Origin of the sequence: Candidatus Magnetominusculus xianensis, from assembly GCA_001541255.1 — a bacterium.
Taxonomy (GTDB): Bacteria; Nitrospirota; Thermodesulfovibrionia; order Thermodesulfovibrionales; family Magnetobacteriaceae; genus Magnetominusculus; species Magnetominusculus xianensis.
This window is the reverse complement of sequence record LNQR01000116.1, coordinates 1-53,627: the sequence shown is the minus strand read 5'-3', so window position 1 is coordinate 53,627 and position 53,627 is coordinate 1. Positions and strand designations below refer to the sequence as shown.

General features: G+C 44.6%; 41 protein-coding genes. 17 read left to right on the top strand and 24 right to left on the bottom strand.

Going from position 1 to position 53,627, the window contains the following annotated elements:
- Together ASN18_RS14425 and ASN18_RS14420 are read left to right on the top strand one after the other, a co-directional pair.
- Positions 1 to 1,592 (top strand): FAD-dependent oxidoreductase (locus ASN18_RS14425; RefSeq protein WP_236861787.1); only part of this gene is annotated, 1,592 nt, incomplete at its 5' end.
- Positions 1,589 to 3,046: a B12-binding domain-containing radical SAM protein gene (locus ASN18_RS14420; RefSeq protein ID WP_085053483.1), complete on the top strand. Its 1,458-nt coding sequence runs from the start codon at positions 1,589 to 1,591 to the stop codon at positions 3,044 to 3,046. The genes ASN18_RS14425 and ASN18_RS14420, both read left to right, overlap by 4 nt.
- Positions 3,047 to 3,182: 136 nt before the next feature.
- On the opposite strand, the gene ASN18_RS14415 is transcribed toward ASN18_RS14420, so the two are convergent.
- Genes ASN18_RS14415 through ASN18_RS14395 form a run of 5 tightly spaced genes read right to left on the bottom strand, consistent with a single transcriptional unit; the run spans position 3,183 to position 7,846 of the window.
- Positions 3,183 to 4,247 (bottom strand): bifunctional UDP-4-keto-pentose/UDP-xylose synthase, encoded by a 1,065-nt coding sequence (locus tag ASN18_RS14415; RefSeq protein WP_085053482.1) that lies wholly within the window; start codon positions 4,245 to 4,247, stop codon positions 3,183 to 3,185.
- Positions 4,240 to 5,109, bottom strand: coding sequence for a creatininase family protein (locus ASN18_RS14410; RefSeq protein ID WP_236861786.1), 870 nt, complete (start codon positions 5,107 to 5,109; stop codon positions 4,240 to 4,242). The genes ASN18_RS14415 and ASN18_RS14410 overlap by 8 nt, the downstream gene beginning before the upstream one ends.
- A gap of 4 nt (positions 5,110 to 5,113) precedes the next feature.
- A complete protein-coding gene (locus ASN18_RS14405; protein ID WP_085053480.1) occupies positions 5,114 to 6,070 on the bottom strand; it encodes a radical SAM/SPASM domain-containing protein in 957 nt (318 codons plus the stop codon).
- 5 nt (positions 6,071 to 6,075) lie between these two features.
- Positions 6,076 to 7,107: a radical SAM/SPASM domain-containing protein gene (locus tag ASN18_RS14400; RefSeq protein ID WP_085053479.1), complete on the bottom strand. Its 1,032-nt coding sequence runs from the start codon at positions 7,105 to 7,107 to the stop codon at positions 6,076 to 6,078.
- Between the two features lie 28 nt (positions 7,108 to 7,135).
- Complete coding sequence (locus ASN18_RS14395) at positions 7,136 to 7,846, bottom strand: WbqC family protein (protein WP_157073020.1); 711 nt, start codon at positions 7,844 to 7,846, stop codon at positions 7,136 to 7,138.
- Between the two features lie 121 nt (positions 7,847 to 7,967).
- Here ASN18_RS14395 and ASN18_RS14390 point away from each other — a divergent pair, with 121 nt between their 5' ends.
- Positions 7,968 to 8,861 carry a methionyl-tRNA formyltransferase gene (locus ASN18_RS14390; protein ID WP_236861785.1) on the top strand — a complete coding sequence of 298 codons (894 nt, stop codon included), beginning with the start codon at positions 7,968 to 7,970 and terminating at the stop codon, positions 8,859 to 8,861.
- Here ASN18_RS14390 and ASN18_RS17290 read toward each other — a convergent pair.
- Positions 8,841 to 10,046: a hypothetical protein gene (locus ASN18_RS17290; protein ID WP_157073019.1), complete on the bottom strand. Its 1,206-nt coding sequence runs from the start codon at positions 10,044 to 10,046 to the stop codon at positions 8,841 to 8,843. The two genes, ASN18_RS14390 and ASN18_RS17290, sit on opposite strands and share 21 nt — an antisense overlap.
- 1,523 nt (positions 10,047 to 11,569) lie before the next feature.
- Between ASN18_RS17290 and ASN18_RS14380 the strand changes: the two genes are divergently transcribed.
- The 3 genes from ASN18_RS14380 to ASN18_RS14370 all read left to right on the top strand — a co-directional run bounded on the left by ASN18_RS14380 (position 11,570) and on the right by ASN18_RS14370 (position 17,332).
- Positions 11,570 to 15,025, top strand: a complete 3,456-nt coding sequence (locus tag ASN18_RS14380; RefSeq protein ID WP_085053475.1) for a PAS domain S-box protein — start codon at positions 11,570 to 11,572, stop codon at positions 15,023 to 15,025.
- Positions 15,026 to 15,027: 2 nt separating this feature from the next.
- Positions 15,028 to 16,668, top strand: a complete 1,641-nt coding sequence (locus tag ASN18_RS14375; RefSeq protein WP_085053474.1) for an ATP-binding protein — start codon at positions 15,028 to 15,030, stop codon at positions 16,666 to 16,668.
- Between the two features lie 172 nt (positions 16,669 to 16,840).
- Positions 16,841 to 17,332, top strand: a complete 492-nt coding sequence (locus tag ASN18_RS14370) for a response regulator transcription factor (protein ID WP_085053473.1) — start codon at positions 16,841 to 16,843, stop codon at positions 17,330 to 17,332.
- Between the two features lie 9 nt (positions 17,333 to 17,341).
- Here ASN18_RS14370 and ASN18_RS14365 read toward each other — a convergent pair whose 3' ends face one another.
- The 3 genes from ASN18_RS14365 to ASN18_RS14355 all read right to left on the bottom strand — a co-directional run bounded on the left by ASN18_RS14365 (position 17,342) and on the right by ASN18_RS14355 (position 22,009).
- The gene (locus ASN18_RS14365; RefSeq protein ID WP_085053487.1) at positions 17,342 to 19,216 is read right to left on the bottom strand and encodes a GNAT family N-acetyltransferase; all 1,875 of its coding nucleotides are present in this window, start codon (positions 19,214 to 19,216) and stop codon (positions 17,342 to 17,344) included.
- 44 nt (positions 19,217 to 19,260) lie between these two features.
- Positions 19,261 to 19,836, bottom strand: a complete 576-nt coding sequence (rbr, locus tag ASN18_RS14360) for a rubrerythrin (protein ID WP_085053472.1) — start codon at positions 19,834 to 19,836, stop codon at positions 19,261 to 19,263.
- A 70-nt stretch (positions 19,837 to 19,906) separates the two neighbouring features.
- The gene (locus ASN18_RS14355; RefSeq protein ID WP_085053471.1) at positions 19,907 to 22,009 is read right to left on the bottom strand and encodes an ATP-binding protein; all 2,103 of its coding nucleotides are present in this window, start codon (positions 22,007 to 22,009) and stop codon (positions 19,907 to 19,909) included.
- Positions 22,010 to 22,098: 89 nt separating this feature from the next.
- Here ASN18_RS14355 and ASN18_RS14350 point away from each other — a divergent pair, with 89 nt between their 5' ends.
- Positions 22,099 to 22,602 (top strand): NYN domain-containing protein, encoded by a 504-nt coding sequence (locus ASN18_RS14350; RefSeq protein ID WP_085053470.1) that lies wholly within the window; start codon positions 22,099 to 22,101, stop codon positions 22,600 to 22,602.
- A 12-nt stretch (positions 22,603 to 22,614) separates the two neighbouring features.
- Positions 22,615 to 22,908 carry a DUF167 domain-containing protein gene (locus tag ASN18_RS14345; protein WP_157073018.1) on the top strand — a complete coding sequence of 98 codons (294 nt, stop codon included), beginning with the start codon at positions 22,615 to 22,617 and terminating at the stop codon, positions 22,906 to 22,908.
- A gap of 37 nt (positions 22,909 to 22,945) precedes the next feature.
- On the opposite strand, the gene ASN18_RS14340 is transcribed toward ASN18_RS14345, so the two are convergent.
- Positions 22,946 to 24,400: a radical SAM/SPASM domain-containing protein gene (locus ASN18_RS14340; protein WP_085053469.1), complete on the bottom strand. Its 1,455-nt coding sequence runs from the start codon at positions 24,398 to 24,400 to the stop codon at positions 22,946 to 22,948.
- Between the two features lie 59 nt (positions 24,401 to 24,459).
- A complete protein-coding gene (locus ASN18_RS14335; protein WP_085053468.1) occupies positions 24,460 to 24,771 on the bottom strand; it encodes an NHLP leader peptide family RiPP precursor in 312 nt (103 codons plus the stop codon).
- 237 nt (positions 24,772 to 25,008) lie between these two features.
- Between ASN18_RS14335 and ASN18_RS14330 the strand changes: the two genes are divergently transcribed.
- The 8 genes from ASN18_RS14330 to ASN18_RS14295 all read left to right on the top strand — a co-directional run bounded on the left by ASN18_RS14330 (position 25,009) and on the right by ASN18_RS14295 (position 32,055).
- Entirely contained in the window at positions 25,009 to 25,977 is a 969-nt protein-coding gene (locus ASN18_RS14330; protein WP_085053467.1) for a DNA cytosine methyltransferase, read from the top strand.
- Entirely contained in the window at positions 25,977 to 26,543 is a 567-nt protein-coding gene (locus ASN18_RS14325) for an HNH endonuclease (protein WP_085053466.1), read from the top strand. The genes ASN18_RS14330 and ASN18_RS14325 overlap by 1 nt, the downstream gene beginning before the upstream one ends.
- Positions 26,544 to 26,799: 256 nt before the next feature.
- A complete protein-coding gene (gene mqnC, locus ASN18_RS14320; protein ID WP_236861783.1) occupies positions 26,800 to 27,840 on the top strand; it encodes a cyclic dehypoxanthinyl futalosine synthase in 1,041 nt (346 codons plus the stop codon).
- A 27-nt stretch (positions 27,841 to 27,867) separates the two neighbouring features.
- Entirely contained in the window at positions 27,868 to 28,809 is a 942-nt protein-coding gene (locus ASN18_RS14315; protein ID WP_085053464.1) for an NAD(P)/FAD-dependent oxidoreductase, read from the top strand.
- Positions 28,810 to 28,860: 51 nt separating this feature from the next.
- Entirely contained in the window at positions 28,861 to 29,676 is an 816-nt protein-coding gene (locus ASN18_RS14310) for a phosphodiester glycosidase family protein (protein WP_236861782.1), read from the top strand.
- A 10-nt stretch (positions 29,677 to 29,686) separates the two neighbouring features.
- Positions 29,687 to 30,658, top strand: coding sequence for a FlgO family outer membrane protein (locus ASN18_RS14305; protein ID WP_157073017.1), 972 nt, complete (start codon positions 29,687 to 29,689; stop codon positions 30,656 to 30,658).
- Between the two features lie 22 nt (positions 30,659 to 30,680).
- On the top strand, positions 30,681 to 31,391 hold the full coding sequence (locus ASN18_RS14300; RefSeq protein WP_085053461.1) for a FlgO family outer membrane protein: 711 nt from the start codon (positions 30,681 to 30,683) through the stop codon (positions 31,389 to 31,391).
- Positions 31,381 to 32,055, top strand: coding sequence for a hypothetical protein (locus ASN18_RS14295; RefSeq protein WP_236861781.1), 675 nt, complete (start codon positions 31,381 to 31,383; stop codon positions 32,053 to 32,055). The genes ASN18_RS14300 and ASN18_RS14295 overlap by 11 nt, the downstream gene beginning before the upstream one ends.
- 22 nt (positions 32,056 to 32,077) lie before the next feature.
- On the opposite strand, the gene ASN18_RS14290 is transcribed toward ASN18_RS14295, so the two are convergent.
- From ASN18_RS14290 to ASN18_RS14230, 13 genes are all read right to left on the bottom strand, one after another.
- On the bottom strand, positions 32,078 to 33,385 hold the full coding sequence (locus ASN18_RS14290) for a diguanylate cyclase domain-containing protein (RefSeq protein WP_085053459.1): 1,308 nt from the start codon (positions 33,383 to 33,385) through the stop codon (positions 32,078 to 32,080).
- Positions 33,378 to 36,335 (bottom strand): PAS domain-containing sensor histidine kinase, encoded by a 2,958-nt coding sequence (locus tag ASN18_RS14285; RefSeq protein ID WP_236861780.1) that lies wholly within the window; start codon positions 36,333 to 36,335, stop codon positions 33,378 to 33,380. The genes ASN18_RS14290 and ASN18_RS14285 overlap by 8 nt, the downstream gene beginning before the upstream one ends.
- A gap of 251 nt (positions 36,336 to 36,586) precedes the next feature.
- Positions 36,587 to 36,838, bottom strand: a complete 252-nt coding sequence (locus ASN18_RS14280) for a cupredoxin domain-containing protein (protein ID WP_085053457.1) — start codon at positions 36,836 to 36,838, stop codon at positions 36,587 to 36,589.
- 84 nt (positions 36,839 to 36,922) lie between these two features.
- Positions 36,923 to 37,258 carry an NHLP leader peptide family RiPP precursor gene (locus tag ASN18_RS14275; RefSeq protein ID WP_157073015.1) on the bottom strand — a complete coding sequence of 112 codons (336 nt, stop codon included), beginning with the start codon at positions 37,256 to 37,258 and terminating at the stop codon, positions 36,923 to 36,925.
- Entirely contained in the window at positions 37,239 to 38,390 is a 1,152-nt protein-coding gene (locus ASN18_RS14270) for a DUF7005 family protein (RefSeq protein ID WP_236861779.1), read from the bottom strand. The genes ASN18_RS14275 and ASN18_RS14270 overlap by 20 nt, the downstream gene beginning before the upstream one ends.
- Positions 38,377 to 39,555, bottom strand: coding sequence for an ABC transporter substrate-binding protein (locus tag ASN18_RS14265; RefSeq protein ID WP_085053455.1), 1,179 nt, complete (start codon positions 39,553 to 39,555; stop codon positions 38,377 to 38,379). Before ASN18_RS14265 ends, ASN18_RS14270 begins: the two co-directional genes overlap by 14 nt.
- Positions 39,556 to 39,575: 20 nt before the next feature.
- Positions 39,576 to 42,470, bottom strand: coding sequence for an NHLP bacteriocin export ABC transporter permease/ATPase subunit (locus ASN18_RS14260; RefSeq protein ID WP_085053454.1), 2,895 nt, complete (start codon positions 42,468 to 42,470; stop codon positions 39,576 to 39,578).
- Positions 42,463 to 44,628, bottom strand: a complete 2,166-nt coding sequence (locus ASN18_RS14255; protein WP_236861778.1) for an NHLP family bacteriocin export ABC transporter peptidase/permease/ATPase subunit — start codon at positions 44,626 to 44,628, stop codon at positions 42,463 to 42,465. The genes ASN18_RS14260 and ASN18_RS14255 overlap by 8 nt, the downstream gene beginning before the upstream one ends.
- A 2-nt stretch (positions 44,629 to 44,630) precedes the next feature.
- On the bottom strand, positions 44,631 to 45,896 hold the full coding sequence (locus tag ASN18_RS14250; RefSeq protein ID WP_085053453.1) for an NHLP bacteriocin system secretion protein: 1,266 nt from the start codon (positions 45,894 to 45,896) through the stop codon (positions 44,631 to 44,633).
- A gap of 2 nt (positions 45,897 to 45,898) precedes the next feature.
- Positions 45,899 to 47,482 carry a TolC family protein gene (locus tag ASN18_RS14245; protein WP_085053452.1) on the bottom strand — a complete coding sequence of 528 codons (1,584 nt, stop codon included), beginning with the start codon at positions 47,480 to 47,482 and terminating at the stop codon, positions 45,899 to 45,901.
- Between the two features lie 16 nt (positions 47,483 to 47,498).
- Positions 47,499 to 49,310 (bottom strand): B12-binding domain-containing radical SAM protein, encoded by a 1,812-nt coding sequence (locus ASN18_RS14240; protein ID WP_085053451.1) that lies wholly within the window; start codon positions 49,308 to 49,310, stop codon positions 47,499 to 47,501.
- 42 nt (positions 49,311 to 49,352) lie between these two features.
- Positions 49,353 to 51,179 (bottom strand): B12-binding domain-containing radical SAM protein, encoded by a 1,827-nt coding sequence (locus tag ASN18_RS14235; RefSeq protein ID WP_085053450.1) that lies wholly within the window; start codon positions 51,177 to 51,179, stop codon positions 49,353 to 49,355.
- A complete protein-coding gene (locus ASN18_RS14230) occupies positions 51,179 to 53,035 on the bottom strand; it encodes a B12-binding domain-containing radical SAM protein (protein WP_085053449.1) in 1,857 nt (618 codons plus the stop codon). Before ASN18_RS14230 ends, ASN18_RS14235 begins: the two co-directional genes overlap by 1 nt.
- Before the next feature lie 319 nt (positions 53,036 to 53,354).
- Here ASN18_RS14230 and ASN18_RS14225 point away from each other — a divergent pair, with 319 nt between their 5' ends.
- Positions 53,355 to 53,594 carry a Uma2 family endonuclease gene (locus ASN18_RS14225; protein ID WP_085053448.1) on the top strand — a complete coding sequence of 80 codons (240 nt, stop codon included), beginning with the start codon at positions 53,355 to 53,357 and terminating at the stop codon, positions 53,592 to 53,594.
- The last annotated feature ends 33 nt before the right edge of the window (positions 53,595 to 53,627 follow it).

Genomic DNA, 53,627 nt, shown 5'->3' with positions numbered 1-53,627 from the left:
TTGATACCCCGCACCTCCGCAGCAGACTCATGCCCCCCTCAAAGAATGGGGGGGGCATGACTGGTTTTATTATGACACAGTCTGGAAAGCGGGAATCCAGGAAACCATCTACCAGCGCTAATTTCATGGGCAATATCTGCTTTATTTTTCTAATGCGTTTGCCCTGGGTGCTGGGGTTTGTAATAAATACTGGATTTATGTTATATAAGAGAATGGAGGCTGGAAAATTCAATGTTGTTCTTGGTGCCGGGGCAGCTGGGCTGGCAGCCGCATGGCAGCTTTCGGAGTCTGGAAAACCGTTTTATGTCCTTGAGAGAAACCCCATGCCGGGAGGTCTCTTGTCCTATCACGAGAAAAACGGCAATGTCTATGAATACGGCACTCATGTCTTCCACACCGACAACGAATCCTTCAGACAGCGTATTAAAGCCCTAATGGGTGATACCCTGTTCGATTTTGACAGGGCTGGAAAACTACATATCAATTTCCAGGGCAAGTACTATCGTTACCCCTTAAACGGTATAGATATTATCAGGAATCTCCCGCTGAAAACCGCCGTCCAATGTGTTTTCAGCCTAGCCACCTCCTATTTGAAATTCAGAAAACAGCCACAAAACTCCGCCGAAGTCTTGCAAAAACATTTCGGCACTAAACTCTATGATATATTCTTTAAGGACTATACCCATAAATTTTGGGGCAGACCCTGTGAGGAACTTGACAAGACCTTTGCACTCGAACGAATCCCAAGGTCAGATGTCCTAAAAATCCTTCATGACATCTTCGAGAAACTTGGCATAGACCGTATGTTCAGCGGCCACAACCTTACCGAAAGGGTTATCGGGAAGCTATATTACGCCCCAAATGGTATCCACCAATTGATTGACACCCTGGTCGCACATGTCACGCAACGCGGCGCCATCATAGAGACCGGCATACATATAGAAAAGATTATCACTGACAACGGCAAATGCTCTCTCATACAATACCGCTTGCCAGACAATTCGATAAAGCAGATACACGTGGACAACATCATTTCCACTATTCCCATAAAGTACCTGGTAAATCTGTTCTCCCCGTCCCCCAACCGCGACGTGACTGCTGCCGCCAACCGGTTGAGCTACCTCCCTCTTACCGTTTGCGGCCTGCTGGTAAAGAAGCAGCAAGTCCGCAACGCCATATGTACTTATTATAGGGACGCCATTTTTAACCGTTTGAGTGAACCGACCGTTCACGGCCTTGTTACCGTTCCCCCGGGGAAGACTATTTTACTGGCAGAGATGACCGATTATTCCATTAAGATGGCAAATGTGGCATCAGATGGTGAAATCATATCGAGGGTAATTGCCGATATTGTCAACAAAGACTTAATCTGCGAAGATGATGTAGAAGATACCTGCCTCTTCAGATACGAGGAGGCTTATCCTATCTATCATATCGGTTTCAAGGATGATTTAAATATTATCGGTAATTACCTAAATTCTATGAATAACGTCTTAACCACCGGTAGACAGGGATTGTTTTGTTATGTTAATATACACGCTACTATGCAGATGGCAATGAGAGATGCAGGGAGTATTCAATCGACAAGATGAAAATTCTTTTTATCATAGAAAACGGGCTTCAAGAATCACTTGGTGTGGCTTCGATAATTGCCTATATATCCCGAACTGGTGGTCATACCGCCGACGTAGTCCTATATTCGCATGTTAAGGATATATTCGATTATATCAAAACCACCAAGCCTGACATCATAGGGTTTAGTATAGTAACCGGTTCTCACCGGTTTGCCTACTCGCTTGGGAAGAAAATACGTTCCGAGTCTGTAATTCCGACAATTGCTGGCGGGCCGCATGCTACGTATTATCCTGAGCATATGGCTGAATCCGGGGCCTTTGACTATATCTGCAGGGGCGAGGGTGAAGTGCCGCTTGCCACTTTGCTTAACAGCCTTTCGAAAGGTGAAAATGTAACCGATATTGCCGGACTTTGGATTAATTTCTCCGGTACATGGCATAAAAACCCTATAGGGCACTTGCTGGAAGATTTAGACAGCCTTCCATTCCCTGACCGGTCGCTTTTTTTTAAGTATCCTTTTCTGAAAAATATGTCTCTGAAAAGACTCATAACGGAAATTGGCTGCCCTTACCCATGCACATTTTGCCATGCCCCGCTATACAAGCAAGAAATGCTTGGTAAAGGGCGGCTTCATAGACAAAAATCTCCACAATATGTAATTGGAGAGATTGAATCAATTCAAGGTATTGCCCCACTTAACAGCATACATTTCTCCGACGATACCTTCGGCCATGACTTGAAATGGCTCAAGGAATTCGCTAATATCTACAAGGACACGATTAAACTCCCCTTTACCTGTAACGCAAGGGCCGACACAAACATGGAGGCCATAGGGCTGCTTAAATCCGCCGGATGTGTAGGTGTGCAAATTGGTCTTGAGTCCGGCAGCAAGCGAATCCGTGAGGAGCTGTTGAAAAAATACTGGACACAGGAACAGGCAGTTGAGGTATGCCGCGCATTCAAAAAGGTCGGCATAAAATTAATGGCCACTAACATGATAGGATTGCCATCGGAGACTCTCGAAGAAGCCTTAAGTACTATTCAGCTTAATGCCACATGTGGTGTTGACTTTGCGCGCTGTAACGTCTTCCTTCCACATCCAGCTCTACAGTTGACCAAATGGGCGCAGGAAAACGGTTATATCGATAAAAACTATTCCATTGACGACTTTGACGCGGCCCCGCTTAATCCCATAGTAAAAACTCCTCACAGAGAACAGTTTATCAATATCGCAAACCTCTTCTCACTATCCGTCAAAAAAGGCCTGATGAAAGGCCCTTTTGGGAAACTCTTGTTAAACAGTAAACCCAACAATCTGTACAATTTCATCGGAAGCTTGAATCTCATGCAAGAGTTTAGATTTTTTAATCTTAAACTGCTGCCTGCCCTCGATTATTTCAGAAATACTATTGGCAATCCCTTAGGATTCAAATATGGCGCGTGGCCTACTGACCGTGTAGGAAAGAAATAATACACTGAAATCTTAGAACAGCAAAGACAAACACACTAAAAGGTTAAGAGCGGATTCGGCAACATAGGTTCCTCATTTATCCCTATATCCCGTAAGATACTGTGCCAGTCACTGTCCTTTCCCCTCTCCTTGTTTTTTATAGTGCGTTTGTACTGATAGAACAGCCGTTTTGCTTGTAATCGCTATATAGATAAGAAAGTGTACTCGCCAAAGAGTCTTCCAATTTTACGATTGGTTTCCAATCTAAAACAGTTTCCGCCTTTTTTATGGAAGGCCTTCTATGGGTTATGTCTTCATAGCCCTTGCCGTAGTATTCCATCTGCGATACGAATTCATAAATTGCGTGTTTTTTCAAATCATGAGGAATATCGGCATGTTTCTTGAAAATATCTATACATTTAATGGCCAGATTGTATATTGACATAAAGTTATCCGGGTTGCCTATGTTAAAAATGTGACCATTACAGGTAACCTCGTTGTCTATTATACTAACGAGGCAGTCCACCCCATCTTTTACGTCTGTAAAACAGCGACACTGACTGCCATCTCCTACGATTAAAATCGGTTTTTTCATCAAAAGCCGTCCAAAAAACGACGACACTACGCGGCTATTCCCTTCCATAGCATCGCGCATACAATCCAGCCCCGGACCTATCCAATTAAAAGGCCTAAAACAGCAGTACCTCAGTCCATTCTTCACTCCATAAGCATGAATCACTCTGTCGAGAAGCTGCTTTATCGAGCTATATATCCAGCGCTGCTGGTTTATCGGGCCTACTACCAGGTCAGTATTGTCTTCGTTAAAATACTCAGACGATACCTTGCCGTAAACCTCGCTCGTCGATGGAAACACGAGATATTTTTTATGTTTCACTACCATTTTTATTATTTCCAGGTTAGCCTCAAAGTCCAGCTTGAACACGTTTATGGGGTCGAGTATATACAGCTTAGGCTGGGCTATAGCCGCTAGAGGTAACACAACGTCCGATTCTTGAATCATTTGCTCTATCAGTTTCAGGTTTTCGTAGATGTCTCCTTTGACGAAATGAAAATTTTTGTGTCCATTAAAACAGCACACCCTATTGTCGTTAAAATCTAGGCCTTTTACTATATACCCACCCCTTGAAAGCAATTCCTGCAATAAATTAGAGCCTATAAAACCGTCTATACCTATAATGAAAACCGTCTTCTCTTTATTCACTTTCGCGGTTGAACCTCCTTAAAATGTCTTCAAAATCGCCGATTACTGTAAGATTATCCTTAAAAGCCCAACGGGCGATAAACGTATCTATTTTTTCAACTATTTCTTTCTCCATGTGCTCAAGCAAAAAACTCCACAACTGCTCGGACAATAACGTGTAATCCCCTTGTTGTGGCAGCACCGGGCCTATCGTGCCATATTGGGAGCGATATTTTATCGGCAGCCCCAAAACCCCGTCTTCCCTGCCCTGATTTCCTGACAATGCCTGAATGGAGTGAAGGCAGCTCATTTTCTCTTCCGTAAAGTATTCCTTCCCAAAGATTTTATATAAAACGAGAAACTCGAACCAATCCGCGTGCCTGCCCATTGGAGAACCTATTTTATTGCCAAATCCCGACCTGCCGCCATACGCATTTGCAACAAAAAAGTACTTTATGGGTTCCTGGTTGGCCATATACTGCCGTTCCATTAATTTGTAGACTACTTCGTTCAAATGTCCTTCTATAGTCCCATGACCGTTAAAAAGCATAATTATATCAGTCTCTTCTTTCAAGAAATTTGACAGGACGCTATGTGTATAGCTGCGAAACACGTCGTTATCTACCGAGGAATTGCCGGGATATTCGGCACTGCTGGAACATGGGGTATAATGTATACCTGGATAGATGAACACATTATACCTATGTGATACTTTCTCGGCCAAGGCCTTCAGAAGGTGCTCAGCCAGTATGGAATCCGTTGAGATTGGCAGCACAGGGCCATGCTGTTCGACTGCCCCGAAAGGTATCGCACAAATGGTCAATTTGTCGTTTCCGGGATTCTTGTTTTTATATATATCAAGTGAAGAGAAATTGCCGCCCATAAGACTATAAACCATCCTCGAGCTGTGGCTTATAGATTATTTCCTCCGGTTTGTCCGGAAAATAAAACTCAGAAAGGCCCGCTTTCCAGTCCTGACACTTTATGCATGGTAGCGAGAGCCACTGGTTATCCCAATGCAACTGTCGTCTGCGCCTCAACTCTCCATTCCATACCTCGTCTATTGTCTGAAAATTCAGGTCACCAGCATAAAAATGCCCCTGGTAATCGGCGTCACACTGGGCTACCTTTCCATTCCAATGTATATTCATCGTCCTCATAATCCATGGACAGGGTATACGCTCCTCTGTGGCATAACTCAGGTTCTCTGCCTTAACGCCATATCCCCAGCCTAACCGTGGTCTTAATTTTACCACGAGTCCTTTTTTCAACCACATTTCTTTAAACAATATTTTTTCATGGGTATTTTCATCCATTTCGATAAACTGGGCTATTAACATCGGTTTGCTCAATTTTCTGTCACTTACCAACCCGGCCATATAAAGTATATTGGACTCTACTTCTTTATAATCCCCATTAATCCTGATTTTACTGTAAACCTCTTCGGAGGCAGCGTCCAGGCCGAAAATAAGCTGGTCAACTCCGGTATCGATAAGCCTCTGCGAGGCTTCTCTGTTCATCAACGTTGCATTCGTATTCAATATTACCTTTTTAATCCCCTTGTCCTTGGCGTATTTAATCATCTTAAAAAGCATGTCTCCCATCAACATCGGCTCACCCATTATAGCGGGCCACACCTCTATGTTAGGGTCTCGCTCCGCTATCTCGTCTATAATCTTCTTCCATATGGCAAATGACATCTTTCCTTTGGGTTTATCCATGGTTTTCTGAGGGCACATGACACAACTCAGGTTACATCCCGCTACTACCTCGACAATAGCAAGCTTCGGCAGGCTCAATTTCTTCAATGTCAACTTTACCTTGTTCAGGTCCGGGGTCGCCACTGCTTTCAGTCCTTTGAGTCCTTGCCGCAGACATGCGAATGTATGTTTACCTCTCTGCCGGAGTCGGACAGCTCCAACGTTTTAAGATAATTATGGTCCCATGACCTGTAAATCCTATCCTGGCAGTCACGGCAAAAAGGAATTTCGTCGTAGTGTTTTAGCCACATTGCCTCACGCAATTTTTTGTACTCCACAGAGTTCCATATAGCCTTAATTGTGGTTTCGCTAATGTTGCCAACCGCATTGGCGCCCTCAATGTCATAACCGCATAAAACCAGCTTCCCCTCCTGCGTAATTATACACCTTTCGTATGGATACGGACACGGGGTGTCTACATTTAAAAAAGGTATATCATCGCCAGATAATTTTCTATTGACCATTCCCCATGAAAGAAACTTCCTGATAACCACATGATCTACTCGCTGCTTCCAGAATGCCTCTATCGCCTCGATTTTGTCCATGACGGATTTTTGGTTAATAACACTTGTTATTATCCGCGTTTTGAGGTTTTCACTGTTTCTTCTGCTTAGGATGTATTCCATGTTACGCATTAGTTGATTCCAATCCAGGCCAGCGCGGACTTTTTTATATGTCTTGTGGTCGGCCGCATCTACACTAAATTCAATAACATCCAGTCCCACATCGAGCAACGCGTCTGCCACCGGAGGCGTTATCAAAGAACCGTTGGTTATGAGGCCGACAGAACAGCCGACCTTCTTTGCATACTCTATAAGATTTACGCACTCGGGGTGCATCATAGGCTCTCCGCCGCCTGTTATTCTCAGAAATCTGCCATGGCTACCTACCTCATCCGCCACTTTTTGAAACAGTCCTACCGAGATATGCCTGTTGCCTTTGTCCCAATTAAACCTTCTAATGTCGGAGTTGCTCTCGGTATAAGGGCAGTGGGGACATTTCGAGTTACATACATAGGTAATCTCAATATGTACCATAAGGGGAAATTCCTCAGCCCCTGCCCTCATTTTGTAGAATGGATTCATTTCCATCGCTGCGCTATTATAACCTAAATCCGTCATTAAAATAAACTTGAAACACCATAAAATTTCATGAATTCGAGTTAGGCAGGCACGACCCTGACATTATGATTTCTTTTGAGAAGCCGCCGTGGTTGAAAAGCAAATCCACGGTCGATAAGTGGCTGACAAATCCATCATATACTTGCCTATAGACAGGATGTTTGTAGTTCTGAAATTTTAGCTTTATATTTGCCTGCTCAAACAATTGCGGCTCTATATAAGATTTCGCACCGTTTGGAGAAATATACTCCGATGCCGCAAATTCCCTGCATATCTCGATTATCCTCACGTTTTTTTGCCCGGCTCCATACAGGGTCGAACTATAAATTATTTTTGTTCCGATGTCAAGCTCTTGCCTCATGTAGTTAATTATCTCCATGTCGAGGTCTATTAACTTTACCCAACTGCTGTTGTATAAGTCCCTGAAAAATGGATTATACCTGTCGAAATAAGGGCTGCGCCCATAGTATTGAACGAGCGATTTGTAATGTTTTTGTGTCCATTTGGAATCATTATTGTTTATCTGCACTTCATTGATTTTTTGTCCACTGCGGCCCTTGGTCAACACCGGTACAGTCAACCACGCAGAGCCGTCCTTTGTGCGAATCCTGTTCCTATTTCGCCAAGAGCTGGTATTGTAATCTACGTCGTCATATATAATGAATACATCCGAACGTTCCATCAGCTCGAAAAATCCGAGCCACGGTAGATACCCGGGCTGCATTATACTAACTTTCACGGTTATGCCCCCCTATTAGTCGATTGTACCAGATATCTTCAAAAAAGTACAGGTCTCGATTTGCCTTACACGCCGGGCTTATGATATCATGTACCTATAAATGTCATGTATATTGTTAACCATGGGAGGTTTCGGCTGCAGGATACTACGAACCGTAATATCCGAAGGACTCATCATCGACAGGGTCTACGAACCGGAAGGTGTTCATTATCCAGATGTATATTTACCTCAAGAAAATCCATTGAAAGAGGTTTGCCTTAGATACGGAATAGAATATCGCCAAACACCCAATATCAACGAAAACGCTCAAGAGCTGCGGAATTTATCTCCGCGGCTGATCATGATAGGCACTTTCAACCAGATACTGAAAAAAGAGCTTCTTGATATACCGAAAAACGGAAGTTTCAACTTACATCTGTCGAAATTACCTTTCTATCGAGGAAGAACCCCAACCTTTTGGGCTATTGCAAATGCAGAGGTTGAAACTGCCGTTACCTTGCACCTGCTTCAACACGATAAAATCGATACCGGTTACATGTATGCTCAGGAACCAGTGATGATAGAAAAAACTGACACAGACGGAAGGCTCAGGGATAAACTCTCCTTGACGGCAGGCAGATTGGCTGCAGCATTCTTGAAAGATGCCTCAAACTCAAAGCCTATAAAATACGTCTCGGATGAACACCCAATCCTCCCCTATAGAACAATAGCCCATACGTATATTCAATGGAACAAAAAGACTGACGATATATTAAACCTCATACGGGCTTCCAACCCTTGGCCTCTCAGTAGAACTACCATCGTTGACGGCGGTGAGCCTAAAACCATATTGATTTCCTCTGCCGAGTGTTACCCTTATAAAAACAAAAAAGGTAAGGCCGGAATCGTAGAGCATGTATATCGAAACGGGGATATAGAGGTCTCCCTAAAAGATGGCTCCATAATGATATGCAGAGTAGCCGAGCCTCTTCACGGGATAAAGGCAGGCGCTGTCTTAGTATCCCCGCAGCTGTAGTTCACCGCGGCGCTCGGCGGTGTACGCTTCCCTTGCAACCTCGAAATATCGCCGCCCCGATGTGCCATTGCATTTCCCGGTCAACATATCTATAAAGGCATCGTCTAACGGTTTGTCCCCTATGTTCTTCCATGTCAGCAGATAGACCTTATCCGAAGACCAACTAACAGTGAGATTATCCTTCATGTTCGATTGCCGGAATATGGATGAATATACTATATCATTGCAGATATCCTGGCTTAAATCTACCAGGAAATAGCGTATGCCATATTTATCTATTACTTTTTTTGCGGAGGCTAAATCCTCGTACATAATGTCGGTAAATTCTTTATTTTTATTATAATCGGTCATTAAAGGCCTTTGAAAATTATTGTTGGGTATTACGTAGCACCCGGGAAAGAAGTTCAATAGCTCTATTTTTTCACCGCGTCCCACAATTGAGTGAATCTTTTCGCATAAAACCATATGCGGCCAATAATATGAATAAAACGTACTAAATCCTATCCTTCCGGTTGTTATGTCTAATGCGCCTTTGGGATATCTATATATTATCCCTCCGCTTACAAGCGCCAAATGTAGCAATATGGCAATTGCGGCAATATAGCCGGTAATGCGCCGTTTTTGTCCTACACAATACACAAGTGGCAATATAAGTACCATTGTCTTTAGAAATAGCAAGATTGTACTTATAGACCTTAGATATGGGGAATAGTTTGTCAATATTACTATTGTGGCATATATCGCTAAATAGCCTGCAAGAAACGGCATCATAATGTCGAGAATATCATTTCTATCGTTTCTTTGTAAAACAATGATCAATAAAATACCCAGTAGGGCGCAATACACAGAGATATTTATTATGGGCGGGCCATAGCATAATAGATACAACAACATCTTGAGGGTTGCTAACAGGTTTAACCCTTCTAACTTTGATAATATAATACTCTCTGAACCGCCATAATCTGATAATGAGTGGCGCAGTATCTCATAAGACGTATCATGCAACAGCACATAAGGGCTCAACCATTTTGACAAGATGGCCGTGTTCATATACTTATAGGTAAAACTAAGCGGTGTAATATCTATAAGGCCTGTCATTAAATAATTCATTGTCAGGGCAAGCATTATCGATAGCATTGATGCGATAAGCGGCAATATATATATCTTATATACGATATTTTTCATAATAAATCTATAATAAACAATCATGCATAATAAATAAGGTATAATTATTATTGCTATATGATGGGAAGTTATAATCACAGACGATATCAATAAAGACAATATAATAGAATATATTCGTATATTGTCCTTATATAACGCGGTTATCATAGAAACATATATGACGAGTATCACGAACGACCCTTTTATGACATGGTATTTCTGAAATTCGCTGTCCATATTGGTAATGGAATACATAAACGAGAAGACTCCCAAAAGAGGCCATACAATATTATTCCCTAAAGATAAACGAGTCATTACATGCCTGATCATCAAAAATACCATACCTGTAGACAACATAAAGAAATGGAACGATATCAATTGCGACGATTGTATATCTGTAAGAATCATCGACATAAAAAACAGACCATTGCCTTTGGATACATAGAAATGCTGGTAATAATTATTCATCCATAAGCTATGTCTTTTTATGACCTCAATATAGTATGGGACATAGTGTCCTACCGTGTCGTTGGTTACGATATCGGGGGATAATCCTTTTACTATGAATATAAACACTGTGGATATAGTTATCAATATACCCAAAAGAGCTGCAATGTAATTGGATAGCAACCACTTCCAATTTATTTTTGTACAATTATCGACAATATTATCGGCTACGGCTGGCAATGAGCGACATATATTGTTAAAATGCTTATACGACAGCAATAGTATAAACAATGTAGCAAAAAATATAACGGCATAATACAACAGATTCAACAAGCCTAAAATAAAAACGACAGCATTGTAAAAAGAAGCCCCAACAAACGATGACACGATAAACACATCCAGGCCGCCCAACTCTGGCAGCTCCGTACGGTATTTCTTTTTGATAAACCCGATAAACAGGTATCCGGGGTAGTACAATATCCAAATAATAAAAATAAAAAATAAAATCCTGAGCAGATTATAAACAAGGTATATATTGCCTGAACTATAAAAATATGAACTATATATATTGGAATATTTCAACCATAAAACCGTTAATACATATATACAAACCAATAAACAATATACAGCCTTTACCGGTTTAAGCATAGCATCTGAGACTGTAGCAGATAGAGATACAGGTGTCTCGCGGCTGAATCGAAAGCTGATACGGCTTGAAACCATCATAGTCCGATTCAACACGTGAAATTACGACAAGCCTGAATTTCCGCATATTGAATGGCAATCGATTGAGCACCTTGACTATCTCGTCGAACCTATGCACGACACAGCCATGATCCTTTTTTTCCATAATGATAATCTAACAAGGTAGTCGAGCTTACGTCAATACCTAAACACGCAGATGTCCCACCAAAGTAGAAATGTCCTATTCTTACCAAAAATGCGTTTGCCCTGGATGATTAGTTCTACTCTGAGCAATTTTCAGCAGAAGATGTTACAATATTTATAAGCAAAAAATTATACACTTGAAGGGATTGGTGTCGGATGAAACACACATGGGGCAAGTACATTTTGAACACTGAAAGCTGTGTATTGATATGACAAAACGCCAAAAGCCCTCAAATAGATTTCCACTAAAGATTTTTGTGGCTGTCTTTTCATTCAGCATGGTAATCATCGTTTTCATCGGATGGCGCACATGGCAGATGCATGGCAGCTATGAGAAATTGTCCACCAAACATGTAACTATTACACAAACCGTCGGTCTCATCATGCTGTGTGACGAGGTGTTGACCATGTCGGCACGTATGGCTGCAGCAACGGGGGATTTTAGTTACGAACAGAGATATGACCAGTTCGACCTGCAATTAGAAAAATATATTAATGACTTAAGGTCTGCTATCCCGCAAGCAGAAATTAAACAGTTTATCAATGAGACATATGAAGCAAACGCCGCTCTGGTTGCAATGGAACGCCGGTCTTTCGCATTGGCGCACCAGGGCAAACTCAATGAGGCATCTGCCCTGCTAAATTCCGATGAATACATGAGGTTGAAAAATAAATATGCACTCGGCATGGAAAGAACAGTTGCCGCGGCGAGGCGGGTTATTGCAAACGATACTCAGCGGCTTCATTCCCGATTTTTTTCATTGGTTGTTGCAGTTACTATGACTGTTCTGGCAACTCTGATGGTTTGGTTTTATGCTATCACATATGCGCGCAGATGGGGCATAGAACTCATGAAGTCAACAGAGCGCAGGCGGGTAGAAGAGGAGTTATCAAAAATCGAATGGCTGCTTAAACCAAAAGCTATCCAATGTGAAGTCTATACTCCTGCTTATGGGGATATAACAAAATATAATAAAGAACGCACTATATTGGACACATTAGGCACGGAAACTCTTACAAATATTGTCAATGAATTTATGGGTCTGCTCGAAACATCCAGCGCAGTTTATGAAAAAAATGGGGATTATGCAACAGGTATTTTCTCCTCAGGCTGGTGTCAGTTATTAGATAAGGCATCTTTTAAGCTCTGTAATACCGATGATGTCGACCAGGCATTGAGCAGCGGCAAGTGGAGCTGCCATGAGTCGTGCTGGTCTGAGGCATCAAAGACTTCCATAGAAAGCGGAAAACCTACAGACATTGAGTGCGCTGGAGGCATTCACCTTTATGCGGTTCCCATTCGCTGCGGCAAAGAAATAATAGGCTCAATTAATTTCGGTTACGGTGACCCGCCTAAAGACCCTGAAAAGTTGTCGGAACTTGCTTCAAAGTTCCATGTGGATGTTAAAGAGCTGTCTAATCTTGCACTGGGATACCAGAGCCGGCCACAGTTTGTTATTGACATTGCAAAGCTCAGACTCTCTCATGCCGCAGATTTTATAGGAATGATGGTTGAGCGTAAACGGGCGGAGGCAGCGATTTATAAGAGCGAAGAGAAGTTACAAAAGATAATTGACAGCTCCCCCACTGTTATATTTGTAAAGGACCTGGCTGGAAGGTATCTGTTGATTAACTCTCTTTATGAAAACCTGTTTCATGTTTCTAAAAACGAAATAATCGGGAAAACAGACTATGATATTTTCCCCATTGAAGCTGCCAAGGCATTTAGAGATGCAGACCTTGAGGTATTGAAGGCAAACAAACCGCTTGAAGTGGAAGAAAGAGTGCCTCAAGACGATGGTATTCATAACTACATTTCAATGAAATTCCCTCTCTATGGTTCTGAAGGCAAGCCTTATGCCGTGTGTGCAATTGCAACAGACATCACCGACCGTAAAAAGATGGAACGGTATATGGCGCAGACAAAGGAACGGTATGACCTCGCCACGTCCGTAGGAAATATCGGAGTATGGGACTGGAACATTGTCACTGGAAAAGTGGCATGGAACGACGAGGTTTTCAAAATACTGGACATTCCCACAGGGGAGCTGGAGCCATCGTATGAAATATTTACGTCTTTAGTACATCCCGACGACAGGAAACACTTTATCGACAACGTCACAGGAGCGCTGCAGAGCAGACAGCCTTTTGACTGTGAATACAGAGTTCTCTTAGCGAATGCCAAGGTGCGGGTATGCCATGCCCTCGGTAACCTCACCCTTGATGAAAGTGGGAAGCCGGTTCGCTTGATGGGTACATTCCAGGATATCACCGAGCGTAGGAAGGCAGAAGCAGCAATTATCGACAGTGAACAGAGGTATAGGATGTTGTTTGAGCAATCCAATGATGCAGTATTTATTCATGACATGGACGGCAATATAAGAAATGCTAATACACAGGCGGCAAAGCTGATGGGAGTACCCTTGGAAACTTTGAGCTCAATGAACGTATCTGAGCTTCATCCACCCGAAGAATTAGACAATAGCAGGTTGGCGTTTATAGAAACTATTAAGGAAGGTCATGTTTCTTTTGAGAGCAAATTTAGACGTTCAACAGGAGAACTTGTAGACGTGGATATTAATGCTGGCATTATTGACAGGAATAAAGGCGTCATACAGGGAATCGCAAGGGACATCACCAAACGAAAGAAGATGGAGATAGAGCTGAAGGACAGCGAAGAGGACCTTAATCGCGCTCAAGCCATCGCCCAAATTGGCAGTTGGCGTCTTAATATCCCTGATAATCGTCTGAAGTGGTCAGCAGAAGTATATCGCATGGCTGGAATCCCTGAACAAGGGTCTATTAATCTTGAAACCTTTATCTCAATCATTCATCCAGATGACCGTGATAATGTGCTCACAGCATGGACTGAGGCACTGGGTGGCGTCCCTTATGACATTGAACACCGCATGATAGTTGCGGGGCAGACTATATGGGTCAGAGAACGGGCAGAGATAGTACGGGACAGCGAAGGCCAGCCTTTATACGGTATTGGTACGGTACAAAATATCACTGAGCACAAGAAAACGGAAGAGCAGATAAAGCAGTCTCTCAGAGAAAAGGAATCCCTTCTCAGGGAAATACATCACCGTGTAAAAAATAATCTGGCCATTGTGACAGGTCTCCTTGCTTTACAGGCAAGGACAATTGAGGACACTGCCGTGAAGCAGCTCTTTGAGGAAAGCAAGCAGCGGGTCAAGTCCATGTCCCTTGTGCATGAAAAACTTTATCAGACACCAGATTTATCATCAATTAATTTTGCCGAATATATCGAGTCAATAGTTTCAGAGATAGTCAGTATGTACCGTATTGATACCAATGCAATCACCTCGATAATGGATATTGAGAATATTGAACTTGATTTGGAAGCAGCCGTACCATGCGGCCTGATAGTCAACGAACTCCTCACCAATGCCTTCAAATATGCCTTCCCTGACAAAAGAAGAGGGATAATAAGCGTACATTTTACAAAGACTGACCAGACGTACACTTTGACAATCAAGGACAACGGCATCGGGCTGCCTGAAGGATTTGATTATCAAAAATCAGACACAATGGGCCTTCAGCTGGTAACTGCCTTAGCTGGACAGCTCGATGGAATGCTTCAAATCAAATCTAAAGATGGACTGGAAGCCGTAGTTATGTTTCCGGTCAAAGGGGAATAAACATGAACGATAAAGTACTCATCGTCGAAGATGAAGCAGTACTTTCCATGCAGATAAAGTATGAGCTTTTGCAGATGGGATATTCCGTAACGGGGATATCTGATACCGGTGAGAAAGCCCTTGCCAGTATAGCAATAGAGATGCCAGATATTGTGCTGATGGACATAACCCTTAAGGGGAAGTTGAATGGGATAGAGACGGCTGACCTGATACACAAGCAGCATAACATCCCCATAATCTATATGACTGCGCACTCTGAGAAAGGCATAATTGAAATGGCGAAGCTGACAAGCCCTTACGGCTATTTGCTAAAGCCGGTCAACATCAAAGAACTCCAGATAACCTTAGATGTCACCCTGTATAAGTCCAAAATCGACAAAGAAAAAACAGAACTGACAGGAAGACTTTTATCTATGACGCACCAACAGCACATCATTCTTGACAACGCCAGTATAGGGATTTCACTTATCAGGGAACGAAAGTTTATCTGGTTGAACTCTAAACTGGCCGAGATATTCGGCTTTACAAGGGAGGATTTGGAAGGGCAAAACACAAGGATACTCTATCCGTCTCAAGAGGCATATGAAGAGTTTGGCAAAGAGGCATATTGCAAACTTGCCAAGGGTGTGGTTTGTAGTGAAGAGATTGAAATGGTGCGAAGGGATGGCTCTAAGCTGTGGTGTAAATATTCGGGCAAGGCTATAAATTCATCCGACCTGTCCATAGGGAGCATTTGGATCATAGAAGACATCACCTATCGCAAACAGATTGAAGAGGAATTAAAGAGGAAAAACGAACAGCTTGAGCAAATTAACAAAGAACTGAAGGAAGCAGCATTAAAAGAATATAGACAACGCCTTGAAAAAGAAGAGATGCTTGTTCAGCAGTCAAAAATGGCGGCAATGGGAGAAATGATCAGAGCAATCGCTCATCAATGGAAGCAGCCCCTGAATATTTTAGGGCTGATAGTCCAGGAGATTAGGGATTCCTATGAATATGGAGAACTTGACAAAACCCAAATTGACACTACGGTAAATGAATCATTGAAACAAATCCACTTCATGTCAAACACAATAGAAGATTTCCAAAACTTTATGAAGCCTGACAAAGAAAAACAGTTATTTAGTGTACAAAAGGCTGTGGGAGAGATGTTTTCACTTTTGTCGGCACAGATGAAAGTCAATAACATTTCATACTCGTTTACTTGCCATATACATAACAAGACATTCCCTGAGACAGAAGAATGCGATCAAGAATGTGAGCAATGTGTGATAAGCTCAAACAAGAACGAATTCAAACAGGTAATACTCAATCTACTCACTAACTCGAAAGATGCCATACTTGACAGAAGGGAAAAGGGTTTGATGAAGAAAACTGACGAGGGAAACATTATGATCGATTTGTATGATGACTATGACAAAATCATAATCGAGCAAAGCGACAACGGTGGTGGTATACCGCAAGAGCATATATTAAAAGTTTTTGACACATATTTCACAACAAAGGGGACAGGCAAGGGTTCCGGCATTGGGCTTTACATGTCAAAGGTCATAATAGAACAACACATGGGCGGCAGTATCCACGCATCAAACGGTGAATATGGAGCAGTGTTTACGGTAAAACTGCCAAAGCGGTATTTTTAAGATATGTTTATAAGCGGAACTTGGGTGTTGTAGTATAAATAAAATTAATGCTACAATAAAGTAACGTATATAATAAAAAAATTTATATTGAAAATAATTATACACGTATTTTACAATAGGGCTGTAAGTGTTGGAATGACACAGCGGGAGACTGTGACAACGGAGGGCGGCTATGGTAACAGCAGAGAACGTATCTGATAAGTCAGGCTGGAAGGCCTTATTTGGTGATGAGTTAAAGAAAAACACCTCAATTCTCTGCGTGGAAGACGAGGCCATAATATTAGAGGGCCTGAAGATAGTCCTCAGGCGGAGATTTAACAAGGTATATACGGCGACTAATGGGAAAGAGGGGATTGAGTTATTTAACAATAACAAGATAGATATAGTTATAACCGACATATTAATGCCGATAATGGATGGGCTTGAGATGGCCTCAAAGATAAAAAAGTCAAGCCCTGATACCCCCATACTGATATTGTCTGCCCTAAACGAAGAGCCGTTCTTAAAAAAGGCGGCAGCGCTTGGTCTTTACGACTACATTGCCAAGCCATACTGTGACGACGATTTTTTTGAAATCCTCTACAGGGCAGCGTTTGAAGTACACAAGCGGAAAAATATGGCATATGCCGCCAGTGCGGGGATAGAGATTGCAGAGCTGTTGTAAGACGTTGAGTTAGCGCCTAAACATGACCTTCAACACGGTCAGCCCTTCTTCGTATGTCTTAGAAATATCTGCGTCCATACTGTCAAAGAGCGCCAGCATGGGGCGGTTAGCGCTTAGTACCTCGGCGGTAAATCCAAGTAATCCACGCTTTTTTGCTATCAATGTCAGGTAGCTAATTAGTTTCTTTCCTATCCCCATCCCCTGATATGAATCCCTCACGACGAAGGCGGCATCGGCGGCATGTGTATCCTTTAGAATTGTAAATTGCCCCATGCCGACTACTAATTCCCTCGCACCTTCCTTTACGACTGCAACGAGTACCATTTTATTAACATAATCGATTGATATGAACTCCTGAAGTCTTTCGTGAGGCATGTCCTTCCTGACGGAGATAAATCTCTTGTAGAGCGTATCGTCAGAGAGGGAGTAAAAAAAATCCTTCAGCAGGGGTTCGTCGGTTATTTTTACCGGCCTTAGAAGCAGCTCTGTATTGTTGTCTTTAACGGTTGTATAGATTTCTAGTTCTTCGGGGTAGCGGGCGTTGCAGCCGTGACTTAACTTCAAGTCTCTATAAATGAGATTTGCCCGTTTTGCCTCTTCAATCAACTGCTCCCTGAAAGAAGGGTGGGCAATAGAAATCAGCTCCATAGCCCGCTCCCTGATGTTTTTCCCGTGCAGACATGCAATACCGTATTCGGTGACGACATAGTGGATATCCCCTCTGTTTAAGGTAATACCGGTGCCTTCGCGTAAAAATGGTACGATTCTGGAGACGGTCGTCTGCCCGCCGTCTGGTGCCGTTACAACAGCGGTCGATTCGATAGCAAGAACAGCCCTTCCACCTTTTGCCATTACCGCACCGCGCATGAAATCTGCCTGACCCCCTATGCCGCTGAAAAAGGTCTTCCCCAGCGACTCAGCCGAGGACTGCCCTGTCAGGTCTATCTCGAGGGCGGTGTTTATGGCCGTCATGTTTTCGTGTGAGGCAATGGTCATTGGGCTGTTGGTGTAGTCTATGGTGCGAAATTCAACTGAGGGGTTGTCGTGTATGAAGGCGTAGGTGTCTTTGCTGCCCATGCAGAACGAGGCCACGGTCTTACCGTGATTTCTGGTTTTCATTAAATTATCAGCAGCCCCGCATTTTATCAGCTCAACAAGGCCATCAGACAGGAGTTCTGTGTGAATGCCGAGGTGTCTTTTCCCCTTTAAGTTTGCAGCAACGGCATTTGGGATGCTGCCGTAGCCTACCTGAAGCGTATCGCCGTCTTCGATGAGCTTTGAGACGTACTGACCGATTTTCTCAGCGGCTGCAAAGTCCACGTCAAACTTGTACTCAAGGAGCGGCTCGTCGGCTGAGACAATAAAATTAACGTCCTTGATGTGTATAAAACCATCGCCGTGGACACGCGGCATATTTGTATTAACCTGAGCTATGACAAGCCTTGCCGTCTCCACTGCCGCCTTAACTATGTCAACACTAATGCCGAGGCTCATAAACCCATGCTTGTCAGGCGGTGAGGTCTGAACAAGGGCAACATCTATGGGCACTAATCGCTGGTAGAAAAGCCGCGGCACATGTGACAAAAACACGGGGGTGTAATCGGCAAGGCCGCTGTTTACCGCCCTGCGCGTATCATGCCCCACGAAAAAAGAATTATGCCGGAAGGCATGTTTAAACTTCTCCTGCGTATATGCGGCAACACCCAGCGTCCAGACTTGCAGCACCTCGGCGTCGAAAAATGCCTTCGGATTGTTCTCGACATATCTTATCAACGCCTGCACAAGGTACTGCGGTTCGGCACAGCCTGTGCCAATGAAAATCCTGCCGCCACGCCTGAGATGACTGAAGATATACTCCTCAGAGGCGAACTTCTCCATGTACATGTGATGCAGTTGCGCAGCGGCAGCCACTACTTCAAATCCCTCTGTTAGTAGTTTTCTTCTTTTATCTGAAAATGTGACTTCGGATGACTACAAGCGGGGCATTTCTCAGGGGCATGTGTGCCCTCTGCCACATAACCGCAGTTTCTGCACTTCCACTTTACCGGTTCTTTGCTGGTGAATACTGTGTCATCTTCTATGTTTTTCAGGAGCGCAAGGAATCTTTGTTCATGCTGCTTTTCAACTAATGCGATTGCCCGAAAAGCAGCTGCGACCTCTTTAAATCCTTCCTCATCGGCAATTCTGGCAGCCTCAGGGTATAACAGGGTGTGTTCTTCGTGTTCACCTTCGGCTGCTGCCCTGAGATTTTCTTTTGTACTGCCGATTATACCGGCTGGATAGGAGGCGGTAATCTCTACCATGCCGCCTTCGAGAAATCTAAAGAATGTTTTAGCGTGTGCTATTTCGTTTTCTGCCGTTTCATTGAATATAGCCGAGATTTGTTCGTAGCCCTCTTTTTTAGCAGCGGTGGCGAAGAACGTGTAACGGTTTCTTGCCTGTGATTCACCTGCGAACGAGGCCAGCAGGTTTTTCTCTGTCCGGGTTTCCCTGATAGTCTTCATGTATTACCTCCTCAACTGTTGAGCCAATTCATAGTTTAGTGGGATGCCCGCCTGATGATTATAACAGCGATCAGCGGTAGGGCAGAAATACGGAAAACACAGAGCCTTCTCCCACATTGCTTTTAGCTGTGATGTTACCACCGTGTTCTTCTATGATTTTTCTGCTTATAGAAAGACCAAGCCCCGTACCGCGCCCCATTTCTTTTGTTGAGAAGAACGGCTCAAAGATCATCTTCAGCTTATCAGGGGGGATTCCAGAGCCAGAGTCGGCCACCTGAATAAAGGCATACTGTTTGTCGTCTTTAGCGCTTACCCCTGTGGTAATCTTAATAACCCCCGCGTACTCCATCGAGTCAATGGCGTTGGAGATAAGATTATCGATGACCTGGCGTACTTTACCCTTGTCTATGTGAATCGGTTCGATGGCGGGCAGGTGGCTTTGCAGCTCTATTGATTTGTTCCTGCAAATCTCGTCATAGTTCAGAAGGGAATCCCTTACGACATCGTTTAAGTCGTGAGTGGTGAGGTTGAGGGTTGCCCCTTTGGAGTATGACAGGATGTCTCTTAGAATATTTTCAAGCCTTGTGGACTCGGTACAGATTATCTCGGCGTATTCTTTTTCTTTTGTATTGTCAGTGATTATCTTAAACAGCCGTCTGGCGAAACCGCCAAGTGCGGCAAGCGGGTTTCTGATTTCGTGAGCAACGCTTGCTGAGAGACGTCCAAGCGCTGAGAGTTTTTCTGACTGAGTCAACTGCTCCTGAAGTCTGAGTTTTTCTGACTCTGCGCGGTTACGGTCTATTATACCTGCCGTAGTATCAGCAACTGCGCGCAGAAATGCCTCTTCCATCTCATTCCTCTTGTGACCGGCATCGACATACAGATTTATCACACCCAGCAGCCGCCCGCTTATCATAACCGGTACGCAGTAGTGCCCGTGGTTTGCCATGCCGTCATAGTGGACATGGTGGCACTCGTCTAATTCATTTGTGAAGACGATTTCAAGGTTTTGAGCGCACAAGCCACAAAGACACTTCCCTACGGGGATGTTTTTGCATACTTCCTTCAGATAAGCCGACAGCCCCCGTTCGGTCTCCATAATAAGTATGGAGTTGTCCTCATCGAACAGAAATATTGAGCCTTTTGACTGTAACGAAAGCCACGGGATGGATAGAATAAGCTCAAGGACATGTGCAAGCTGTTCCTTCATCGATATGGGTTCTATTGAAATCTCAAGCACGGAGTTGATGACACGCTGTATCTGATAGTTTCTGTTTATCTGTTCTTCCATGCGGGTGCGCTGAGTTATTTCCTCTTTAAGTTTTTCGTTTGAGAGTGTCAGCTCCATAGTACGTTTTTTGACTCGTTTTTCAAGCTCGTCATTGGCGGCCTCAAGCGCCTTTTTTGCCTTGTCCATGTCAGTGATGTCGCGTGATATGCCGATTACGCCTATGATACGGCCATCGCTGTCTGACCAGGGAATCTTAGTTGCCGAGACCCAGACCTCCTGTCCATTTCTGCGGGTATGTTTTTCAACGTTACCAACAATTGCCTTGCCGAAGATCATGATGTTTTTTTCAATATCAGATGCGGCTTTGGCCTCGTCTTCCGGCATGAAGTCAAAGTCTGTGTTTCCAATCATCTGTTTCATTGTGGTATCAGAGTGTGCCAGCTTTGCCTTATTCACCATGACAAATCTGCCCTTAGTGTCCTTGAAGTAGATAGAATCGGGGATGTTATCCATCAAGGTCATAAGGGGTTCATGTTTGAGGGCTATTGCCTTTAGTTCAGAGAGCCGTGCGGCGTGTCTGATTACTCCTCTGAGTTCATGAATATTTACAGGCTTACGCAAAAATATATCAACACCTGCCTGAAAGAACCGCTCTGAGTGTTCACCGACATGCTGTCCTGTGAGGGCGATTATAGTGGCTATGGAGTCACCGTTGACTGGGGTTGAGTTGGCATGAGATATTAGCGCGCCGGGGAAATCTACAAATGATTCGTCATCGTCAAGGATGACAAGGACAGGCCTTTCCTTAAGATATATGCTTAATGCCTCATCGATTGCAGCCGCTGAGAGTATCTTAAACTCTGCGGCTGCGTCTTGCGTGCCACAGAGCGAGGCTGTAACTGAGGCATCTCTTGTCAGCACTAATATATTAATATTTGACATATGCTTATATATTAATTTTTACTCCTCAATTTGTCAACTTTTTAAATTGACATTGTAAGAAGTGTCAATTATTATAGGGAGAGAGGCAGATGGCTGAAAAGATAATCATAGACGGTTATAACATAATCGGGACATACCACAAGGACCTCCGTGCGCAGCGGACAAAGCTGATAGAGGATTTATCTGCCTATGGAAGGCGCAAGGGGTTTCTTCACAATATGACAGTAGTGTTTGACGGCTTAAGGGACGGCGCTAACAAGACGCAGACAGTGATTGCCGGAGTAACCGTGATATATTCAGGGCGGGGGGAGAGTGCGGATGACGTGATAAAGGAAATCATTGGCCGGGCTGGAATGAAATATATCGTGATAACTTCAGACAGGGCAATTGCGTCATTTGCATGGTCGAAGGATTGCACACCGGTAAGGAGCGAGGATTTCAGCCGCAAGTTATATCAGAGAGACATTGTTCCTACCTCGATTGATGAAATGTACATGGAAGACGACGAAAGGACATCAGGGAAAAAGAAAGGCAATCCATTTGTTTTATCGAAAAAGGAAAAGATGATTAAGCAAGCGCTGGACAAGCTCTGAGACTTAAAAGTCGTGGAAAGGCAATTTTACCGCAAGACGGCAACGGGCATAATATTAAACATACGCGTAATCCCACGCTCTTCAAAGACTGAAATCTCAGGTGTGACAAACGATGAGCTAAAGATAAAACTAACCGCCGCACCCGTAGAAGGCGAGGCAAACCGTATGCTGGTAGACATGCTTCACAAACACATAGCAAAGACCCAGGCAGTAAAGATAAAAAAATCAGACATAACAATCCTAAAGGGAGAAGGCTCAAAAAGTAAGCAAGTTGCAATAGACGGCCTTGACGAATTTATTGTGTAACAGGTCAACTGCAATACGCTTCATCCAAGGCTGTAGTCTAAGGCAGCCTCTCATCCACCAGATTCCGATATAGCCCCTTGAGGTATTCCTTGTCTGTGTCATCCAACCGGGCATACATAGCGATGACCGTTTCGGCATTGGCCTTTGTTTCATTACAATAAAAGATGTCCGGTATGCGCATGTCTCCGGTGCGGGACTTATTATCGTAGAAGCAGCCCCCGCCGCAAATATACCTTGCCCAGCAGGTCGAACACCTTGGAAGATTAGTCACTACGCTTCTGTGATAATCGTTTATGCCTTCAACTTTGTAATCAATGATGTTTCCAATCTTTGCATCTTCCTGTCCTGCAAACCGGTGGCAGGGATATATATCACCTGAGACGGATATGCCTGCCAACCCTTTACCAACACCGCACATGAAATAGCGCTTTTCACCTGTGACTAACGGCTCTGGAATTTGTCCAACCTGATGTACATCGGCATTTCTATTCCTGAGCGTTTCTACAAATCCGTCCCACTCCTTTTCTTTGTACTCCATCATACGGCGCGACATATCCTCATCGGCTGCCCTATCTGACGCGTCAAGGTTTCCGCCCGTCAGTATGACAGGCGAGGCCTTTATAACAAAGAATGTCTTAAACTCGGCCTTCTTCATACCGTTTTTTATTTCAACAGGGTCAGTATCACCATATACCGTAGCCCTGGCTGTAGTTTCGGGGAAAACAGCAAGCAGTTTCTGAATATTTGCAATAACGCTGTCATATGAGCCGTTTCCATCTGCAAATGGGCGCTGCCTGTTCTGGATATCGGCAGACCCGTCGAAGCTGACCAGTGTGTTTATCTTCTCTTCCTTCATGAAACTGATTATTTCCTCAGTCAGCAATGATGCATTTGTGGTCATGCCGAAGCTAACTTTTTTGTTTCTTTCGGCAGCCCTGCCTTTAGCGTATTCAACCGTTCTTTTAATCAGAGGGAAATTGAGCAGAGGCTCTCCGCCAAAAAATGAGATATTTACCTTTTCAGCACTCTTTGAATTATCCATCAGCCAGTCAACCGCCATAAAAGCCGTTTCTTCGCTCATCATCCCCTTACCGCCATATTCACCGCCCTCACCATAACAGTACACACATCTCATGTTACATGTCTGAGCAACAAAGAGAGCGATGTTGCTCACACTGAATTCGCTTTTCTTCTCTGTCCTTCCGTTAGTGTCGGCTTTATCTGAAACTCCACAGTCATTCTCAGTCTGAGGATCATCAATGAGGTCGATTTTTCTTAGCTCCTCAACCATCGGTGCAGGCACAAGCTCACCAAAGGAGTACAACACACTGTCAATATTACGTGAAGTTGATGCTGATATCTTATGCGATGTCATCTTCTCTATGTTGAACAGATAAGTATCGCCATTGCGAGTAAATCTATGGAACTCTTTTAGAGAAACGTTGCCGAAGTATCTCCTGCCCTCACAGTCTATCTCGTACATCCCAAACATCGCTCCCCCTAAGAATATGGTCTTGACATATTATGACCCACGTGCGCGTTTATACTACATTACCACGTCACCCCGCGGCTCCAGCAGGACTTTGAGTTGTAGCCTTCTTCGCTGCTGCAGCCTCCGCCTGCGATTTTTGACATATCAGTATCTGATAACTCGCGGGCTTCTGGCTTCGATGGTATTATTATTGTTATATGGTTTGCCGTATTTTCTACCGCTTTTATTGTTACACCTGCCGGAACGTCTATGCCCTGTTCTTTTAGTACTGCCATAGTATCTGACAGTAGTTTTGCTTTAAATGCCTCATCATTCCATGCCTTTTTGATTATTTCCTGCATCTTATTTGCCTTTGTATTCTTTTCTGACATTTGACAATTCCTCCTATACATTATTTATTTATAAGTACCCTCCAGTGATTTGAATGGGTTAGCGACTTGTACCCACAGTTTAACATAGCATCTGCTGCTTGGTCAGTACCTTCATAAAATTTTGTCATAAAATTTTATTAAATTGATGTGGAAAGACAATTTTAGCGCAAAACGGCAACGGGCATAATATTAACCTGCTTTATTGACTTTACCTATATATTTCGATATAATTTATTTATGATTAAGGGAAAAGAACTTACATCTTTGGAGTTGTGTGCCGGTGGTGGTGGTCAGGCAATTGGAATAGAACGTGCTGGCTTTGTACATAAGGGACTTGTAGAGATTGACCATCATTGTTGTAACACTCTTAGGTTAAATCGTCCAAATTGGCAAGTTTTTGAACAAGATATTGAAACATTTGATGGCACACCATTTGAAGGTATTGACCTTCTTGCAGGTGGATTACCTTGTCCACCATTTTCTAAAGCAGGGAAACAGCTTGGCACGTCTGACGAGCGTAATTTATTCCCTGCGGCTATTCGTATGATTGATAAAATCCGCCCGCGCGCCATAATGATTGAAAATGTCAGAGGTATTCTTGATTCAGTCTTTGAGGATTACCGTCTATGTATTTCTGGTCAAATCTCAAAACTCGGATATAAAACCGACTGGAAATTGTTAAATGCCTCAGATTTTGGGGTACCACAACTACGTCTCCGAGTGGTTTTTGTTGCAATTCTTAATCAATATGCAGACTTCTTTGAATGGCCTATGCTTTACAAACAAAGGCCATTATCTGTTGGCGAGACACTCTATGACCTCATGGCCTCAAAATCCTGGCGTGGCGCTTCATTGTGGCGCGATAAAGCGAGTGAGATAGCCCCTACTATCGTTGGCGGTTCAAAAAAGCATGGCGGCCCCGATTTAGGCCCCACACGGGCAAGGAAAGCATGGGCTGCTTTAGGTGTAGATGGGCTTGGCATTGCTGATAACCCACCTGATATTGATTTTGTAGGAATGCCGCGATTAACTTTGCCGATGGTTGCACGAATTCAGGGGTTCCCTGATAATTGGATATTTTCTGGCAAAAAAACACAGGCTTACCGTCAGGTAGGTAATGCCTTCCCCCCACCTGTCGCTTGTGCAGTGGCTGCACAGATTTATAATTGTCTATCGGTTCCACAGGCAATACGGCTGCAAGCGTAATGGCAAAGACAGGCTCTAAAGAAAAAATACGTAAATTTCTTCTTGCTAATATTGGTCGAGTTATTGAATCTCACGAAATATTCGCAGCATCAGGTGGTGCAGGGCAATATGGTCGCCGATTACGAGAATTGCGCGACCAGGAAGGCTGGCCGATTCTTTCACACCATGATAATTCCAACTTAAAACCCGGGCAATATTTGTTACAAGAGAAACCGCCACCCAATGTCGTGTTTTCGCCTATAATTTCCGCTCGTCTGCGTGCGATGGTTCTTGACCGCAATGGTTTTACATGCCAGATGTGTGGTCTTACACCAGGCGATGTTGACCCTTTTACCGGCCGTAAAGCACGTCTTCATATTGGGCATATTGTAGACCGTAGTCATGGTGGGAAGAATGAACTATCTAACCTACGTGCTTTATGTTCTACATGTAATCAAGGCGCAAAAAACATCACAACAGAGAAGCCAAGCCTTATTTGGCTGCTAACACAGGTTAGACGGGCAGGCATAGATGACCAAAAAGCAGTTTACAACTGGCTGCATAATAAAATAAATAGTAGAGATTGACTGACTTCCAAATTCACACTGAGACACTATCGGCCAATTACAGAATCTTGAGGGGCTATTTGAGAGCTTGATATGGATATTTCATAAACGAAGGCGCATGATGGATTATTTTTACACGTTTGTTGAAAAAATCGTCTCAGACATGCTGCGTTTGCCCTGTCACTCCATTCAACATTAATATTATATTTATGTTAGAATAATCAATGTTTTCTCGTACTATGGTTTATGCTGGAGTGATACACGGATGGGGTTGTGCATGAGCGATACGCTTAACAAACCAGCTCAGGCCATTAAGCATCTTACTGAGACGCCGCTGCTTGAGCTTGGTGAGATGGCTGACAATGTTAGACTGGCGCTGCACCCTGAGCGCGTTGTTACGTTCATCGTAGACAGAAATATAAATTACACCAATGTCTGTACGAATAAGTGCAGCTTTTGCGCCTTCCATAAAGATGAAGACGCAGAGGGGGCATATATCATCGATGAGGCAGTCTTGATGGATAAAATCCGTGAGACTATCGCCCTGGGCGGCACGCAGATATTAATCCAGGGAGGGCTTCACCCGGCCCTTGATATTTCATACTACACGGCAATGCTGCGTAAGATAAAAAAGGAATTTTCAATAAACATTCACGGGTTTTCACCGCCTGAGATTTCCTATATGGCAAAAAAGGCCGAACTCACGATAAAAGATACGCTAACAATATTAAAAGACGCGGGGCTGGATTCAATACCGGGAGGCGGGGCAGAGATTCTCTCAGACAGGGTCAGGCAGGTCATCAGCCCGCGAAAGATAAACACAGCGGCATGGCTTGAGGTAATGAAAGAGGCACACATGCTGGGGATGAGGACAACGGCCACAATGATGTTCGGCACGATTGAAACACCGCTGGACATAGCGGCACACCTTGAGGCAATATGGCAGCTGCAGGAAGAGACTGGAGGCTTTACGGCATTTATACCGTGGACGTTTCAGCCCGGAGATACAGCGCTGGGGCGCGGCGCGGCTCATGCAACAGCGGCGGATTATCTGCGCGTGCTGGCAGTGTCGAGGGTTTATCTGGATAACGTCAAAAATATTCAGGCGTCGTGGGTGACGCAGGGGATAAAGACCGCACAGGTGGCGCTGAGATTCGGGGCAAATGACTTCGGCTCAACAATGATAGAAGAAAATGTTGTAAAAGCAGCAGGTGTAGCATTTATGGTATCGAAAAATGATATAATAGGCGCAATTAAATCGTCAGGTTTTAAACCGGCTCAAAGGGACACGTATTACAATGTGCTGAATTATTTCTGAACGTTAGAATTAATACCGAGGTGGAACATGGAAGGACAGCAGTTATACGATGTGGTGATAGTAGGCGGAGGGCCGGCAGGGTTGACCGCAGCTCAGTACGCAGCAAGATTGAACCTAAAGACCGTAGTGCTGGACAAGTCTAAGACCGCCGGGGCGCTTGCCTTCACAAGCAAGATAGAAAACTATCCTGGTATCACAAATCCAATGACCGGCCCGGAGCTGCTTGATATATTCAGGACTCAGGCCATAACATTTGGCGCTGAATTCATAGAGACTCAGGTCATAGGCGTAAACATAGAAAGCGATCCAAAGGAAATATACACGATAGACAAGACCTACTACGGCAAGACGGTAATCGTGGCCACAGGGTCGATGGGCAGAAAGCCTGCAATTGCGGGAGAGAAAGAGCTGCTTGGCAAGGGTGTCAGTTACTGTGCCATCTGTGACGCGGCATTTTACAGAAATAAAAACGTATGCATCTTAGGGGACTCAGAGGAAGCGGTGAAAGAAGCAGACGTCCTGGCGCGCTTCACCGGTAAGGTTACGCTGATAGCCCAGTCCACCAAGCTCAAGATTAGCGACAATCATAGTTTAAGTGAGAAAGTCAATGTACTCCTGAACCATAGGGTTACTGAGATCAGGGGCGCTGAGTGCGTAGAGAGTATAGTTGTGCAGAACAATGAGACAAAGACAGATACAGTAATGCCGATGGACGGCGTATTTGTATATCTGCACGGTAACAGACCGATTGTGGATTATCTGAACTTCTCTGTCGATATAAGCGACGAGGAGTGTGTCATGACCAACAGGATGATGGAGACAAATGTTGATGGGGTGTTTGCAGCGGGAGATGTGTCATGCACAGAGGTCAGGCAGGTCGTGATAGCTGCTGCTAATGGGTGTGTTGCAGCACTGTCGGCGGAGAAATATATAAATCACAGGAAAAAAAGAAAATATGCATGGGGTTAAAGCAAATTCAATAAAATGCAGATAAAGCGATTATGGACTTTAGCAGGTGCTATGGTATTGGCGGTACAGGTTATCGCAGCCGCCGCTGTTGCGGAAGCGGACAATTGGAAGAGGCTTGACGAGGGCTTGTATATGCGCGAATTCGAATCCCCTCAGAAGTCCGACATGGGTAATTCAAAGATAACGGTGCTGAGGATAAGCCCTGCAAATTACGCCTTTAAGCTGCTAACAGTGTCCGAGCTTGGCGGCAAGTCTTTGACCGCGAAGGAATGGGCAAAGAAGTATAACCTTACTGCCGCCACAAATGCTGGCATGTACCAGGCCGACGGCTCTACAAGCGTTGGGTACATGAAGAACTTCAACCACGTAAATAACCCGAAGGTCTCAAAATCATATAAGACAGCGCTGGCGTTTAATCCAGTTGATTCCACAGTCGCCGACGCAGAGATAATAGACTCTGACTGTCAGAATCTTGAAGAACTCAAGGGAAAGTACAATACGATTATCCAGAATATCAGAATGATCAGTTGTACAAATAAGAACGTCTGGGAGCAGAAGCAGACCTCCTGGAGCATAGCAGCAATCGGCAAGGACAAGGGCGGCAACATACTCTTTTTATTTTCCCGCTCGCCGTACACCGTACACGATTTTATAGAGATAATAATGTCGCTTCCTATTTCCATCACCAGTGCCGTGTACCTCGAGGGTGGGCGGCAGGCGTCTCTATACATCACAGCAAGAGACACTGAGATAGAAAAAGTCGGGGGCTACGGCGCTAACTACGATGAGGACAACACGTTTCAAACAGCGTGGCCGATACCGAACGTAATCGGTATTGTAAAAAAACAATCACCAAACACAAAGTGAAAAAAACTAAATGAAAAAACAACTCATAGCCGCAGCACTAGTGGCAGCGTTGACGATGTCCTGCCAGACAAAGTACACCGTGCCAAAGACTAACGAGATACCAGAGTGCAGTATCAATCACTTCGAGAGTAATCCCTATGACAACATGACCGATATAGACCTTAAGTCTGCACACATAGTCGAGCAGCTTGAGATGTATGGCGATATTCCCAGATTCACGAACAAGATAATTGTGACCAGCTTTGTTGAGTTAAGCAATCTCAACAAGACATCGATGTTCGGGCGTCTGATAGCCGAAGAAGTCCTCTCACAACTGCATATCAAGGGCTACAGGGTGACAGACGTAAGGGAGATGAAGTCCATCGTTATGTCAAACAAAGTAGGCGAGCTGTACCTCAGCAGAAACGGCGTGACCGAAAATAATGTGAAAGGTAAAAAAATAGACATTACACCGAAGAGTTTTAACTTCGACTATACAAACTCGCTGATAATAGCCGGTACATATCAGGTAGAGCCATGCGAGGTGTTTGTAAACGTGAGGCTGATAAGTCCTGAACTTGCAGAGGTCATCTCCGTAGCAACTATAAAGATTCCCCTCACGACGATGGTAAAATACCTGTTAAGCAAGGCAAGCGAACTGCAGAATGAACCGATGCCCTCAATAGGACTGCGCCAGAACGAACCTGCGCCTTTAATTAAAGCGCCTGCGCCTGCGCCAAAGAAAAAAGCAAAGAAACTCAAACCAAAGCCAAAAAAACCAGTAAAAAAGGTCACAAATGTTAAGCCGGAAGAACCGGCAGCCCCGGAGTCGGTAAAATCAGAGCCGGTAAAACCGGAGGCGGCAGTTAAGGTAGAAGTGACAAAGCAGCCGACCGAACCAGTGAAACCCAAAGAACCAGCGAAGCCGGAAGCAGTGGCGAAACCAATTGAACCCACAGTGCCGGAGGTAACACCAAAGCCTGGCACACCGGCAAAACACTGATAATGAGATATAGGGAAATATAATGAAAACTAATGAAAACACGATGGGTGTACCCATGGTAACAAAGGCATTGAAGGCAATGGCAGCGGCAACAGCCCTTACGATACTCTGTGGATGTTCAACATATAAGGCCGTAGAGAAAGTGGCAGTAGGCCCGCCCAGCGGCCCGCACACGGGTTATCACGATGGTATGTTTAATGTATATGACGACCTTGACAGTGCGGCCAAAGACATGGCCAACGGCCTTTCCTTCTCTGCAAGGATAGAGACCGACCGGGTCTATTCACCGCAGATATCACCCATATTGATAACAACATTTGTCGATGTAAACGACATCAGACAGACCTCGCCGTTAGGGAGGGCATTTTCTGAGCTGTTGATGACCTATCTTCAACTGAACTATTTCGATGTCATAGAGATGCGTATGGGTAATGTCATAGATATAGATAAAAAGAACGGGGAGTTTGTCTTAACCAGAGATGTCAGAGACCTTGCGGCAAGAGAAAACGCAATGAGCGTACTAGTAGGGACATATACTGTTACAGGGAAGTCGGTAATATTTAACGGGCGTATAATAAACCTGAAGGACTCCACGCTGTATTCGGCCTGGAGTACACGCATGGTGGAGACAAAAGAGTTGAAGAAGCTGTTAAAAAACACCGGCGGGCAAGGACAATTACCTGATTCGGCACCGGTCTTTGAAAGACCGCCTGTTTCTGGTAATGCCAAATAATATGGAGGACATCAGGCTGATCAGCAGGACAATGCTCATAGCGGCAGTGCTGCTTGCCGTAATGTCATGCAGCGTAGCCGTGCCGCCGCAGACCACCGTGTTGTCAACAAAGCATAAGACACTGACACAGTCAGAGTCGGAGGCGCAGCCGTGTCTGAGGGATTTTTACATCAAGCCGGAACACCAATTCCCGTTTGAAAGCCGTGCCGCAGTCTTTCTCTTGAAGTCGTCAATTGATGCTCAGGAAATATCCATATATCTGACTGACCTCATGCACAAGCTGTTGCTGCAAAGGCAGTTGTTTCATATATTAGAGAAAAACGACGAGATATTCAACGACCTCAAGTCGCAGATAAAATACGCCAGAGACAAAAAATATAATTATATTATTGTCGGAGAAATTGAAAAAATAGTCATGGGCGGTGAACTGAGGCAGTCCATGATGTCAATAAAAATGCGAGTAATTGACACGAAAACAGAGGTTACTCTGTTATATTTTGACCACTGCCGCACAGCGCCGCCAAGAAGGGCAATATCGTTCACTGACTTTGACGGGTTGAATTTCCCTGTGAAGTTTTTCGACTTGCAGGCGCCGCTTCCCAAGCAGCTTGGGGCATTGACCGTAGCAGAGATAGTAAACATCCTCGAACGATTCAAGGAATAGTCCTCTGCTACAGCCGTTTATGTCAGGGGCATAAAATGTGGAGCGACTTCGCTGCTTCGATAATGTCAAGCACCAGCAATGCCGCCTCCTTATCAAGCATTATTCCCGTTGAGTTAATATCGTTTAAAAAGGTCTCCCAGTCCTGTATTGTCCAAATCCCATTGTTTGACACGATGAAATCAGCGGCCTTGTCACAAACATGAGACAAAACTTTCTCTATGCTTCCGGCTGAAGGCGGAGTTAATTGGCAGAATTTCTTCAGCGTCTCTACGATTACACCAACGTATGGCTCAACCGTCTTTGAAATAAAAACCCCTTTTTCTTTAAGCGCTATTAAAAACTCAAGCCACTCGTTGTGCCCCCAGCCAGACTTATTCTTCAGGATAAATTGTAACGAGTGAGACAGTACAGTCTTTATATCTATATTGGTCTTATTGTTTGCGTCATGAAATAATTGATAATTGTTTTTACCATTTTCCTTCGCCCGATACATTGCAGCGTCTGCTTTTTTCAGCAGTGTTTCTACATCGCTGCCGTCTTTTGGGAAAAAACTTATTCCTATACTGGCACCTATAGCACAGTACGGGGTTTTAAATTGAAACGGCCTTCCTATCGCTACAATTATCTTTAGGGCAAGCGTCTCTGCATCCTCTGCATTGGCGAGGTTTGTAAGAATAACAATAAACTCATCGCCGCCAAAACGTGCCACTGTGTCCGTGCCGCGTATCTGGTGTTTTAACCTCTTTGCTATCTCTGTTAATACCATATCACCGGTGTCATGCCCCATCCGGTCGTTAATACATTTAAAACCGTCGAGGTCTATCATGAGCAGGGCGACATCCTTATTGTGACGTTTTGCCTGCTTAAGGGCCTGGTCAAGCCGGTCAAAAAACAGCGTGCGGTTGGGAAGTCCTGTAAGAAAATCATAATGTGCCAGACTTTTCAGTTTGGCTTCCATCTTGTGTTTATACAGGGCAATTTCAATGCTGGTCTTCAGCTCTTTGCTGTCAACTGGTTTTATAACATATCCAAACGGTTCGGTTACTTTAGCACGCTCAACCGTCGCCTCATCCGAGTGGGCGGTGAGATAGATGATAGGGATATCAAAACGCATTCTAATCTCATGCGCTGTTTCTATGCCATCCTCTGCCCCTTTTATCTTTATGTCCATAAGGATCAGGTCGGGTCTGTTTCTCTCTGCTTCCCTTATGGCCTCAAATGCCGAAATCGCCACAAAAGTGACTTCATATCCAAGCATCTCAAGGGTATTCTGTATGAACGCGCCGGATATCATCTCGTCTTCTACTATCAAAATTCTGGTTTTATCCATACTGCTCCTTATGGTTTTCAAAGTTGATGGTAAACTTGCTTCCGTACGTCTTGTCCAATTCAATAGTCCCGCCGATTTGCCTCACCAGCAGATTCACTATGTGCAGGCCTAAACTCTTTGTATTTCTGAAGTCCACATCTGCCGGAAATCCAACACCGTTGTCCGAGATTACCATCTCAAAATTGTCACCGCCTTTGTAGTGAATTGAAATGTCGATTTTACCTGTTCTTTTATCAGGGAAGGCATACTTCAGGATATTTGTAAAGAGTTCATTAATAATCAATCCGCATGGTACCGCAATATCCACACCAACGACAACGGGTTCTATATCCAAAGTCATCTCTACACTGCTGCTGTCAACACAGAAAGAGTTAAGCAGTTCTTTTGAAAGATTAACTATGTATTCTTTCAAATCCACCTCGGAAAGTCCCTTTGAACGATAGAGTTTGTCGTGAACCAAAGAGATTGACTTTATCCTGTTCATGGTTTCGGTAAACATGGACTTGTATGTCTCATCTGTTACGTAATTGAGCTGCAACCCGATAAGTCCGGCAACTATTTGCAGGTTATTCTTGACACGGTGATGCACTTCACGCGTGAGCATGTCTTTTTCCCTGATAGACCTTAACAAATAGTTCTCATATTTCTTGTGCTCGGTGATGTCAACAGCGTACACGGCTACGCCGCTGACTTTATTGTTTTCATTGAAAACAGGATACATATTACTATAAAAGTAAGTTTCACCGCGTATGTCCTCAAAGTGAACAGGGCTGCCGGTGCTTATAACGCCATCAAAGTATTTCTTACGTGATTCTAAAACATCCGGAGTGAGAAGGTCTACCATCTTTGCTCCAACTATATCGCTGCTCTCTTTTTTGAAACGCCTTGCAAAGGTATCGTTAACAGTGATAAAGATACCATCTGTCCCGATGAGAGCAACGCTCTCAGTAATAGAGTTCATAAGCGCCCGCATGTTCGCCTCAGAGGTGTGATATGCCTCTTCAATCGCTTTTTTCATCGTAATGTCACGCATCGTTCCAATTAGTGCAACAGGCTTACCAGTTGTATCATTGACCAGATTGACTATCAGCCATGCCGTATAAAGTGTGCCGTCTTTCTTTTTGCATAAAATCTCCCCATTCCAGAATCCTTCCTTTTTGACAGATGCTATTATGACATCTCTCCCAAATGCCGGATCATTTGCTAAATTAGCAACATCCATACCGACGCTCTCCTCAAGGGAATAGCCGGTCATTGCGATGGCAGCCTTATTAGCGTAGAGTATCTTCCCTGACATATCTACAATATGCACATCGTCCATAGAGTCTTCTATCGCCCGTGATAATAACCGCAGGTCATTCTCTATCTGCTTGCGGACAGTTATATCGCGGAATATTTCCAGTTTAGAAATGCTGCCGTCCTGATTTATTAAAGGTGTGTCAATTATGTCGTAGGTTTTGCCGGTATTAGTCATAGTAAATTCCCAGCGCACAGTCACTCCCTGATATACCTCAGGATTTCTGCACCAGGGGCAGGGCTCCATACGTCCATGAAAATACGAATAGCACTTCATATCATTGCATGAACCGAACTCCCTGATAACTACAGGATTCGCGTATTCTATTGTATATTCTTGATTTACTATATATATCCCGTCCTGCATGGAGTCCAGTATATTTTGTAATTTTCTTTTTTCATAATTAAGCAACTCTTCCATTAATTTAAGTCTCGTGATGTCGCTTCCGTAGAGGTTTACATAGTCACTGTCCGGCATAGGCGCTATAGTGAATTGAAACACCCGGTCGTTAACCGGTATTTCAATGATTCTCATCTGCCCGGAATCTAACACCGCGGCAATCTCATCAGCCCACATCTTACCGGCATACAAATTATCACCGTCTTTTTGAAACCCTAAATAATCAATCAACGGTTTACTTGATTTATTCACATATGTAACGTTAAGCCCCCTGCTGACACGCATCACAGGGAAGGGATTTTCACCCGGGAATCTTGCCACGATTTCTGTCTCTGCCTCAGATTTTCTTTGCTTATAGTCAATTTTATTTAAAGTCAGAGCTGTATGCAAAACGATGATGACAATCACAACCGTAATAATAACAGTGTGAAATGCCATCGTATAGGGTATGTCATAAAAACCAGCTCTCAGGCCTGAGATAATTATTACGTCCGTTATAACCGGAGTTAGAGTAACGACAGCAAGGATACGGCGTGCCATTATACTGCCAAGTCCATCCTGTATAAAAAAAATCATTATCCCTTCTTCAGGACGCGCAAAAACCACCCCGATGGATAACAACGTAAACGCCAATGACGTGTGTATCGCCATAACCGTAAAGGAGGACTGCTGGTACAGTAATGTAATATTATAGAGATAACCCATAAAACATATCATTGAAATTATACCCCATACAATAGCTATAATTTGTGACAGACGGTATCCCTTCCGAGTCTCAACGTCTGTCAGAAGCAAGGCAGTTCCTGCCAGAACGAAGTTTACTGCCGTAAGTGGTGACATCCTGCCCGCGTGCGGCGTCATAAGTACATTGGGTATGTCTCTAAACAATGCCTGGTCAATCCCTAAATCAATATTAAAAAGATATTCAACCAAGGTAAGCGACCCTATTAAAGCAGCTATTGAGGCGCATGTCTTAGAAAAAAACCGCGTCCGTCGATTAACCCTTTTGGTCTGTAAAAGCCACAACGATACACCTGTTAAGACAAACATGAGCGCAGCATTTGCCTTCATAGCAATCGGGTTTAAATAGAGTATCTCCAAATCTCTTATATTAAACAGCCATGCGGCAAGGACAAAAACACCAAGTGCAAAGACAAGAGCGGCGGCAATGCCCGAAATGGTTTTAAACAAAGCTATCGTGGGCTCCGAGATAACGGGGATGTTTGGGAACGCCTCTTGCTTGTCTATAGTCATTGTAAAAATTCCTGACCCTCTGTTCATAGCGAGTGTCAAAACAATTCCCCTAAAGATGTCCAGCAGATGTAAGAACTACTGCTGCCTTTCTACCTTGCGCCAACGTGCAAAGTGAACAGACTTGCCACACTTGCTATAGTACTATTAGAACATGTTATTTAAAATAAAATCAAGCCAAATACCGGCAGGGCAGCAAATGCGCAGTGATAAAATGGCTGTATGAATTTCAGCAAACCTGACTTCGCCAGCTGCTAAGTAAAACTGCATTTAAAAACAAAATCATCTCGAAAGGTTTTCGTAAGTTTCAAGAATTCCTCACTTTGCCCTTTCAATAAATTCTCATCTACCATTAATTGTGCTATTTTTGCCCATTTGCCTGTAGCACAAGTGTCATCTTCCTCATCATTTTCGATGGTGACTTTCAATCTGATGCCCTCCGGTAATTCAACTTGAGGCTCTATAGTACCATGTGAAACTATTGCTCTAAATATTATTGCAACCATTTTCATCACTGATACTTAGTCATGATAGATAGCTTATTTTAAAGGCATCGCTTATTCTTGAATTTTATAAAATATATATACCTGTCATGCAATATTCACACTTATCCCTGTCATGCACCTATTAGAGGGTGGTTGTGCGGGAATATCGCCTTCGAGGCACGAACTGATACATGCCCCGCCGCTTATTTGCTCTAACTGACTATCTGTTAATTCTATATGTGGATTCTGTGGTAACAATATATGTACCATTGTAGGCGTATTTTCTACCGCTTTGATTGTTACGCCTGCCGGAACTGCTATGCCCTGTTCTTTTAGTGCTGCATGGGTGTCTGAAAGCAGCCTTGCTTTGAACGCCTCATCGTTCCATGCCTTCTTGATTAACTCCTGCATCTTGTTTGCATTAGCATTCTTTTCTGACATTTGATAATACCTCCTGTAAGCTGGAGAACACTGTCTCCATAGTCTCATAATATGATGGCGACGCAATCTCTTCCAACGTAAGATATGTAAGGGTTATTATTGTGAGGAGTCTTGAGTTGTTCTTTTGAACATAAAATGCCTCTAAATTATGAGCGGCGCTGTGAATAAGCCTCTGTAAAACTATAAATGCACCATCGGACAGCGCGGGGTCACCCTTATAGTTTTCAAGCCTTCCCCCCTTTCTGTACTCAGGAAAATTCTCAAGCCCTATGAAGCGCAAAAACCACCCAGCCCTGAACTCATTAAACGCAGCGGTTATGCCAGAGAAATCCGCTATCAGTTCGTCCATAATGTTATTTTTCATAGATAAGAACAGCCGTTTGGTCAGATAATGGGCACATTCATGCTCACGGCGGATTATTAATGACTTGTCTTTCCATTCATTCACACCTATGCCCATCTCGGCGGCAGAGCAATTGCTGTACGGACCGTCGCTTAATATTATAAATTTATCCTGATACATAGTTACCTTAGACATCATGTCATCAAAAACAACTGCCCAGGGAATGAAACTGTTATCCCTTTCGTAATCGGCGCGCATCCTGTTTATCCTGTCCCAGTTATTATAACCAGATACGGTCAGTGCCCCCATTGACTCAGGGATTGCTGCTGGCTCGTTCCTCTGTGCAAGGCTGCGAACTATACTGGTGAAATCCTCTCTGCCATATGGCATTAACACGGGGATATGCCCGGCCACTGTCGGATGAATAATCAGGCGCAGCTCTTCGGGGTGTTTAAGTAATAAACCGCCGGAGCTGCCCTCAGACTTTACGCCCCTTAGTGTAACGTCTCTGTAGTGTTCGGTCTTGCTTATGCCGCTTTCTATTGGGAAATTCAACTGCACAAGGTACCTTCTTAATACGTCAAAGCAATTGCCGCCATTAATCTGGCTGTGATACTCCATCCACGGCCCGACAAATGCCTCGTCCTCAAGTGGGAGCCTGCCGGGGATACTCTCATGATTAAATACCAATTTATTATAGGCAATAATCTCGCCTATTTCATCACCTGCGGCGCCAAAGTGCCTGAGAGTGTTTACCCGTAAATCCAGTTTTGAGCTATCGTCTGTCATTGTCAATAATATGTTCTATTTTACCGTCTTTTACTTTGACAAGATACATTTCGTTGGTGTTCAACATCCCGGATTCGTCAAAGTTATATGTCCCGCAAAGCCCATTATGGCCTTTCATTTTGCTTATTTCCTGTGCAGCCTTTTCAGGCTCTGTAGTACCAGCGGCTGCCCAGGCATTTGTGAGAACCTTCACCGCTTCATAGGCATTTACTGCAAGATGACTAGGCTCATAATTGTATTTCTTGTTGAACTCACTTATAAATTGCTTTAGTTCGTCCGACATATTGTCATAGTTACAGGTGATAACAAAAACTTCGTCAGATAATTTATGGTTCGAAGAGACTAACAACCCTGGCTCTGCAACAGTCATCACGGGAATCTTCATACTGTTGTCCTTTAGTTCCCGCAATAAACTACCCAAATAAAAAGAAGGCGCAATAAACACTATCGCGTCAAACTCCAGGTTTGCCCACTTTCTTAGAGTGCTCTGATATGATACAACTGTGTTTATATTAAATGAGACGCTGTCAATAATTTTGATTTTACCCTCTGCGGCATTATAAAAAGTATTGAGAAACTTTATAGTAACCGGAGAGTTAACATAAGTTATGGCAACAGTTTTATATTTCATCTTCTGCATATGCCTTACAAACAACCCGGCAATGGCATCAGGCTGCGGTGTATAGGAAAATGCCATCTGCTGCTCACCTTTCGTTTGCTCAGGAATAAACTGACCGGGAGACATCAGAATCATCCCGCCCAGTTTATATATATCGGCCACAGATGATGTAATAAAACCAAACGTGTGGCCAATGACAGCCGTAATATCTGTATTGTATACGACTTCAGTCGCCAATAGCCGTGCCTTATTCAAATCTGCGGAGTCTTCCCTTGCTATCAGGTGAATCTTCCTTCCTTTTAACACATTCGTTTTATTAACTTCCTCAACGGCCAGTTCCACCCCGTCACGTAAATCAGCCCTGTTTTTTAGATCAGGTCTGCTTTTTGACATATCCCATGAACCGGCTACGGCAATCGTTATATCGCCTTTTGCCTTCTTTGCGCGTTTGGCGCGCTCTTCGGATATGCTGGCATCTTCACAGGCAAAACACAAGACAGTAATCATCAGTATGGCTGCTTTTATTTTCCTATAATTATAAGACATCGTCAGCTCCTCGGTTTTTTTTATGTCAACTGCCGTTTAGCCAGTTGAGCAAACAGACCATTTTTGTTCATCAGCTCCTCATAATTCCCTGTCTCCACCACACTACCCTTATCGATAACGATTATCTTATCGGCCTTAATAATAGTACTCAATCTATGGGCTATGACAAGTCTCGTTGCATGGAAGTTTTCAAGGCTATTGCTGACTATTGACTGAGTCAGGTTATCGAGGGCGCTTGTGGCCTCGTCAAAAAAGAATATCCTTGGTTTAGTGACCATCGCACGGGCTATCAAAATTCTCTGCTTCTGCCCGCCGGAAATCGTCGAAGCACCGGGTGGGATTACGGTGTGCATACCCATCGGCATAGAGATTATATCATCCTCGAGGCCGGTCATCCTTGCAGCCTCCCATGCGTCGTCAATCGTAAGATTATTCGCCCCGATGATGTTGGTGAATATATCGCCGGACATCAACTGGCCGTTTTGCAGTACAACCCCTATTTGTCTCCTTAACGAGTGTACGTCAAGTGACTGGATGTTCTGATTGTCATAGTAGACCGAGCCTCGCTCCGGTTTCTCAAAGCCTAAGAGCAGCCTCAGCAGCGTTGACTTTCCACTTCCCGATGTACCGACAATGGCAACAAATTCACCGGCATCGATCTGAAGCGAGAGGTCTTTTAATATATACTGTCCGCCCTCCTGATACCTGAAATAGATATTCTTTATCTCTATATCGCCGGACAGCTCACCGGGTTCAGTTTTTTCCAGCGTCACCTCCGGCATACTCAAAAATATTGGTTTTGCCCTGTTGTATATCGGTATTACCGCTATGATATTGACCAGTGTGGCTGACAACTGCATACCCGCTGATAAAAACTGAGTAAACGCAGACGTAAAAGATAAGAAATCCCCCATGCTCAACAATTTAAACATGTCCTTGTAATAATATACGCCGTATAAGACCATGAATGACACTACGGGGTATATGGAGTTCAATGCGGTGATTATATTTTTTACAAGGTTCGAGCTGAAATTATTACCCTTTTGGGTCTTAAACTGAGCGGCCCACTGTGCAAATCCCCTCATCTCGGAGCCTGAGACACGAAACTTCGCTATTCCTCCTATAAGCTGAAACACCATGCCGGATATCTTGCCGCTTAACTCAAATATCTTCTGCTGGTAATATACCACTATATACGACAGCGTACTCGTTATAACAGTCACCACTGCCACTATAGCAAAGGCTGTCAGCGCCAGCCACAGGTTATAGTAAAAGAGGAGAAAAAAGCTGAATACAGAAAATGTCGATGATATAATCGTGTTTGTCACAGAGCCGGTTATCAACTGCCTTATGCCGTCTATGCCCATCGCCCTGTTTGACAGGTCACCTACTGTGTACTGCCTGAAGAAACTTACGGGAAGTGCAAGCAGCCTGTCCCACACCGCCGCTTGCAGTGAGGCGTCTACCTTTCCCTCTACACGCAGCATTGCTATTGAACCCGTTAACTGAAACATCGCGGCTGCCAGCGCCCCAACCAACAGTGCAATCCCTATCTGCAAGAGCTGAGAGGTCTCAGCCATTGGTATTATCGAGTCAAATACCACCGATGTGCAAAGTGGTATAACAAGCCCAAGCAGCCCGCCAGCTACCCCCATCAGCAAGACTACAACTAGGTCTAAGAGATTCCTGAAGGAACTAAACCTTAATATGTTATACAGATTCATAGTCTCCTCGGGAAATGGCCTGTAAAACGAATATGCAAACTGGGCTATCGACTCCGCCGTCTGAGCGTTTACTCTTGTCTGTGTACCCTGTACCGTATCATACATTGTATAGTGTTTCTTATATATCAGGGCAACCGGTTGTTTATTGGCCTCGATAAAGCCAACCATCGGACCGTTGTCTCCCTCCCACCACCTGCCTTTTAAGGCCACACGCCTTGTCCTTATGCCAGACGCCTTGGCTATCAGATATAGCGGCTCTCTTAGTTTCAAAGCGCTGGGCGTTGAAACAGGGGCCTTAATGTTTATTGCCATATCACGGCCAACAAGTATGCTTGCCGCTAGTAACGGGTCGGCGGTTACGGCAGCCGCACTTACGGTCTTTTTTCTGGTCAACATCGTGGAGAATTCCCTTAGCGCTTCCCCCATCATGTCGTTGTCTTTTTCTATCTTGAGTTTCAGGCGCTGCTTTTCATATTCAATCTCACGAGATGCAGTGAGCCTGACACAGACGAGCATCATATCTTGAAAACTATCAATATATGTTAACTCAGGGTCTTCCCTTAAATAGTCTTTCGTACTGAACGTTTTAAGGCTGCATTCACCGTCTGTTTCTATAAAGCTCTCAGCAGACACTGGGAACATTGCCCCGATTGGTATTTGAAGATTCTCCTTCATTCCGACAAAGCTAAGATTTCCCTCAGAGGCCTTAATCCATACGATGTCTTTACTTGTCCTGAAATAACCTGTCTGAGACTGCTTGTACTCTTTGCCTGGCTCTATCAGTGTTACCTTCAGGGGCATATATTCGTTATGAGAATAATGCAGGAGCTGCTTTAACCAGCCGTCAATAAGGGCCGACAACTCATCGTCTGATAGATAGGCCTTTAATCTTTCTCTTGGCAGCCGTATCAGAGAGCTTCCCGTCTTTCCCTGAGCCAACAGGCCGGTGCCGCCCGTATCTCCCTTGTGTCCTATTATCAGGTCACCCGGCTCTAATGAAAACAAGTATCTCTTTGCAAAGGCATTGTCTTGCGCGCCTGATGAGAGAATATCTATGGCGCCATCACCAACAATCCACACGCTGCCGGGGTCAGCCAGGGGTATCCGGCGGTTGCTTTCCATGCCGGTCAATTGGCCGTATTTTGTTATCTCTTCTATTAGCTTTGGCAGCATTTTGGGCAGTTCAGGCATGTTTGATAAGCTCGCTATACAGACCTTCTGCGTTAATTAGTTCGTCGTGTGTGCCCCTTTGCACTATCTTTCCCTTTTCAAGGACAATAATCTCTTCGCAGTCTCGGATTGTGCTTAACCTATGGGCTACAATTACGCACGTGCAGCCGCGTCTTCTGAGGTTTTCATCGACTATCATCTCTGTACGCGGGTCAAGGGCGCTTGTAGCCTCATCAAGGATAACAATTGTGGGGTTTAGGACAAGTGCACGTGCTATCTCAAGGCGCTGCCTCTGACCGCCGCTGAAGTTTAAGCCGCCCTCCTCTAATACGCTGTCATATCCGCCGTCTCTTGCGGCTATGTCGTCATGAATACATGCGTCTTTGGACGCATTGACAACGTCGTCATCCCTGATTGTACTGTCCCATAGGGTTATATTATTTTTTATCGTATCGTTAAACAAAAAGATGTCCTGGTCAACAGCGCTAAGTGAGTTTGACATGGTAATGCGGTTTATCTGTCTGACTGGCGTGTGGTCAAAGAGGATTTCACCACCCCACGGTTCATAGAGCCCGGAAATCAGTTTGCCCACTGTTGATTTGCCGCTTCCTGAGCCTCCCACCAAGGCCACCCTGCTGCCCGGTGCAAGGGTTAAACTAAAATTCTCTATCAACGGGGGGTCAAGCCTGCTGTAGCCGAAACTCACATCTTTCAGCTCTACATAGCCCTGTAGTTTGGCCTTGTCTATCTCGCCGCCCCCGGGGGTTTCGTTATACACGGAGTCTATCTCATACTTCAGGACGTCGTCTAGTCTGTTTATATCTGCCTCTGTCTCCTGTATGGTGCTTCCAAGCGCTACTATCTGGTTTATCGGGGTTATGAAGCTGGTCATCAGGCTTTGAAATGCTACAAGCATTCCCACCGAAAGGCTCCCTTCGATGACCCTGAGCCCGCCGACTGTCAGAATGACTGCATTGTTTATCGATGTCAGAAGTACCGGCACTACGTTTAAGCGCTGGCTGCTGATGCCAAGCGTCTGCTGCGACGTTATAGCCTTTGCCTGATAGCCTGCCCACCTGGAGAAGAAGTCAGACTCCGCCCCCGTTGCCTTTAGTGTCTCGATGGTCTGAAGGCCGTCCATTGCCGCGCCAAGCAGTTTGCCTTTATCCTGTTGCAGCTTCTTATTTACGTCGGTTCTTGATCTCGATATATATTTTAAGAAGAGGAAATTTACAAGCGCTATCCCAATTGCAATCAATGTCAGCACTATGTCGTAGAAAAACATGACTACGGCGTAAAATAGTATCATCATCAGGTTTATCATGTTGGTAGCTAAGGTGCCGGACAAGAGTGTCGCAATGCGGTCGTTGATAGAAACCCTGTTTGAAATGTCTCCGGCATAGCGCTGTGTGAAAAACACTATGGGAAGGCGAAGCACATGCCAGAGGAATTTACTTGACGATGTCACTGCAAACTTTGTCTCAAGTTTTGCCAGATAGTACTGCTGTATCCATGTCAGCAGAAAATTAATCAGAGCCGTCGCTGCCATACCCCACAACAGCGGATATATCCACTTCTTCATCCCGTTTACCAGGATGTCGTCAACAAACACCTTTGAAAAAATTGGAATTATTATCCCCGGCACGACCAGAAACAGGCTTGTTATGACAACATACAAAAGGGCTGCCTCAGAACCTTTCAGCCTCCGTGTAAGCGAGCGCGCCATGCTGGATTTCTCGCCTCCGGGTTTAAAATCAGGGCCTTTTTCAAAGATAAGTATAACCCCTGTAAAAGAACCGTCAAACTCCTCAAGCGTCAAACGCCTTGGCCCTGAGCCGGGGTCATTAATATATACTGTACCCTTTTTAAAACCCTCCAGCACCACAAAATGATTAAAATTCCAGAACACTATAGCAGGCAGGTGCGCCTCATACACACCCTCAAGCTCCATCTTAAATCCCTTTGCTACTAACCCGTATTTCCGTGCGGCAATCAACACGTTGCTTGCCTTGCTGCCGTCGCGCGACACACCGCACTCCATTCTGAGTTTCTCCAGCGGAACAAACAACCCGTAATAACCCAGTATCATTGCCAACGCCGCAGCACCGCACTCAACGGCCTCCATCTGCAAGACCGTCGGTGTCACTGCCCTCGTATTTGGTATCTTCGCCTCAGCCAATGCTATTGTCCTAACACATATTTTTTAAACAGCGGGATCACATAGCTTATGGGTTTTTGTTCATCCACAATAAATGTCGCTGTACACAAAGTACCCGCAGTCACTTTGAGCTTGCCCCCTCTGGGGGATGACCACTTATATCCTGATGTAGTATCACTGGTAGGGATAAAATCTACGATTACGCTAAACGGTAAACCGTTTTTTGTTATCGTATCCACCATATTTTTATTGTGCAGCTTGTTCATCATATCCTCAGCCGTTGCCGGATACCCTGAGACATATGTTACTATACCAAGCATATAGCCATACATGTCCTTCTGGGCGGTGTCCGGGGACAACTGTACCATCATACCGGATTGAATGCGCTTTGCGTCTGCCGATGTTACATACAGCGTTGCCCTGAGATTAATGATATTTGCCCCTATCAGCTCTATGCTGGCTATCGGGGTATTGGCTTGTACATAGGTGCCAAGGCCTGCCGAAATGCCTATTATCTTGCCCGTATAGTATGACACAACTGCGGCGTTAAGGTCATATCTGTTTTGAAGTATCTTTATGTTTGATTCCTTGCTGTTTATCTGCTGCTGTAGATTGGCAATGGTTTGGCGGTTGGTGTTCTCATGTTGAATGGTTTGTACGGAGACCTGCTCCAGTTGGCTTTGATAGTCCTTGATATTTGACAGTGCGGTGTCGTATGACTGCTTGGAGGTTATCAGGTCCTGTTTGGTGATAAGCCCGTCTTTTAGCAGCGCCTCCTGGTCGCTTATCTTTTCCTTGAGCCATTCGATTTGTGTATTGGCGTCTGCAATCTTTTTCTCCAGGGCCGATTTTTGCTTTTGCTCATATTCCTTTGACAGGCGTGTGTCCAGACCGGTGTAGCCCTTCATCTGCTCGTATTGCCTGTTTAGTACATCAAGCTCCATTTTGGCGTTTTTTATCTGGCCCAATAAGTCCATCTGGTCAACTCTGGCCACTGCCTGCCCGCTGTAGACAATATCACCAGGGTTTACCCTTATGTCAGATATGTAGCCGTTGGACTGTGATACTATATCAGACACACCGCCTGTCTCCATCAGGAGACCTGTACCGCTCAGTACGGTTGGAATAGCCCCAAAATAACTCCATATCACGGTTATGATTATTATCATACCAAGGGCTAAGATGGAGACCCACCCTATGGGTGAGGTTATTGTCATCAGCTTATCGAGTTCCTCCGGCGAGGAAAGCCGTTCAAGGGAGACCTTTCTGAATATTTCAGGTGAGCCCATAGTTATTCTCCTGTTATCTTTGGCAGCGATATAAGGTTGTCAATATTATATACATACTTCCCGTCATCCTTCGAAAGAAGTGTGCCCGTTTGATACCGTACTATGACTATTGAGTTAAGCAGTGCGTTTTCGGCGTCTGCCTCGGCAAGCTGGGCGTTTGTCAGGTAGTTCTCCATATCAATGGTGTTGTTTAGCGTTGTTGCCCCCATGCTCAGCTTCTTGTGTTCGTTGTCTGTTGCCTTTTTATAATATGTAACGCTATTGTGTGCCTCCTCATATCTCTTTATGCTGTTTCTGCACATGTTTAAGGCGTTTACGACATTAGCCTTGACCGTGATTGTACTGTTTGTCAGATTTAAGACAGACTGTTCATAGCCTGCCTTCTGCTGGATAAAGGCACCGATGGCCGCGTTGTTTCTCAGGGGGAGGTTAAGGCTCAACTGTGCAGAGATGTTAGGCCCTGCCATGTTTTTACCATACGACGTAAAGTATTCACTGAAGTAGTCCTTCTCAGAAAGCCCGTTATAGCCGCCGGAGAGGGTCAGATTGAGCTGTGGCAGCATGTTTTTCTTTGCCGCCGTTAAGAGTACCTTCTGAGCGTCAACCTGCCTTTTCAGTGATTTCAGATCATTTCGCCGCTCAAGGGCAAGTTCCACTAATCTGCCGTCAACCGCCGGGGCGTTGACCGTTAGATTATCAAAATTTTCGCTCTTAAAAGAGATTGGTGTGAGTTTCCATATCTGCTCGTCCCCTAGTCCCATCATAAGCCCCAGATTCACCTGCGCCTGTACAATATTCTGCTCCGAGCTTATCCTGCTTGAGGCTGTAGATGCCAGGTTTGCCTTTACCTGTTCGATGTTAGCCGCAGGCTGATTGCCGTAGTCTATCAGTTTTTGAGTATTCACAAGCAATTGCTTTGCCCTGTCCTCGCTTTCCCTGTATATCTGCAGGGTCTTGAACGTCTGGTACAAAGACCAGTAGTATTGTACTGCCTGGAGCACCTGCTGGGCGACATAGTCGTCAAGATTGAGGTTGCTTGCCTCGTAGGAAATTTCCGCTGCCTTTTCGTTTGCCGCCGCTACGTCTTCCCCCAGTCCCTTTAGCAGCGGGATGGTTACATTCAAAGAAAAAGACGCGACGTTCGTCACATTTGCATCCAGTGAAGCAGAGGCAGCCCTTGACATGGCGTGTGTCTTTGTCAGTTGAAATGTAGGAGATACGCTGATACCAGAACGAAACTGCTTATTCACGCCTACGGTGTATTGGGTTACGTCCTCTCTGATTGACGGCGAGCCTAATTGCACGGACAGTGATTTGACGTTTGGGGTGTCAGTGCGCGCATATCCAATGACAGATGTGATAGTCTCATCAAACGTTCCGCTTTGGCTCTGCCAGGCGCCCTTTGCTGAGTCTACGCTTTTTGTGTTTATTAGTATATTGGGATTAGATGCTATAACAGTGCTTACCACCTCAAGCAGCCGCGTCTCCTTTGTCTCCTCCGCGTACACACCGCCGATATAAGCACATATCACCACACACATTAACATGAGCAGTGTCGTGATTACTCTTTTTCGATTTAACATCATCTTAACATCAACAGGCTTAACATGTGCTGCCCCCTCTGAGCCCTCTGAGCCAAGCGGCGTAGGGCAGGCTCAAATCTGTGCCGTTTAAAATTAATCCTTCTATTTCAGAAATGTCAACCTTTAATCTTATGCTTTGTGAATTATACTCAATAAAATCAGCGTGAGTGGGGCGTGATTTGTTGAGAGGTACATTAAATCTGGCAGTCAGGAGCCTCGCAGCCTTTCTGTTCATACCCGAGCTAGTGAAGTTTGCAGCCCCAGGGTCAAGGTCTCTTTCGTCTTGTCTGTCAATGGATGTGATGCCGTATTTCTCCGGGTTATAGTAAATCGGTGAGCCATAGGAGATGAAAAACGTGTTATACAGGTAGTTTGTGATTGTGTTATTTTTTGTCAGCTCCGTTATTTTGTCAAAACCGGCAGCGGCCTCTTCTTCTGTCTCCGTAGGAAACCCTGTTATCATATATGCAAATACATTTATCCCTGCCCATTTAAAGTTTGGCAGTATACGCTCCAGTATAGATACCTTTGTTCCCTTTTGCATCAGCTTGAGAATCCTGTCATTATATGACTCCAGCCCAATGACCGCAGTCGAACACCCGGCCTCCCTGTACAGCATCAATCTGCCCAGGTCAATAAGCGGGTCGGCCTTCAAGTGGCAAAACCACTTTATCCCGGCCTTCTTGTCTATCAGCCCTCTGGAGAGGGCCTCAAGCATACGTGGCTCGCAGGCCTCGTCTATGAAGTGAAATATATCTACTCCAGTCTCTTCTTTAATCTTCAATATGCTATTTAAGGAGTGTCCGGCCTCCGGCTGCCGGTAATCGCTGACCATTGGCAGCCTGCTCCTGCAAAAGCTGCACCGTGCCCAGTAACACCCCCTTGAGAGCCTCAGAGAAAGCCACATGCCGTTGTTAAACCCAAAATAACGCCTCAGATTAAAGACATTATAATCAGGGGTTGGAAGCGTCTCGATTGCCGGAGATTTCTCAGGCGGGTTTGCCGTTATCCTCCCGCCATTAGACAAATAAATAAGCCCGGGGATTTTTGAAAAATCAGGCACTTCAACACCAGACAGCTCATGGTGCAGTCTCACCAGCGGCACCTCACCGGAGTCAAGCACTATGCTGTCAATAACGCCAAAAATATCTGGGTTCCTTACGTTTCTCATAAAACACGATACAAAAGGCCCCCCTATCGTTATGTGAACCTCCGGCAAGAGCCTTCTCAGTGCCCGCGCACACCTGAAGGCGCTCAGAAACTGGCCTTGAAAACAGATAGATATCCCCGCTATTAATGGTTTTTTATTACCAATTACACAGGGCAGGACTTTTTCATAAAACCCGGACAACAGTCCCCCGGCCTCAGAGCCTTTGAGGACATCAGCGCTTGTAAACTCATCATAGATATTCTTATAGTCAAGGAACCCCTCCTTGTTTGTGTCGAACTGTTCAGGGAAGAAGCGGCTTGCAGTTATGGCAAGTATGCTGTTCAAAAGAGATGCGGCAGGCTTACTGCCCCGCTGCCATGCCGCAAGTATGTCTTCTGGGGCAGCCCCAAGCGCCTGCCATGCCTTGACCAGGTGCATGTACTCAATCTTTTCGTCAAACCGGAGACTGCCCTTAGTGTTTAACGTCTCAATCCTCTCAAATGCAAAGTCCATACCTCTGATGATATTATCTCTTTGAAGAAAGTCGTGATAGAACTCTATGTTTGCATCAAACACGGTTATCTCTATGCCGTGTGCCCTGAGATATGGTGTCAGCGCCGGGATGCTCATATAGGGGTGCATGAACGAACCGAAGGGTGGATTTATCAGTAGTATGCTCATGTCCTATGCCTCAGTCATCATTATTTTGGCTTCATTTTAGCATCATTTTGGCTTTAGCGGTTCTGACAACCTTTTCAGCAGTAAGGCGTATGGAAGCGCCGCATTAGTGCCGTCAAACACTGTACGCTGAATCTCTGTCATGTCGAAGTTTAACCTCAACGGCTGTCCATTTAGTGTCACAGAATCAATCTGGTCTGTGGCCTGTTTATCAGACGTGCGGTCTTTGTTAAATCTGATGCTCGCGGCTACTGCCGCTGGTCTTGGCATACCTCCTGCGGCCTCAAACTCAAAGATATCAGGGTCGAGGTCACGCTCAGGCTGCCTGTCTATGTTTATTATCCCGTATTGCTCAGGGCTGAAATACACCGGTGAGCCATATGTAATATGATATAAGTGGAAGATATAGTTGTCAATTGTGCCGTCAGTTAAAAACTCCTTAATCCGCTTAAACGATGATTCAGCCTCCTCAAGTGTCTCAGTTGGAAACCCTGTAATCATATAAACGCTTGTGTTAAGCCCTGCCCATTTAATGTTCGACAGCACATTGTCAACAAGGGACGTAGTCGTGCCCTTTTGCATTAGCCTTAATATCCTGTTGTTATATGACTCAAGTCCGGCGGCTAAGGACATACAGCCAGCGGCCCTGTAGAGGGACAGCCTTTCAAGATTAAACAGCGGGTCTATTCTGATATGCGTAAACCATCTTATCTGGCTCCTTTCACTTATCATCTTTTTTGATAGTGCCTCGAGGATTCTTGGGTCTGCGGCGTCGTCTGAAAAGTGCAGGTTTCTTACGCCTGTGGATTCACATATATTAATGATCTGGTCATAAAGATAATCTTCCTCTGGCTGCTGGTAATCGCAGACAAGGCTTAACTTGCTCCTGCAAAAAGTACATCGCGCCCAGTAGCAGCCCCTTGAGAGCCGTGTAGAGAGCCACATGTTTTGTTTCTTGTTAAAATACCTGTCAAGGTCGAAGGCATTGTAATCAGGGGCAGGCAGCTCATGGAGGTCTAATAGCACAGGCGGGTCGTTTTTCTTAATAACCCCATTGGACAGATAAACCATGCCCGGGACCTTAGCAAGATTAGGGACATGGCTCTTTATCTCCTCATACAACCTCATAAGCGGTATCTCACCGGCGTCGAGGCAAAGGGTGTCGATGGTATTAAATATTTCACGTTTTGTTACATTTCTCATAAAACAGGAGATAAACGGCCCGCCAAGTGTGACATGAATATCCTTATCAACCTTTTTAACCGCGTCGGCAAACCTGAAGGCATTGAGGAACTGGTTCTGAAAATATACGGATATCCCCACGATCTCAGGTCTTTTGCGCCGTATTAGTGGAGAGATAACCTTGTTCAGATACTCTGATATAATGCCTGCAGAATCTATACTTTTTATGACCTCTGAGCTGTTAAACTCATCAAACGGGCTGTTATAAACAACGATGTTGTCGCTGTTCGAAAATAGTCTCTCTGGGAAGTGTCGGCTTACGGCCATGCTTAGGGCGCTATAAAACAGGTCCTTGCCGCAGTCGCCGCCGCTTTCAAATATATCAAGTATGTCCTCGGGATTAACGGCACACTGTGACGCCCTGTTTAAAGCGCTTACAAGGCTGCTATATTCTATCATCTCATCAAACTGCAAGGCTTGTTTAGCGTTGAGTTCTTTTATGCGCTCATGGGCGTATTTTTTACCGTCTGACACGTTGTCTTTTCTCAGGCAGTAGTGGTAGAAGTCAATATTGGCGTCGAATGCCTCAACAGCAATCCCCTTTCCCTTTAAAAAGGCCACAAGGGTTGGAATGCTGATATATGGATTAGACGGCGAGACGAATGGAATATTTATCAGCAAAATGCCCATTAATTACCCCCTTGCTTATAAGTCTTAGTGGTTGTCTCTAACCATTCATAAAACGGCATCCCTGGGGTGATGCGGGCAGTCTCAACTTTAATATCGTCTGCTAGCTCCACCGCGTTATAGTTTATATTATATACCATGTTATTAATCAAGAGTGTATTGGCGTCATGTGTCTTTTCAGTTGTTTTTTCGGGCTTGATAAAATTATTAAAGGCAATTTCAAGCGCTGCGGCCTGTTCTCTTGACATCCCGGCGCACTGGAAATCACTGATTGGGGGGTCGAGGTCTTCGCCGTCGTGTTTTATCATCTTGTCGATATGGTAGTGGCCGGGGTTGTCATATATGTCAGAGTATGGCGCTATGTTAAACGAATGGTATCTGAAATGGGTTATCTTACCCTCTGTGTACAGGGTCTTAACCTTTTCAAACCCTGCGATTGCCTCCTCCTCAGTCTCAGTAGGGAATCCTACTATCATATATAAAATTACGCCAAGCCCGGCCCATGCCAGGTTTGACAACACCTCGTCTATCAACGCGGTAGACGTGCCTTTTTTCATCAACCGGAGGATTCTGTCATTATAGGACTCAAGCCCTATGAACACAGAAAAACACCCCGCCCTTCTGAAAAGCAATGCCCGCTCTATGGTAAATCTCTTGTCAAACCTGACGTTTACAGACCAGCGTAGTGCGATATTCTCCTCTATAATCCTTTGTGACAGGGCTTCAAGCACATCCAATGAGGCAGAGTCATCTGTAAAGTTGATGATAGCGCTGCCGGTTTTCTCCTTTACCGCGATTATCTGCCTGAGGAGATAGTCTGCTGGCGGCTGATTGTGCCCGTGAATAAAGGAGAGCTTTGTGCGGCAAAAGCTGCACCTTGACCAGTAACAGCCACGCGATAATCTCAGAAGTATGGGCATTTTACTGCCTGACAAGATGTACTTGTCCAAAGGGAGCAGCTCATAGGCAGGGGGCGGCAGTGTCTCAAGGGGCGGCGCTGCAGTCTTATGGTTTATCACTATCTTATTGTCTTTGCAATAGATGAGATTAGGGATATTGTCCAAATCAGGGCCCAAATCAGTGCCCAAATCAGGCTGTGACTTTTGCAGTTCCAGAGCCAGCATCTCAAGTGGTACCTCGCCTTCGTCAACAATCAGGCTGTCCACATATTTAAATATGCCGGTGTTTGTGATATTACGCATATGGCATGAAACGAACGCCCCGCCTAAGACGACATGTGTGTTGGGGCAGAGCTCTTTTATTACCTTAGCACACCTGAACGCAGCATGAATCTGATCTGGAAATGTGGCGGAAATCCCCACAAGCGACAGTTCCCTGTCCTTAATAAATTCCCGGACAATCGGGTCAAGCACCCTGGGCAGCAGGCCAGAGTTATCCTCAAGGGCGCTTAAAATCTGCTGAGATGAGAACTTCCTGTACTTATTAATGTAATTAAGTATCCTGTAGCTCTCAATATATTCGATGATTTCAGGGTAGTAAGCAGCACAGGAGATTCTGACAGCATTTTTTGCATTTTCAATAATTTCACTGATGTTAGTGCCGCTGCGCCCTCTGCCTCGCACGTCTACCGTCCTCAGCGCCATGACAAGACGTATGTACTCATATGCCTCAATAAATGAAAGTTCAGAGCTGCTGTTTAGACAGGTAAATCTATTTACGGCAAACTCCAGCGCCTTGGTCATGTTGTCAGGGTTTAATAAACGGCTGAAGAGTTCAATATTTGCATCCAATACATCTACGCCTATATCTCTTGAGCGCAGATATGCACCCAGTACAGGGATACTGATATAAGGGCCGTCCAGAGAACCAAACGGCGGGTATATTAGCGCTATTTTCAATTTATAAGTCTCATCTTATGATAACCTGTGTTCGGTCGGCAACCCCCGACTACAGTCGAATGCGGTTCTACAAGGATTTTGATGGGATGCATTGCTATATGCGTTTCTCGGCAGCAAAAAGGCGCACGAGGCGGCAACGCCGCACTACAACATTTGGTAAACCACTCGATTTGTTCATTGACTTACCTCACATAATTATATAGCAGATATCAACACACGTACCCTAGTAGAGCATTTATCGGCAGATAATGTCAACGTATTATAGCAGTCCTAAATCCATCATGCTGTACTTTAGGACTGGATACGCGGCGTACCGGACATGGTATGCGAGATAGTATCACCTGGCTCATATGAAAGGGATACCGAAGTCAAACGGGCTGTCTACGAAAAATACAAAGTGCCGGAGTTTTGGGTAGTTATACCGGAGTTGCAAATGATAGAGATATTAACTATTGAAAACGGCAGATATATGAAACACTCAATCGCAGAACTTGAAGGCATAGTAACATCTAAGGTCATAGAAGGCTTAATAATCGACGTAAAGGACATATTTGGCTAACATTTCCTGATAAAAATTCTCACGTAATGCCTC

Coding starts and splice junctions, on each gene's coding strand:
- ASN18_RS14420 (WP_085053483.1), top strand. CDS start 1,589: ATGAAAATTCTTTTTATCATAGAAAACGGGCTTCAAGAATCACTTGGT.
- ASN18_RS14410 (WP_236861786.1), bottom strand. CDS start 5,109: ATGGGCGGCAATTTCTCTTCACTTGATATATATAAAAACAAGAATCCC.
- ASN18_RS14400 (WP_085053479.1), bottom strand. CDS start 7,107: ATGACGGATTTAGGTTATAATAGCGCAGCGATGGAAATGAATCCATTC.
- ASN18_RS14390 (WP_236861785.1), top strand. CDS start 7,968: ATGGGAGGTTTCGGCTGCAGGATACTACGAACCGTAATATCCGAAGGA.
- ASN18_RS17290 (WP_157073019.1), bottom strand. CDS start 10,046: ATGAAAAATATCGTATATAAGATATATATATTGCCGCTTATCGCATCA.
- ASN18_RS14380 (WP_085053475.1), top strand. CDS start 11,570: ATGACAAAACGCCAAAAGCCCTCAAATAGATTTCCACTAAAGATTTTT.
- ASN18_RS14375 (WP_085053474.1), top strand. CDS start 15,028: ATGAACGATAAAGTACTCATCGTCGAAGATGAAGCAGTACTTTCCATG.
- ASN18_RS14370 (WP_085053473.1), top strand. CDS start 16,841: ATGGTAACAGCAGAGAACGTATCTGATAAGTCAGGCTGGAAGGCCTTA.
- ASN18_RS14365 (WP_085053487.1), bottom strand. CDS start 19,216: ATGTACATGGAGAAGTTCGCCTCTGAGGAGTATATCTTCAGTCATCTC.
- rbr (WP_085053472.1), bottom strand. CDS start 19,836: ATGAAGACTATCAGGGAAACCCGGACAGAGAAAAACCTGCTGGCCTCG.
- ASN18_RS14355 (WP_085053471.1), bottom strand. CDS start 22,009: ATGTCAAATATTAATATATTAGTGCTGACAAGAGATGCCTCAGTTACA.
- ASN18_RS14350 (WP_085053470.1), top strand. CDS start 22,099: ATGGCTGAAAAGATAATCATAGACGGTTATAACATAATCGGGACATAC.
- ASN18_RS14340 (WP_085053469.1), bottom strand. CDS start 24,400: ATGTTTGGGATGTACGAGATAGACTGTGAGGGCAGGAGATACTTCGGC.
- ASN18_RS14335 (WP_085053468.1), bottom strand. CDS start 24,771: ATGTCAGAAAAGAATACAAAGGCAAATAAGATGCAGGAAATAATCAAA.
- ASN18_RS14330 (WP_085053467.1), top strand. CDS start 25,009: ATGATTAAGGGAAAAGAACTTACATCTTTGGAGTTGTGTGCCGGTGGT.
- ASN18_RS14325 (WP_085053466.1), top strand. CDS start 25,977: ATGGCAAAGACAGGCTCTAAAGAAAAAATACGTAAATTTCTTCTTGCT.
- mqnC (WP_236861783.1), top strand. CDS start 26,800: ATGAGCGATACGCTTAACAAACCAGCTCAGGCCATTAAGCATCTTACT.
- ASN18_RS14315 (WP_085053464.1), top strand. CDS start 27,868: ATGGAAGGACAGCAGTTATACGATGTGGTGATAGTAGGCGGAGGGCCG.
- ASN18_RS14310 (WP_236861782.1), top strand. CDS start 28,861: ATGGTATTGGCGGTACAGGTTATCGCAGCCGCCGCTGTTGCGGAAGCG.
- ASN18_RS14305 (WP_157073017.1), top strand. CDS start 29,687: ATGAAAAAACAACTCATAGCCGCAGCACTAGTGGCAGCGTTGACGATG.
- ASN18_RS14300 (WP_085053461.1), top strand. CDS start 30,681: ATGAAAACTAATGAAAACACGATGGGTGTACCCATGGTAACAAAGGCA.
- ASN18_RS14295 (WP_236861781.1), top strand. CDS start 31,381: ATGCCAAATAATATGGAGGACATCAGGCTGATCAGCAGGACAATGCTC.
- ASN18_RS14290 (WP_085053459.1), bottom strand. CDS start 33,385: ATGGATAAAACCAGAATTTTGATAGTAGAAGACGAGATGATATCCGGC.
- ASN18_RS14285 (WP_236861780.1), bottom strand. CDS start 36,335: ATGACTATAGACAAGCAAGAGGCGTTCCCAAACATCCCCGTTATCTCG.
- ASN18_RS14280 (WP_085053457.1), bottom strand. CDS start 36,838: ATGGTTGCAATAATATTTAGAGCAATAGTTTCACATGGTACTATAGAG.
- ASN18_RS14275 (WP_157073015.1), bottom strand. CDS start 37,258: ATGTCAGAAAAGAATGCTAATGCAAACAAGATGCAGGAGTTAATCAAG.
- ASN18_RS14270 (WP_236861779.1), bottom strand. CDS start 38,390: ATGACAGACGATAGCTCAAAACTGGATTTACGGGTAAACACTCTCAGG.
- ASN18_RS14265 (WP_085053455.1), bottom strand. CDS start 39,555: ATGTCTTATAATTATAGGAAAATAAAAGCAGCCATACTGATGATTACT.
- ASN18_RS14260 (WP_085053454.1), bottom strand. CDS start 42,470: ATGCCTGAACTGCCCAAAATGCTGCCAAAGCTAATAGAAGAGATAACA.
- ASN18_RS14250 (WP_085053453.1), bottom strand. CDS start 45,896: ATGGGCTCACCTGAAATATTCAGAAAGGTCTCCCTTGAACGGCTTTCC.
- ASN18_RS14245 (WP_085053452.1), bottom strand. CDS start 47,482: ATGATGTTAAATCGAAAAAGAGTAATCACGACACTGCTCATGTTAATG.
- ASN18_RS14240 (WP_085053451.1), bottom strand. CDS start 49,310: ATGAGCATACTACTGATAAATCCACCCTTCGGTTCGTTCATGCACCCC.
- ASN18_RS14235 (WP_085053450.1), bottom strand. CDS start 51,179: ATGGGCATTTTGCTGATAAATATTCCATTCGTCTCGCCGTCTAATCCA.
- ASN18_RS14225 (WP_085053448.1), top strand. CDS start 53,355: ATGGTATGCGAGATAGTATCACCTGGCTCATATGAAAGGGATACCGAA.